At 69.4% G+C, this 57,017-nt stretch carries 49 protein-coding genes (1 of these 49 running past the window's edge); 18 read left to right on the top strand and 31 right to left on the bottom strand.

The annotated features are described in order from the left end of the window. Positions 1-920 carry the start of a hypothetical protein gene (locus NR810_RS48305; RefSeq protein WP_257462625.1) on the bottom strand. 1,747 nt of this gene lie to the left of the window's left edge, so only the first 920 of its 2,667 coding nucleotides appear in the window; the start codon lies at positions 918-920; its stop codon lies off the left edge, out of view. Positions 921-1,053: 133 nt separating this feature from the next. Next, positions 1,054-2,106, bottom strand: a complete 1,053-nt coding sequence (locus NR810_RS48300) for a type 2 periplasmic-binding domain-containing protein (RefSeq protein WP_257462624.1) — start codon at positions 2,104-2,106, stop codon at positions 1,054-1,056. Between the two features lie 423 nt (positions 2,107-2,529). On the opposite strand from NR810_RS48300, the gene NR810_RS48295 reads away from it, so the two are divergent. After that, on the top strand, positions 2,530-2,739 hold the full coding sequence (locus tag NR810_RS48295) for a DUF2934 domain-containing protein (protein WP_257462622.1): 210 nt from the start codon (positions 2,530-2,532) through the stop codon (positions 2,737-2,739). A 9-nt stretch (positions 2,740-2,748) separates the two neighbouring features. Here NR810_RS48295 and NR810_RS48290 read toward each other — a convergent pair whose 3' ends face one another. The 3 genes from NR810_RS48290 to NR810_RS48280 are packed head-to-tail and all read right to left on the bottom strand — an operon-like array spanning position 2,749 to position 5,352. Further along, on the bottom strand, positions 2,749-3,840 hold the full coding sequence (locus NR810_RS48290) for a uroporphyrinogen decarboxylase/cobalamine-independent methonine synthase family protein (protein ID WP_257462621.1): 1,092 nt from the start codon (positions 3,838-3,840) through the stop codon (positions 2,749-2,751). A gap of 14 nt (positions 3,841-3,854) precedes the next feature. Then, on the bottom strand, positions 3,855-4,772 hold the full coding sequence (locus NR810_RS48285) for an alpha/beta fold hydrolase (RefSeq protein ID WP_257462620.1): 918 nt from the start codon (positions 4,770-4,772) through the stop codon (positions 3,855-3,857). A 37-nt stretch (positions 4,773-4,809) separates the two neighbouring features. Continuing rightward, the gene (locus NR810_RS48280; protein ID WP_257462619.1) at positions 4,810-5,352 is read right to left on the bottom strand and encodes a DUF2378 family protein; all 543 of its coding nucleotides are present in this window, start codon (positions 5,350-5,352) and stop codon (positions 4,810-4,812) included. A 48-nt stretch (positions 5,353-5,400) separates the two neighbouring features. Between NR810_RS48280 and NR810_RS48275 the strand changes: the two genes are divergently transcribed. Continuing rightward, positions 5,401-6,252 carry a YwqG family protein gene (locus NR810_RS48275; RefSeq protein WP_257462617.1) on the top strand — a complete coding sequence of 284 codons (852 nt, stop codon included), beginning with the start codon at positions 5,401-5,403 and terminating at the stop codon, positions 6,250-6,252. A gap of 121 nt (positions 6,253-6,373) precedes the next feature. Here the strand turns inward: NR810_RS48275 and metH are convergent, their stop codons facing one another. After that, entirely contained in the window at positions 6,374-9,889 is a 3,516-nt protein-coding gene (gene metH / locus NR810_RS48270; protein ID WP_257462616.1) for a methionine synthase, read from the bottom strand. Next, complete coding sequence (locus NR810_RS48265; protein ID WP_257462615.1) at positions 9,886-10,782, bottom strand: ArsR/SmtB family transcription factor; 897 nt, start codon at positions 10,780-10,782, stop codon at positions 9,886-9,888. Before NR810_RS48265 ends, metH begins: the two co-directional genes overlap by 4 nt. Before the next feature lie 103 nt (positions 10,783-10,885). Here NR810_RS48265 and NR810_RS48260 point away from each other — a divergent pair, with 103 nt between their 5' ends. Next, entirely contained in the window at positions 10,886-11,761 is an 876-nt protein-coding gene (locus NR810_RS48260) for a patatin-like phospholipase family protein (protein WP_257462614.1), read from the top strand. A 1-nt stretch (position 11,762) separates the two neighbouring features. Here NR810_RS48260 and NR810_RS48255 read toward each other — a convergent pair whose 3' ends face one another. From NR810_RS48255 to NR810_RS48245, 3 genes are all read right to left on the bottom strand, one after another. Beyond that, a complete protein-coding gene (locus tag NR810_RS48255) occupies positions 11,763-12,242 on the bottom strand; it encodes a hypothetical protein (RefSeq protein ID WP_257462613.1) in 480 nt (159 codons plus the stop codon). A 77-nt stretch (positions 12,243-12,319) separates the two neighbouring features. Then, positions 12,320-12,760, bottom strand: a complete 441-nt coding sequence (locus NR810_RS48250) for a CoA-binding protein (protein WP_257462612.1) — start codon at positions 12,758-12,760, stop codon at positions 12,320-12,322. Beyond that, a complete protein-coding gene (locus NR810_RS48245) occupies positions 12,760-13,659 on the bottom strand; it encodes a hypothetical protein (protein WP_257462610.1) in 900 nt (299 codons plus the stop codon). Before NR810_RS48245 ends, NR810_RS48250 begins: the two co-directional genes overlap by 1 nt. A gap of 148 nt (positions 13,660-13,807) precedes the next feature. Here NR810_RS48245 and NR810_RS48240 point away from each other — a divergent pair, with 148 nt between their 5' ends. Beyond that, a complete protein-coding gene (locus tag NR810_RS48240) occupies positions 13,808-14,656 on the top strand; it encodes a DUF2381 family protein (RefSeq protein ID WP_326522554.1) in 849 nt (282 codons plus the stop codon). Continuing rightward, on the top strand, positions 14,653-16,515 hold the full coding sequence (locus NR810_RS48235) for a protein kinase domain-containing protein (protein WP_257462607.1): 1,863 nt from the start codon (positions 14,653-14,655) through the stop codon (positions 16,513-16,515). Before NR810_RS48240 ends, NR810_RS48235 begins: the two co-directional genes overlap by 4 nt. 1,229 nt (positions 16,516-17,744) lie before the next feature. On the opposite strand, the gene NR810_RS48230 is transcribed toward NR810_RS48235, so the two are convergent. Next, positions 17,745-18,062 carry a DUF2795 domain-containing protein gene (locus NR810_RS48230; RefSeq protein ID WP_257462606.1) on the bottom strand — a complete coding sequence of 106 codons (318 nt, stop codon included), beginning with the start codon at positions 18,060-18,062 and terminating at the stop codon, positions 17,745-17,747. 197 nt (positions 18,063-18,259) lie between these two features. On the opposite strand from NR810_RS48230, the gene NR810_RS48225 reads away from it, so the two are divergent. The 4 genes from NR810_RS48225 (at position 18,260) to eutB (ending at position 22,423) form a co-directional block, all read left to right on the top strand. Then, positions 18,260-18,538, top strand: coding sequence for a hypothetical protein (locus tag NR810_RS48225; RefSeq protein WP_204220936.1), 279 nt, complete (start codon positions 18,260-18,262; stop codon positions 18,536-18,538). A 51-nt stretch (positions 18,539-18,589) separates the two neighbouring features. Next, positions 18,590-19,447 (top strand): SirB1 family protein, encoded by an 858-nt coding sequence (locus NR810_RS48220; RefSeq protein WP_257462605.1) that lies wholly within the window; start codon positions 18,590-18,592, stop codon positions 19,445-19,447. Between the two features lie 4 nt (positions 19,448-19,451). Continuing rightward, positions 19,452-20,012: an NUDIX hydrolase gene (locus tag NR810_RS48215; protein ID WP_257462604.1), complete on the top strand. Its 561-nt coding sequence runs from the start codon at positions 19,452-19,454 to the stop codon at positions 20,010-20,012. 89 nt (positions 20,013-20,101) lie between these two features. Continuing rightward, on the top strand, positions 20,102-22,423 hold the full coding sequence (gene eutB, locus NR810_RS48210; RefSeq protein ID WP_257462602.1) for an ethanolamine ammonia-lyase subunit EutB: 2,322 nt from the start codon (positions 20,102-20,104) through the stop codon (positions 22,421-22,423). 3 nt (positions 22,424-22,426) lie between these two features. On the opposite strand, the gene NR810_RS48205 is transcribed toward eutB, so the two are convergent. Continuing rightward, entirely contained in the window at positions 22,427-23,416 is a 990-nt protein-coding gene (locus NR810_RS48205; RefSeq protein ID WP_257462600.1) for an alpha/beta hydrolase, read from the bottom strand. 175 nt (positions 23,417-23,591) lie between these two features. Between NR810_RS48205 and NR810_RS48200 the strand changes: the two genes are divergently transcribed. Then, on the top strand, positions 23,592-24,419 hold the full coding sequence (locus NR810_RS48200; protein WP_257462599.1) for a 1-acyl-sn-glycerol-3-phosphate acyltransferase: 828 nt from the start codon (positions 23,592-23,594) through the stop codon (positions 24,417-24,419). A 3-nt stretch (positions 24,420-24,422) separates the two neighbouring features. Beyond that, entirely contained in the window at positions 24,423-25,400 is a 978-nt protein-coding gene (locus NR810_RS48195; RefSeq protein ID WP_257462598.1) for an SDR family oxidoreductase, read from the top strand. Positions 25,401-25,403: 3 nt separating this feature from the next. On the opposite strand, the gene NR810_RS48190 is transcribed toward NR810_RS48195, so the two are convergent. Both NR810_RS48190 and NR810_RS48185 read right to left on the bottom strand, forming a co-directional pair. Beyond that, positions 25,404-25,862, bottom strand: a complete 459-nt coding sequence (locus NR810_RS48190) for a DUF4265 domain-containing protein (protein ID WP_257462597.1) — start codon at positions 25,860-25,862, stop codon at positions 25,404-25,406. A 9-nt stretch (positions 25,863-25,871) separates the two neighbouring features. Continuing rightward, a complete protein-coding gene (locus NR810_RS48185) occupies positions 25,872-26,327 on the bottom strand; it encodes an HNH endonuclease (RefSeq protein ID WP_257462596.1) in 456 nt (151 codons plus the stop codon). A gap of 125 nt (positions 26,328-26,452) precedes the next feature. On the opposite strand from NR810_RS48185, the gene NR810_RS48180 reads away from it, so the two are divergent. Both NR810_RS48180 and NR810_RS48175 read left to right on the top strand, forming a co-directional pair. Beyond that, positions 26,453-28,762, top strand: a complete 2,310-nt coding sequence (locus tag NR810_RS48180) for a DUF4139 domain-containing protein (protein ID WP_257462594.1) — start codon at positions 26,453-26,455, stop codon at positions 28,760-28,762. Further along, on the top strand, positions 28,762-30,315 hold the full coding sequence (locus NR810_RS48175; RefSeq protein ID WP_257462593.1) for a DUF4139 domain-containing protein: 1,554 nt from the start codon (positions 28,762-28,764) through the stop codon (positions 30,313-30,315). The genes NR810_RS48180 and NR810_RS48175 overlap by 1 nt, the downstream gene beginning before the upstream one ends. A gap of 135 nt (positions 30,316-30,450) precedes the next feature. Here the strand turns inward: NR810_RS48175 and NR810_RS48170 are convergent, their stop codons facing one another. The 11 genes from NR810_RS48170 to NR810_RS48120 all read right to left on the bottom strand — a co-directional run bounded on the left by NR810_RS48170 (position 30,451) and on the right by NR810_RS48120 (position 42,748). Beyond that, positions 30,451-31,380 carry a MaoC family dehydratase gene (locus NR810_RS48170; protein WP_257462591.1) on the bottom strand — a complete coding sequence of 310 codons (930 nt, stop codon included), beginning with the start codon at positions 31,378-31,380 and terminating at the stop codon, positions 30,451-30,453. A gap of 32 nt (positions 31,381-31,412) precedes the next feature. Continuing rightward, a complete protein-coding gene (locus tag NR810_RS48165) occupies positions 31,413-32,462 on the bottom strand; it encodes a zinc-binding dehydrogenase (protein ID WP_257462590.1) in 1,050 nt (349 codons plus the stop codon). Between the two features lie 237 nt (positions 32,463-32,699). Further along, positions 32,700-35,219 (bottom strand): hybrid sensor histidine kinase/response regulator, encoded by a 2,520-nt coding sequence (locus tag NR810_RS48160; protein WP_257462588.1) that lies wholly within the window; start codon positions 35,217-35,219, stop codon positions 32,700-32,702. Further along, complete coding sequence (locus tag NR810_RS48155; protein ID WP_257462587.1) at positions 35,219-35,728, bottom strand: methanogen output domain 1-containing protein; 510 nt, start codon at positions 35,726-35,728, stop codon at positions 35,219-35,221. Before NR810_RS48155 ends, NR810_RS48160 begins: the two co-directional genes overlap by 1 nt. Before the next feature lie 196 nt (positions 35,729-35,924). Then, entirely contained in the window at positions 35,925-36,959 is a 1,035-nt protein-coding gene (locus NR810_RS48150; RefSeq protein ID WP_257462586.1) for a D-alanine--D-alanine ligase family protein, read from the bottom strand. A gap of 3 nt (positions 36,960-36,962) precedes the next feature. After that, complete coding sequence (locus tag NR810_RS48145; protein ID WP_257462585.1) at positions 36,963-38,033, bottom strand: putative zinc-binding metallopeptidase; 1,071 nt, start codon at positions 38,031-38,033, stop codon at positions 36,963-36,965. Positions 38,034-38,153: 120 nt separating this feature from the next. Beyond that, on the bottom strand, positions 38,154-39,407 hold the full coding sequence (locus tag NR810_RS48140) for a hydroxymethylglutaryl-CoA synthase family protein (RefSeq protein WP_257462584.1): 1,254 nt from the start codon (positions 39,405-39,407) through the stop codon (positions 38,154-38,156). Between the two features lie 40 nt (positions 39,408-39,447). Beyond that, positions 39,448-40,488, bottom strand: coding sequence for an alcohol dehydrogenase catalytic domain-containing protein (locus NR810_RS48135; protein WP_204220951.1), 1,041 nt, complete (start codon positions 40,486-40,488; stop codon positions 39,448-39,450). A gap of 51 nt (positions 40,489-40,539) precedes the next feature. Next, complete coding sequence (locus NR810_RS48130) at positions 40,540-41,280, bottom strand: CoA-transferase subunit beta (RefSeq protein WP_257462582.1); 741 nt, start codon at positions 41,278-41,280, stop codon at positions 40,540-40,542. Beyond that, on the bottom strand, positions 41,277-42,077 hold the full coding sequence (locus NR810_RS48125; protein WP_257462581.1) for a CoA transferase subunit A: 801 nt from the start codon (positions 42,075-42,077) through the stop codon (positions 41,277-41,279). The genes NR810_RS48130 and NR810_RS48125 overlap by 4 nt, the downstream gene beginning before the upstream one ends. Then, positions 42,074-42,748, bottom strand: a complete 675-nt coding sequence (locus tag NR810_RS48120; protein WP_257462580.1) for a TetR/AcrR family transcriptional regulator — start codon at positions 42,746-42,748, stop codon at positions 42,074-42,076. Before NR810_RS48120 ends, NR810_RS48125 begins: the two co-directional genes overlap by 4 nt. Before the next feature lie 218 nt (positions 42,749-42,966). On the opposite strand from NR810_RS48120, the gene NR810_RS48115 reads away from it, so the two are divergent. Beyond that, entirely contained in the window at positions 42,967-43,293 is a 327-nt protein-coding gene (locus NR810_RS48115; RefSeq protein WP_257462579.1) for a DcrB/PsbP domain-containing protein, read from the top strand. Here the strand turns inward: NR810_RS48115 and moaC are convergent. The 3 genes from moaC to trxB are packed head-to-tail and all read right to left on the bottom strand — an operon-like array spanning position 43,290 to position 45,913. Beyond that, positions 43,290-43,730 (bottom strand): cyclic pyranopterin monophosphate synthase MoaC, encoded by a 441-nt coding sequence (moaC, locus tag NR810_RS48110; protein WP_326522553.1) that lies wholly within the window; start codon positions 43,728-43,730, stop codon positions 43,290-43,292. The two genes, NR810_RS48115 and moaC, sit on opposite strands and share 4 nt — an antisense overlap. After that, positions 43,727-44,914 carry a trans-sulfuration enzyme family protein gene (locus tag NR810_RS48105; RefSeq protein WP_257462578.1) on the bottom strand — a complete coding sequence of 396 codons (1,188 nt, stop codon included), beginning with the start codon at positions 44,912-44,914 and terminating at the stop codon, positions 43,727-43,729. Before NR810_RS48105 ends, moaC begins: the two co-directional genes overlap by 4 nt. Positions 44,915-44,953: 39 nt before the next feature. After that, entirely contained in the window at positions 44,954-45,913 is a 960-nt protein-coding gene (gene trxB, locus NR810_RS48100) for a thioredoxin-disulfide reductase (protein ID WP_257462577.1), read from the bottom strand. An 80-nt stretch (positions 45,914-45,993) separates the two neighbouring features. On the opposite strand from trxB, the gene NR810_RS48095 reads away from it, so the two are divergent. The 4 genes from NR810_RS48095 (at position 45,994) to NR810_RS48080 (ending at position 51,914) form a co-directional block, all read left to right on the top strand. Beyond that, positions 45,994-46,452, top strand: a complete 459-nt coding sequence (locus NR810_RS48095; protein ID WP_257462576.1) for a cyclic nucleotide-binding domain-containing protein — start codon at positions 45,994-45,996, stop codon at positions 46,450-46,452. A 211-nt stretch (positions 46,453-46,663) separates the two neighbouring features. Beyond that, positions 46,664-47,041: a response regulator gene (locus tag NR810_RS48090; protein WP_257462575.1), complete on the top strand. Its 378-nt coding sequence runs from the start codon at positions 46,664-46,666 to the stop codon at positions 47,039-47,041. Between the two features lie 29 nt (positions 47,042-47,070). Then, positions 47,071-49,854 (top strand): ATP-binding protein, encoded by a 2,784-nt coding sequence (locus NR810_RS48085; RefSeq protein WP_257462574.1) that lies wholly within the window; start codon positions 47,071-47,073, stop codon positions 49,852-49,854. Continuing rightward, positions 49,851-51,914, top strand: coding sequence for a response regulator (locus NR810_RS48080; protein ID WP_257462573.1), 2,064 nt, complete (start codon positions 49,851-49,853; stop codon positions 51,912-51,914). Before NR810_RS48085 ends, NR810_RS48080 begins: the two co-directional genes overlap by 4 nt. Positions 51,915-51,966: 52 nt before the next feature. On the opposite strand, the gene NR810_RS48075 is transcribed toward NR810_RS48080, so the two are convergent. The 3 genes from NR810_RS48075 to NR810_RS48065 form a co-directional block, all read right to left on the bottom strand. Then, positions 51,967-53,232 (bottom strand): NHL repeat-containing protein, encoded by a 1,266-nt coding sequence (locus NR810_RS48075; RefSeq protein ID WP_257462572.1) that lies wholly within the window; start codon positions 53,230-53,232, stop codon positions 51,967-51,969. A 247-nt stretch (positions 53,233-53,479) separates the two neighbouring features. Further along, positions 53,480-54,412 carry a DUF2381 family protein gene (locus NR810_RS48070; protein WP_257462571.1) on the bottom strand — a complete coding sequence of 311 codons (933 nt, stop codon included), beginning with the start codon at positions 54,410-54,412 and terminating at the stop codon, positions 53,480-53,482. Positions 54,413-54,502: 90 nt separating this feature from the next. Beyond that, positions 54,503-56,485, bottom strand: coding sequence for a serine/threonine protein kinase (locus tag NR810_RS48065; RefSeq protein WP_257462570.1), 1,983 nt, complete (start codon positions 56,483-56,485; stop codon positions 54,503-54,505). Between the last annotated feature and the right edge of the window lie 532 nt (positions 56,486-57,017).

The following is a 57,017-nucleotide window of genomic DNA, read 5'->3' as shown; positions in this document are numbered from 1 at the left end:
TTCCAGACGTACGTCCCGAAGACCGCGTCCTGCCAGCGCGCCCGGGTGACGATGAGCCGCGTCTCGATGCGGCGGTAGCTCACCTTCCCCTGGGCATCCTTCACCGCCTTGAAGAAGGTCTTGTAGAAGCGGGTGTTGGGCGGAATGACGAACCTGCCGCTGGCGCGGTCGTACTCGATGGCCTTTCCGGCCGGCACGTGCACCAGGCGGAGCTTCTTCGCGTGGTCCGAGAAGAGCTGGTAGGTGGGCGCGAACGCGAAGGTGCCGTGCCGCGCCAGCTTCTCCGCGTCCAGGGTCATGATGTCGGTGTCGGTCTCGGAGAGGTAGCGCGGCAGCCCGGTCAGGCTGGCGAAGTACGCGTCCTTGTCCGGATCGCTCCCCAGGCCCTTCTCGGAGGGGATGCAGTTGCCGAGGTCCGTCATCGCCTCCGCGACGGCCGGAGTCACCTCGGTGACCTCGCCGAGGGACGTGTCCTCCGTCACGGTGAAGGTGCCCGTCGGCGTGCCCTGCTCGATCCAGGACGAGAGCGCCCTGCCCAGGGCCACCGCCTGCTTGAGCTGCTCGGCCGAGGCCAGCGGAGGCATCGCGCCCTGGGAGGCCTGCCAGGCCATTTGCGCCCCCACCGCCTTCAGGCTCGCGTGACTCGAGGTGTATTGGAATCCCCCCGTCGACGCGGGCGCCGCGTGGCAGGAGCCACACATCGCATCGACCCGTACGAGCAGGTTGTCGAAGGTCTCCTGGGAGGTCTCGCGCGTGGACGCCAGGCGCACGGGGAGCCGCTCGTTCGAGCGCGCCGGGACGCAGACCACGGCCTCCGGCTCCGGAGCGGGCGGCTCCTCCTTCTTGGGTTCACAACCAACGGCCAGCGAGACCAACACCATGCACAACGCCCGGCCCTGTCCAAGCCGAGCACGCGTCATCCACATTCCAGCTTCCTCCCCAGCAAATGCAAATGCCAACGCGCGCACGACGTACCGGGCCAGGGAAGCGGTCGCTCCCCCAGCCCGGCGCGCCGTCAGCGCGGATGTCTCAGGAATTCAGAGGCTCAGGTGCTCAGATGCCCTGGCACACGCCGGCCTTCTTGCCGTCGTTGTTCGGGCCACCGCACTTGAGCGGACCGGTGGTGTCGCAGGAGATGAAGCCCTGGCCGGTGAGGAGGTTCTGGAAGGACTGCTTGTTGTTGTAGATCCAGTTGTAGAGCGTCGCCTCCTTGGGGTCCTTGGCGAAGTTGACGTTCTCGTTCAGGAAGAGCTTGCGGGAGAGCGGGTAGGCGCTGGCGGGCGCGGAGATGAGCTTGCGGACGTTGGCGGCGGTGGGGGCGATGCCGTCCACGTTGAGGGCCTTGTTGGCGGTGCCCTGCTTCGCCGAGTCACCGGCATAGCCGATGGCGTTGGCGCTCAGGGTGGCGTCGGTGCTGGCGGTGATCTTCCCGATGCAGGTGGTGGCGCTGTCGCTGGCCGAGCACGGGGTCGGGTGGGCGGGGTCGGTGAAGAGGGCGGCGTTGGCACCGTCGACGACCACCTTCACGTCCGGGCAGAACGCGGTGCAGCCGACCAGCGACTTGAAGGTGTCCGTGGTGCCGGACACGTCATCGCGGCGGTACTTGACCCAGGTGGTGGCCGCGCAGTTCAGACCGTCACCGGCGGGACCACAGAAGAGCGCCTTCAGGTTGCTCTTGGTGATGTTGGTGGTGGCGTTGGAGGCGCTCACCCAGGCGTTCACCGCGTCGAGCGCGATGACGTTGCTCTGCTCGCCGGCACAGCAGGCGCCGGTGGAGGCGGAACCGTTCGCACAGGTGCCCGCCTTGAAGTCCCGCGACATGGGGGCGAGCGTCTGCTGGCGGCCCACGCAGCTGGTACCGGAACCGGCGCGCATGCAGCCCTCGCCCACGCCCGAGCCCAGACCCTGGATGGACAGGCCCGCGCTCGCGGCGGTGTTGGCGCCGATGAGGGCCGACTTCAGCGTGTCGGACCCGAACAGCTTGTTACCGTCGGTCAGCTCGGCCGCCACCTGCGCGGTCTCCACCGACTCCAGCTCCTGACCGCCACAACCCATCGCCCACACCGACACCATGGCCGCGGACATCACCCAGCTCATCTTCTTCATGAGGTGTTCCTCTCAATGGCAATTGTTTGCTGGCGCTGCGTTCCACCCGGTCACTGCCAGGCGAAATTCAAGGCCCCACGCTCACGGGGCGGGGCATCGACGCGCGGCAAGGTGCATCAAAAGCCCGGACGATGGGTGCTCCAAGATCGTCAAATCCAGGCCAGCGGCAGGTCACATCCGGGCGTTTGATAAAGGAATGTGTCTGGAGTGACACGAGAGAGATTCCGGCGGAAGATTCCAGGGCGCCAGGAGCCATTGTCTGTGTTTGACACAATCGTGTCTTGTCCCCGCGTGTCGGCCAACGGACAGGACCCGGGCCGTCATGTCGACACCCGGACGCAGGTGCGCGGGTCCAATTTCCCTCGACCCGGGCTCGTGCCGATGCTTCGGGCAGCAGTCTTCACCACACGGAGGAGCCCCCTGATGGCACGCACCCAGTCCAGGACGAACCACACTTCGTCCCAGCAGACGCCGGAGTCCTCTACGCGCAATGGCGCGGCCTCGCGCAACAGCCCCACCCAGGAGCAGATCGCCCGCCGCGCCTATGAGCTCTTCCTCTCGCGCGGCGCTCAGCACGGCCGCCACGAGGATGATTGGCTCCAGGCCGAGCGCGAGCTGAAGCTCGGGCGCTGAGACGAGGAGTCAGCTCGCGAACGGTGGCCGGAGCGAAGGCAGCTCGGCCACCAACGCCTCCCGCAGCTTGCGCTGCGCCACCTTGAGCTGCTCGAGGACGCGCTCGGCGTCCACCACCGTACGCATGGCCAGGCCGCACGCCGGTGTCAGCAACACCTGCGAGCCCACCCGTGGGAACGAGTGTCCAGAAGGCAGCGCCGCCTTGAGCGACACCTCCACCGCGTCCACCAGCTCCCCCACCTGATACGTGGACGTCAGGTCCGTGGGGATGATGCCCAGGCTCAGCGTCGCCCCCGACTCCAGGAAGCGCGCGAACGCCCCCGACTCCTCCAGCACCGCGTCCAGCGACAACCGGACATCCAGGGACAGCACGTCCAACCCCGCGTCCAGCAGGCTTGCCCAGTGCGTGTTGCCGCAGCAGTGCACGCCCACCAGCGCGCCCTCCCGCTGCAGCGCCACCACCAGCAGCCGCAGCTCCTGCATGGCCAGCAGGTGCCGGGGGTTGGCGCGCTCGAAGGCGAACAGGCCCGGCTCGTCCAGGAAGAAGAGGGGCGTCGTCCCCGCCCGACGCAGCGCCTTCACCATCGCCAGCGAGCGCGCCAGCACCAGCCGGAAGATGGCCTCGTCCAGCCCTGGCACGTCCAGCGTCGCCTGGCCCTCGCTCGTCCGCGCCACCGAGCGCACCGTGAAGGGCCCCGCCATCTGCGCCTTGGCGAAGGCCAGCTTCCGGTTCTCCACCTCCCAGAGGAAGGGCCGCCACGCCCGGCAGCCATCCAATGAGGGCTCGAAGGACTCCAGCGTCCCCGAGGACAGCGCCGTCTCCAGCCGCGTCTCGAGCTCCGCGCGCCCCGCCGCCCAGGCGCTCAGGTCCACCGTGCACATGCCCTCGTCGTCCCACCGCAAGCCGGGCAACCCCTCGAGCGCCTGCGGAATCATGAACTCCGAGGGCCGGCCCACGGGCAACTGGGGCAGGAAGGGAATGTCCAGCGCGAGCGCGGCCTGGAGGCCCAGCTCGAGCTGCGTATGCGGAAGGCTCCCGATGCCCGTGGTGGCACAGGTGGGCAGGAGCTGGATGGCCCGGCGGATGTTCGGCGCGCTCATGCCCCCAGTGTACTTCAGGAAGCCCGCGCCACCTTCGCTCCCGTCTCCAACGCGGCGCGTCCAGCTCCGTCGAGCCACTTCTCCACCGTGGCGATGAACTCGTCCGGAATCTCCATCATCGGCGTGTGGCCGATGCCGGCGTACTCCACGTACGTCCAGTCCGGCCGCACCCGGGCCAGCTCTCGCGAGTTGGCCACCGGCACCAGCCGGTCCTCCGAGCCCTGGACGAGCAGCGTGGGCACCCGAATCCCCCGCTCCATCGCGCGGAACGACTTCTTGCGCAGCAGCAGGAACACCAGCGAGCGCGCCGCCTGCACGAAGGCCTCGTTGGCCCAGGGCATCCGCTCGTGCCGCTCGCGCGCCGCCTCCAGGTGCGCCCGCACCACCTCCGGCGGGAAGCGGTCCAGGTCCCGGCAGCACAGCTTGAGCATGCCCCGCGCCGTCTTCTCGGGCCCCAGGCGATCCGCGCGCCGCTTCACGAAGAACTCGCCCACGCCCGGAATCGCGTAGAGGGCGAACAGGGCGAAGACCTCCCGCTCCATCCGGGTGTCCTCGGCGCTCGGCTGCGCGGGGTTCACCAGCACCAGGCCGGACACCCGCTGGGGGTTGCGCGCCGTCTGCATCACCGAGATGGCCCCGCCCATGGAGTTGCCCATCAGGAGGACCGGCTCGGAGGGGGAGATCGCCTGGATGAAGCGATCCAACAGCGCCTGGTTGGCGTGCACACTCGCCGAGCGCCCATCGAGCGGCGTCAGTCCGAAACCCGTCAGATCCAACGCCACCACCCGCGCGCGCCGGGCCAGCTTCTCCCCCACCATCATCCAGTTGTGGTGCGAGCCGCCCAGCCCGTGGACGAGCACCATCGTCGGCCCGGAGCCGCCGTAGTCCATGTAGTGAACGGGTCCACCGAGGTCGAGCGTGCGAGAAATCATGGCCCCTTCCCTATCATTTCTCGGAAAGGCATGCCGCTCACCAGGTCACGTCGAGGTCGAAGTCCCGCCCGGCACGCATCGACACCGTGACGGAGGGGACGACGCCGGTGCGGCGCAGACCGGACTCGATGAGACCCGCCATGAGGTCGGGCTTGGCATCCGGATCGTTCCGGAAGCAGACACGGTGGTGGTGCCAGCCGAGCTGGGTCACCCTCACGTCGTAGCGGAAGGTATCGAGCGCGATGAGGCTGGGGATGCGAGAGACGAGGCGCTCCGGGCCCAGCATGGGCAGGCCCATATCCACCACCTTGCCCATCCAGGTCTTCAGGAACCCCTCGCCGAGCTGGCGGCCCAGCTCGCGGTACGCGGCCTCGCGGGTCAACCCGGGGTAGCAGTGGTGCCAGGCCAGCTCGAGCGCCTCGTTCCAGACCTCGATGGGGTAGATGGCCTTGGGCTTGCTCACGTCGAAGCCGCAAGCACGCAGCGCGTCCGCGAAGGCCCCGCTCGCACGGAGCGAGTGGATGAAGAGGCCTTCGAAGAAACTGCCCTGTGTGGCACGACCGGAAGGAGAGCCCTGCATGATGCGCGTGGGGACTGTACCGGAAGTCGGCTAGCGTCGCGCGCACGTATGCTCGAGCTTCCACCCCTGCCGCCCTCTCTCGACCGCTGGCGCGAGCGCATCGAGTCCGCCGTCGCGCCCTGCATCCTCTTCACCGCCCGGGACATGGAAGACTCGGACATCCCCGGATGTCGCTACGGTGGACATCCGCTCGTCCCCGAGGGCACCGCGTGGCCCCACTCGCCGAGCGGCCCGCTGCACTTCGTGGGACAGCTCGACTTCGCCGAGCTGGCCGCGTGCCGGGGCGAGGCCCTGCCGGACCTGCCTCGTGATGGGGTGCTCGCTCTCTTCTACGACGTGCAGGAGCAGCACTGGGGGTATGACCCGAAGGACAGCGCCTTCTGGAAGCTCGTCTGGACGCCGCGAAGCGAGGAGGCGGTACCGCTCGCGCCCCCGGCGGAGCTGGTGGACGCGGGCCTGGCCTTCGACCTCCCCCTGCGGCTGACGCCCCGGCTCGGCATGTCCCTGCCGGACGCCTGGGACCGCGCGGGGGGCATGATCGCGCAGGACTGGGGCGAGGCCGAGGCCGATGATTACGCGGTGCTGCGCGAGCGGCTCACGGGCGGCGAGCACACGCACCAGGTGGGCGGCCATCCCTGGTGGGTGCAGAACGACGCGCGCCTGGAGGCACAGCTCGTCTCACATGGGCTGTATTGCGGCGACTCGCGAGGATACGACTCGCCCCAGGCGCGCAGGCTGATGCCCGGTGCCTCCGAGTGGAACCTGCTGTGGCAGATCGGCTCGGACGACCAGACGGGCTTCACGTGGGGCGACTACGGCAGCCTGTATCTGCTCATCCGCGCTCAGGACCTGCGCGCCCGCCGCTTCGACAAGGCGTGGCTCGGGCTTCAGTGCCGTTGAGAATCGGGTTGCGCATGCTCCCTCTCCCCCTGGGAGAGGGCGGGGGGTGAGGGTAGACCCCGGGCGAAGACCCTCACCCTAGCCCTCTCCCAGAGGGAGAGGGGACATCCACGGGAACCTCTCAGGTGACCGAGAAGTAGCTCGCCTGCGGGTGGTGGAAGACGAGCGCGGACACACTGGCCTCCGGCTCCATCATGCACCCGTCCGTGAGCTGCACGCCGATCTCCTCCGGCCTCAGCGCCTGGAACAACAGCGTCTGGTCCTCCAGCCTCGGGCACGCCGGGTAGCCGAACGAGTAGCGCTTGCCCTGGTACTCCGCGCGGAAGCGCTCCAGCATCGTCATGTCCGGCTTGTCCGGGAAGCCCCACATGCTGCGCAGCTGCGTGTGCAGCATCTCCGCGTACGCCTCGGCCGTCTCCAGCGCGAGCGCCTGCACCGCGTGCATCTTCAGGAACTCGCCCTTCGCCTTGTACTCCTCGCTCAGCTCGCGAATCCCCTGCCCCGCCGTCACCACGAACATGGCCAGGTTGTCCCGCGGCTCCCCGCCCTCCAGCGGCCTCACGAAGTCCGCCAGGCACAGCCCGCCCTGCTTCTCCTGCCGGGGGAACTCGAACACCACGCGCGGCTCACCCGTCTGCCCGTCGAACAGGGAGATGCGGTTGCCGTCGCTGGCCGCCTTGAAGAACTGGAACACGGCCTTGGCCTGCATCCGCCCGTCGCGCAGCGAGCCCTTGATCAGCTCCACCTGCTCCTTCAGCGCGAGCGCCTTGCGGCCCTCCTCCGTCTTCGCCAGCTCCGCCTCGGCCGCCGTGCCCAGCGCGCGCGACGCCGTGCGCAGCCCCAGGTGCCGTCCGTACAGCATCACCGGGTTGATGAAGCGCCAGATGGTGTCCAGCGGCGTGTTCGTCAGCACGTGCCGCACGTAGTCCGGCGCCGGAGGCACCTGCTCCAGGATGGAGATCTCCGGGCTGCGCGCCGCCACCACTGGGGCGCTCGGCTTGGGCCGATCCTTGTCCTGCTGGGACAGCTTCGTCCGGCGCTCGGCCAGCTCGCCCTTCAGCTTCTCGTGCGCCGCCGGATCCACGATCTGCTTGGCCAGCTCCAGGCCGCTCATCGCGTCCTGAGCGTAGGCCACCGTGCCACCGCCGTAGGCCGGCGCGATGTTCCTGTCCACGAAGTTGCGGCTCAGCGCGGCGCCGCCCACCAGGATGGGCACGGCCACGCCCTGGCGCTTCAGATCCTCCGCCGTGGCCACCATCTGGTGCGCGCTCTTCACCAGCAGACCGCTCAGGCCGACGATGTCCGGGTTGTGCTCACGCACCGCCTTCACCAGCTGCTCGGGCGGCACCTTGATGCCCAGGTTCACCACGTGGAAGCCGTTGTTGGCGAGGATGATCTCCACCAGGTTCTTCCCGATGTCGTGCACGTCTCCCTTCACCGTGGCGAGCACGATCTTCCCGCGCGAAGCCGCCTGGGCCTTGCTCATCCTCGGCTCCAGGTAGCTCACCGCCGCCTTCATCGCCTCGGCGCTCTGGAGCACCTCGGCCACGATGAGCTCGTTGGCACCGAAGAGCCGGCCCACCTCGTCCATGCCCTTCATCAGCGGGCCGTTGATGATCTCCAGCGGCGCGTACTTCTCCAGCGCCAGGTCCAGGTCCGCCTGGAGGCCATCGCGGCTGCCCTCGATGATGTAGCGCTGCAACCGCTCCTCGAGCGGCAGCGTGCTCACGTCCGCCTTCTTCGGCTTGCGCTCGCGGAAGTGCGCGGCGAAGGGCGTCACCGGGTCTCCTCCCCGGTTGTAGAGCAGATCCTCGGACAGCTGGCGCTCCTCGGCGGGCAGCGACGGGTAGCGCTCCAGCTTCTCCGAGTTGACGAGCGCCATGTCCAGGCCCGCCTGGACGCAGTGGTAGAGGAACACCGAGTTGAGCACCTCGCGGCCCGCGGTGGGCAGGCCGAAGGACACGTTGGAGATGCCCAGCACCGTCTTGCACTGGGGGAAGCGCTGCTTGATGAGCCGCACGCCCTCGATGGTCTCCACCGCGCTGCCCGTGTACTGCACGTCACCCGAGGCGCACGGGAAGACGAGCGGATCGAAATACAGGTCCTCCGCCTTCATCCCGTACTTGCGGGTGAGCAGCTCGAAGGAGCGCTCGGCCACCTCCAGCTTGCGCTGGCGCGTGACGGCCATGCCCTTCTCGTCGATGCAGCCCACCACCAGCGCCGCGCCGTACTGGCGCGCCAGCGGCACCACCTTCTCGAAGCGCTCCTCGCCGTCCTCCAGGTTCACCGAGTTGATGATGGCCTTGCCCTGCGAGTACGTGAGCGACATCGCGATGACGCGCTCGTCCGTGGAGTCGATCATCAAGGGCACGCGCACCTTCTTGACGACCACCTCCAGGAACTGGCGCATGTCCTCGAGCTCGTCCCGGTCCGGGTTGGCCAGACACACGTCGATGACCTGTGCGCCACGCTTCACCTGGGCGCGAGCGATCTCCGAGGCATCCTCGAGCTGCCCCGCGATGATGAGCTCCTTGAACTTCTTGCTGCCGATGACGTTGGTGCGCTCGCCGACGATGACGGGGCGCTCCTCGTCACGCACCTCCAGGAAGTCCACGCCGGACAGGGTGGAGCGCGACGGTGGCACGTTGCGGCGCGGCACCAGGCCCTTCACCGCCTGGGCGATGGCGCTCACGTGACCGGTGTGCGTGCCACAACAGCCACCCACCACGTTGAGCCAGCCCTGCTCACAGAAGCGGCGCAGCGAGCGCGCCAGCATCTCCGGCGTCTCCAGGTAGTGCCCGTTCTCGTCCGGCAGACCCGCGTTGGGCACGCACGACACCGCGAAGGGGCTCATCGCCGCCAGCGAGCGGATGTGGTCCGTCATGAACTCGGGGCCCGTGGCGCAGTTGAGGCCCAGGTAGAGCAGCTCCACGTGCTCCAGCGAGGCCGCCAGCGCCTCCACGGACTGGCCCGCCAGCATGGTGCCCATGGGCTCGATGGTGCCGGACACCGCCACCGGCAGCTTCCACCCCAGCTTGCGGAAGGCCCGCTCGCACCCGAGCAGCGCCGCCTTCACGTTGCGCGTGTCCTGGCACGTCTCGATGAGCAGGTAGTCCGAGCCGCCCAGCGCGAGCCCCTCCGCCTGCGCGGCGAAGTTGTCCACCAGCTCCTCGAAAGTCACGCCGCCCGTCACGCTGATGGCCTTGGTGGTGGGACCGATGGAACCGGCCACCCAGCGCATCCGCCCATCCTTCGCCTCGGCGGCCTCGGCGGCGTTGCGTGCCAGCTTCGACGAGGCGATGTTGATCTCCATCGCCTTGTGCGACAGGCCGAACTCGGCCAGCACCAGCGGCGTGCCGCCGAAGCTGTCCGTCTCCGTCACGTCCGCGCCCGCGGCGAAGTAGGCCGCGTGGATGCTCTCGATGACGTCCGGGCGCGTGAGCACGAGGTACTCGTTGCAGCCCTCGTACTCGGGCCCGCCGAAGTCCGCGGCCTTGAGGTTCTTCGCCTGCAGCTGCGTGCCCATGGCGCCATCCAGCACCAGCACGCGCTCGCGCATGGCGGCGCGCAGGGCCTCCACGCGGCGGCCGTTCTCACCCGGGGGTGGAGGAAGAGGGGCGGGAAGATGGCTGCTCATCGCTGTTTGACTCCCGTGAGGAGGAAGACGCGGAAGGGGCTCGCCCCCTCGCGTGCATGCGTTTCGCGCGTGAGGGCACCAAAACCCACCTCGCGCAGTGAAGCCTCGAGCGTCTCCGGCGCGAAGCCGAGGTGCCGGTGGCCCAACCGCTCCACCACCCACCGCTCGTCGTGGGGCATCAACTCCAGCACCACCATCTTGCCCCCCGGCTTGAGGATGCGGGCGGCCTCGGCCAGCACCGCCGGTGGGGATTCCACGTGGTGGAGGCTCTGGGAGATGACGACCAGGTCGCGCTCGCCCGCCGGCAGGGACAGCCGGTGCAGGTCCTCGCGCAGGAAGGAGATGTTGGAGAGGCCCTCGCGCGAGGCGCGCTCGCGGGCCTGCGTCAGCGCGGCCTCGCTCTGGTCGATGGCCCACACGCGCGAGGCCCAGCGCGCCATGGACACCGAGAGCAGGCCCGTGCCGCACCCGAAGTCCGCCACGTCCAGCGCCGGCAGCAGCGAGGCGAGGGCTCCGGCCCAGAGGAACCAGGACTGCCCCGGCTCCAGCAGCCGCTCGTTGAGGGCCTGCCGGTCCGCGCGCATCCGCAGCAGGTCCTCCAGCCGCGCCAGGTCGCCCTCCTCGTCCTCCGCCTCGCGGGCCAGGCGGATGAGCGGCCAGCGCGCATCCACCGGCCCCAGCGCCAGCGAGTAGTAGGTGAAGCCGGCCTGCCGCTCCTCGCGGATGAGCCCCAGTCCCTTGAGCTTGCCCAGGTGGTGCGACACCGAGGACTGCGCCACCCCCACCAGGGACACCAGCTCCGACACGTTCAGCGGCGCCCGCGCCACCAGGCGCAGGATTCGCAGTCGCGTCGGGTCTCCCAGGGCCCGGAAGGATTGGGACAGTTCCTCCATATCGGTGAATCTACATACGTCGATGCGGCCCGAAAGGCCAGGGAAGACCGCCGGGCCGACGCGGCGCGTTGCCATGTGGGGAAGGGTCGTCTAGAGACAGGGCATGCCCGCTCCCACCCTGCACCAGCTCCTCGAAGGCAAACGTTTCGGACTCGTTCTCTCAGCCGGGTACTTCGGCTTCTACGGACACGCCGGCTTCCTCAAGGGGCTGGCGGGCGCGGGGCTGAGACCGGCGGCGTACGCGGGCACGAGTGCGGGTGGGCTGATCGCCGCCTATGCGGCCGCGGGAGCGAGCGTGCACGCGATCGAGGAGCTGGTGCTCAAGCAGACGCGGCAGGCGTTCTGGGATCCGGACCCCATCGGGGCGGTGCTCAATGGCCTGCCCTCCGAGGGCCACGGCGCCACGGGCCTGCTCAAGGGTGAGCGCTTCCGCCGGTTGCTGGAGGAGACGCTGCCGGTGCACAGCTTCGAGGAGCTGCCCTACCCGCTGCTGCTGGCGAGCGCCAACCTGACGCAGGGCACGCACGAGGTCTTCACCTCGGGCGAGTTGGCGCCGCGGGTGCACGCCACGTGCGCCTACCCGGGCCTGTTCCGCGCGGTGCGGCTGGGGAGGGACCTGTATTGGGACGGAGGACTGGTGGACAAGGCGCCCGCGCTGTCGATGCGGGAGAGCGCGTTCGGCAAGGACCTGGACGCCATCCTCGTGCACTTCCTGCCGAGCCGCACGCGCACGATATTGGGCGGGCCCATGGCGTACGCGCAGGGCATCGCGGCGGGCTCGGCGGCGCTGCGGCACGATCACTTCCGGCTGCAGCTCGCGCTGTTGAAGGAGCGCGGCTTCCCCGTCCATGTGGTGGTGTCCAACCTGCCGCCGGTGTCCCCGACACAGATGGAGCGCGGCTTCGATGCGCTGCACCAGGCGAAGTTGAGCGCCGAGCGCGCCCTGGCCCGGCCTCCCGTGCCCTTCGAGCAGGCGTGAGCTAACCGGCGGAGCGCACCAGGCAGGACTGCTGGAGCTTCAAGTGCTCGCGAACGCGCCGGGCGTGGAACGACATCCCTTCCGCATCGAGCCGCTCGGCCGCCCAGCCCGCGGCCTCGTGCATCTCGGAGGCGACGAAGTACGGCACCGGCAGCGGCTTGACGTGCAGGAAGGCCCTCATCGCCAGAAGCAGGAAGGGCGAGGGGAAGATGAAGGCGCTGCCGATCGTCAGCGCTCGAAGGGACGACTCGTAGGTCTCGAGCCAGCTGATCTGCTGCTTGCGCCTGTGGGGCGACGCCATGCCGTGAACGAGCGTCGCATCCAGGATACAGACATGCCGCTCACCCCTCCGGAGATAGAACTCCGCCCCGCGGAGGAACTCCTCGGACTGCTCAGCACAGAGTTCCCCCGAGAAACGAATGATGAGCAACGGCCACAAGGACTCATCGAAGAAGACACCGGGGGAAGACTGTCGTTGCATGGCGCGGGACACTAACGGAACTCCGAGTGGACATTCATCCAGAGCCACGCGCTCGCGCCTTCTTGGAATCCGAGGCGTCAGCGCCCGTAACGCCGGTGGTCCACCATCAGACAACGGTCCTGCACCACCTTGATTCCCGCCCGTGCCAGCTTTTCGGCCGCGGCGTCGTTGCGGATGCCCGACTGGAACCACACCGCCTTCGGCTTCTTGGCGAGGATGTCATCCACGTGCTGGTCGATGTCCTGCGGCCGCCGGAACACGTCCACCAGGTCGAGGTCCCCGGGGATGTCCACCAACCGCCGGAACACCGGCTTGCCGAGGATGTGCGTCACCTCCGGGTAGTAGACGGGCACCGGCACCACGTCCACGCCCGCCTGGGACAGGTATTCCGGCACGTAGTAGGCCGGCTGCCCCGACTGCTGCTCCGTCTTGATGCCGAGCACCGCCACCCGCTTGCTGCCCTGCACCACCGCGCGGATGCCCGCCTCGTCCTCGATGAGGTTCTCCACGTAGCTCATCACTGCTCCTCCTCGGGCGCCCGCGGCGACTCCAGTGCCGACCGTGTCGCCCACGTCCAGGTATCACCGTCCAACGGCGCCCGTAGAGTGAACTCGCGTTTCACCGGCAGGAAGCGGCCCCTTCCGAGCAACTGTTCTCCCTCGCACTGAACCCCGGGTGTCAGCGTGGGGTTTCCCGCCAGCCGCAACGTGTCCTGGACATCCGGGGGCGCGGTGTCGCCCGGCGCATCCAGGCAGCGCAGCGAGAACACCCACGCCTCGCCGTACTCAGTGAGCAGCGTCCCGGCCACGGTGCGCTCCAGCAGGTACGTCACCTCGCGTCCGCCCAACGACACCGTGCCCACCGCGTAGGAGCGCTGTCCCAGCTCCAGGCCCCTGCCGTAGAGACCGCCGTACTTCACCTGCCACTCGTTGCGCGTACTCGCCTCCAGCGTCTCCGGGGAGAAGAAGCGTTCCAGGGGCGTGACGTCCACCCCGGCCGGTGCAACGTCCTTCAGTGCCACCAGCGCGGCCTCCGGCTCGACCACCTGCACATAGGTGCCATCCGCCGCGAGCCGCACGCGCAGGGTGAAGCGCGTGAGGACGTCGTCGACCAGCGTGTCCACCGGAGTTCCATCCTGGGAGTAGCCCGCCCGCGTCACACGCTGGGTGAGGAGCCAACCGTCCCTTTCGGGAGTGAAGCTCGTGACGGTGGTCATCTCCGCGTCCCGCGTACCTGACGCGCCGCCGCGCACCGTGCTCTTCACCGTCTCGGTGAGGGCCGAGTCCACGGAAGGCTGGAACTCGAGTCGTGAAGGGGGTGACGAAGTCGGCTCGGGTACCAGCGAGGGAACGTTGCGCTTGCACGCGGCGGTCACGACCACGAGGAACAGAAGGGAGCACGAACGAAGGGTGCACATGACGGCCGCGAACGCTGTCAGAAAGCCCCGCGGAAGTCGCGGCTCGGGGCCACCTCATCCACGAAGTCGGCTCATCCGGGATGACGGCGGAAGTGGTTTTGCGCTTGCCCCGGCGGGAGAGCCTCCCCTACCCTGACCGCCTGCCCGTGTGAGGACTCGCGTGCGTCCTGGTCCCTGGATCCTCCTTCCGTGGTTCCTGCTCTCCGTCCCGGCTATCGCTCAGGAACACCCTGCTGGGCAGATGTTCCAGCGGCGTACACTCGTGGTCCCCGCCCGGCCGGGCGAGGTGCCTCCCGTGGAGTTGCACGTGGCGGCGGACGTGGCCACCCTCGTGCGGTTCGAAGCGCCGCTGAAGCCCGGGGCCCCGAAGCTCCCGGAGCACGAGGAGCGCATCCAGCTCGGTCCGACGAGCGATGACTCGATGGTCATCCTCCTCACCAGGCCCCTGGCCGATGGCGAGCGGGTGACGCTCACCCTGGACGCCGGACCCGGCGCCGCCCCCCTCCGCTTCGTGCTCGTCACCCGGCACGACGTGGTGGATGCGAGGGTGCGAGTAGTGCACGCCTGGGGCTCCACCGACGAGGACGGCGCGGAGTACATGGCCCGGAGCCTCCTCGGCGCACCGGACGCCCGCGCCACTCTCGACGTCCCCCAGGAAGCAGTGAAGTACAACACACAGGACTCACGTGGGCGGGTCCAATCCGTGCTCTGGCTGGACCGGCGCTTCTTCGTCACCGTGATCGTGCGAAGCAGCAAGCAAGGCACCCCACCCTGGAAGCTGGTGCAAGCACGGCTGCGGGCGACGCTCGCGGACGGTGTCCTGCTGGAGTGGCCCGCCCACCTGCTCTCGGGAGCGGCAAGTTCGATACGCCAGCAACATGTCCTTACCAGCCGGCTTCCGGAAGGAGCCTCACGACTGGAGCTGGCGCTGGATGGAGAGGACTCGCCCGGAGTCTTCCGGCCGCTCTCCCTGGGAGAGGGACCGGTGCGCCCATGAGCCCGCCCCTGCACCCCAACCAACTGCGCGCGGGGGACATGGTGCGGGACTTCCGCATCGTGCGCCGACTGGGCGTCGGCGGCTTCTCCTTCGTCTATCTGATGGAGCGCGCGGGCAGCAGCTACTCATTGAAGATGGCGGCCCGGCCCGTCTCCGCCGAGGACGAGGACCAGGTGGATGCCTGGATGCGCCGCGAGGTGGCCTCGCTGGAGCACCTGGAGCACCCGAACCTGCTGCCCGTGCTCGAATGGGGTCGGTGGCCCGACCCTGAAACAGGCTACGCCTGGTTCGTCACTCCGTATGTCTCCGCGAGCACCTTCCACGAATGGCGCTGGAGCGAGCGTGCTTCCCTTCACCGCTCCATGAGAGTGCTGTGTGAGGCATTGAAGCCCCTGGAAGTAATGCACGAGCGCGGCATGTGTCACCGGGACCTCAAAGCCGACAACCTGCTGGTGCGAAAGGGCGATGACAAACCCTTCCTCATCGACCTCGGGTCGGTACACCTGCCGTGTGCCCGCACTCTGACGGACGGACTGGCACCGGGTACGCTGCATTGCCAGCCACCCGAGGTCATCTCATTCCTGGTGTCCGAGGCCATGCACAAGGGCTCACGGCTGAAGGCCCAGTCCAGTGCCGACTTGTATGCCCTTGGCGTGCTGCTGTACGAAACACTCACCAACTGCCGTCCCTTCAGCACCCGGCTGTCACTGGAGCAACTGCTGGTGGCCATCGCCACGGTGTCGCCCCCGGAGCCCGGGCAGCTCGTGCCCGACGCTCCCGCCTCCCTGTCCGCGCTGACCCTGCGGCTGCTGGCCAAGGAGCCGGGACAGCGCCCCCCGAGCGCCCGCGCCGTACGCGAGGAGTTGGAGCTGTTGCTTCGGGAAGAAGGACATACCGCCCCCTGGCAGGCCCCAGCGAAACGGCCCTCCGAGTGCTCACGGCTGCGGGAGTCGTTCCCAGATGTGGACGTAATGGAGGAGGTACGAGAGGCCCCGTCGGCTCCAGAGGAAACTCCCGCCGGGCGCACGCAGCGGGCTGGAACACGATGGTCGCGGTGGCTCATCGCGCTGGCCCTCGGACTGGGACTGCTCGGGTTAGGGTGGACACTCCTCCGCGTGACAATGGCCCCTCCCCGGGAGGACGGCTCACGCGCGGAGTCCACCGCGCCAGCCACTCTGGTGCCCCCCGAGAAAGGAACCCAGTCCGTGCCATCCGCCTCCCCTCCCGACACCACCCTCAGAGATTCCACCGAGTCGGTGCAGGCGCCCTCGCGCTTGTGCGCACTGCTCACCAGCCTGCTGGGGGCGGCCGCCGCGCAACTCGCCGGATGCGCCACCACACCCATGCGGCCAGATCCCATCGGGTACCTCGCCAATTGCTCCCCCGAGGCCCGCGCCACCCCCGTCACGCTGGGCATCAAGCCGGATGAGCAGGGCTCCTTCCTGAAGACCGGCACCCCGGCCTCGGACAGATCCATTGAGGACGGAGGCTCCCTCAACCTCAAGCCCGGTCCCGTCACCGCTGACATGCTCGTGGTGATGAAGGGCCAGGAGCTGTACCTGAAAATCACAGGTGAGGCGGTGACGACCCCCAACCGTGTCTACATCCAGTTCGACCGCCTCTACCTGCCGGATGGCACCTCGATGCCCATCTGCGGTGTGGCCGTGGATGACCTGCACCAGTACGGCATCCCAACCTACGCGAAGTTGCCCATCGAGGGCGGCAAGGTGGACCCGGCGAAGGTGGACAAGAGCCCCGGCAACGTGGTGCTCAATGACCCGGCCTTCGAAACGGTGTTGCAGGGGCCCAAGGGCTACTACGTCCCCCGCATCAACATGGCTCCTCCGGACTGGCGCTGAGCCGTTCCTCGCGAGACGGGTGAGACAGCGGAGCTCCGTGCGCCGCGTGTCTCCAGGAGGAAGACCGGGCGCCGGGCACGCACCTCATTTGCCGAGGTCGAACATGCACAACCCCGGGTGGTCCTCCCGCGCCCCCACGCACTCCTCCATCGGCCCACAGGAGCCTGACGCATTCGAGTTACATCGTTGGATGCAGCGACCACTCATACACGAGAAGCCCTCGGGGCACGGTCGCTCCTGCATGTCGCAGGAAAGCATGCACCTCATCCATACCTCATTTCGTGACTCCCGAGCCGCGACATAGCAGACCTGCTCCTCCGGGCAGGGATTGAGCTGGCAATCCAGTCCATGCACCCGCGCGCAAATCGATACTCCATGCTCCAGTGCCACGCATCGCTGCCCATCGGGGCACGAGCGCCCTTCGCACGTCGGCAGGCACACGGGGCCCCTTCACATCCCCGGCATGACAGTAGAAGCCCTCCGGGCAACTCCGAGGCTCCTGGGGCTGGCAGGGGCGGCGACATTCCTTGTGGGTACACACACCAGGTCCGGCGCACACGCCATGTCCCGTTTGACGGGCAGTTCCATACAAAACGCCCCTTCTGGCGCCATGCCAGAGGCCCCACACATGCGGACTACGCGATCACCTGCTGCGATTGAATGACAGGAGAGTCCCTCGCGACAGTCCACGTCTGTCTCACAAGTGCTCGCCACGCAGGCGTTCTTCAACATGAACTGGCCGCGCAGACAGACGAGTGGAGCATCGCAATCCTCGTTTCTCTGGCAGGACCGCTCGAAGGTGAGCAACCGTCTCGTCTCGTCTGGCGGGAGTATTGGAACAACCCTGCTACCATTCTCGCGCGCTTCGGACACACTCAGGCCGCCTGACAGCAACCTGCTCGAAGCCCAAATCAGAGGGACCGGCAACAGAAACGCCATCAGGATGGCAAGGCGAGCACGCCACTTCATCGCCAGCCTCTACTTTTCATCTCCTCCTGACACGCATCCATGCACAAGTCGTAATGGGAGGATCCACACGCCTCCCAGATGTCCTCCCCGCACACGCGTGTCATCAATCCGGCCCCCCGAGACCTCGGAGGCCCGAGTGTACAGGCCGGGCCGTGGGGACTCCATCGCGCGCCGGAAAACCAAGCGCCCGCGAGTACCGGCCCTCCCTGGCCGGCGCCCGCGAGCGCCTCATTGCTCAGCTGTTGCTCAGTTCCTCGCCACTACGGATGCCGCGAGTTCCCGTCGGGGGCGTTCTCCACCAGGTCGCGGCCGATGTTGCGCCGGTCCCTGTCCACCCCGTCATCGTCCCGCAGCCCCCCGCTCGCGAAACGCCGCGCCGCCTCCGCCAGGTCGCGCATCACGTCTTCCCGGGACTGGTACTCTTCCCGCGGCAACGACTTGAGGACGTTGATGATGTCCACGTACGCGCCGTTGTCCGCCGCGGCCGAGACGAGCTGCTCTCGCGTGGCCGGGTAGTCCACGGAGTCCAGGTGCGGCGTGATCGAGAGCGCCGGGTTCTCCGCAAATCCGAATGCCATCGTGTCGTCTGCCTTTCCGCCCGGGCAACCCTCCGCTCCCGGGGCTTTGCCTCAACCTGGGGATGAAATGTCCGGGGGGCCACTTCGACCTCGCACCGCCCGCCATGTCTCCCGGGCAGCCAACCAGCCAGGGGCCAGGATAGATTGGTGCTTCCCTGTCCCCTGGGTTACAGCTCCCGGGCGAGGAGATACGTGCGATGACGGAAGAGACCGGATGGGAGATGCTGGAGATTGCCGGCAAGCTCTTCGAACGGATGATTTCCCAGCAGCAGGCCAAGGTCCTCCGCCTGGCTCGCGAGGTCGTCCCCAACATCACCCCGGAGGAGCTGCGCAACCCCCACGATTTCCCGCAACTCAAGCAACACCCGACTTTCGAGTTCGAGGACGGGCTCCTGTCGGGGCTCATCTCCGCCCAGGTGGCGATGAACGCCGAAATCAAGGGTCGGTTGTTGCCCCCCGAACCCCCTGGGAGCTGACTGCCTGCCTGCCTTTGCCGTCCGCCCCCGCCTGGGTTAGTCCTTCCCGCCGTGAGCATCACCTCGACCTTCAGCCCGTCCGTAGCCCGCGAACGCCTCGTGTCCGCGCTCGCGGCCGACCCTCCGAGGTTGGACCTGGCGGCGCTGGCCATCGCCACCATCAACCGGCCGTCCCTGGATGCCTCGGCCTACCTGCACACCCTCGACGCGCTGGCAGCCCGGGTGCAGCTGGAGATGGAGCGGGACGCGGGCCACGGCGAGGTGCTCGCCGGTCTCACCGCGCTGCGTCACGTGCTGGCGGACATCGAGGGCTTCCGCGGCAACGAGGACGACTACCAGGCGCCGGAGAACAGCTTCCTGGACCAGGTGCTGGAGCGGAAGGTGGGCCTGCCCATCACCCTCTCCGTGGTGTACCTGGAGGTGGCCCGGCGCGCGGGCATCCCCCTCTATGGCGTCCCCTTCCCCGGGCACTTCCTGGTGGCCTGCGAGACGGGGGACGACCACAAGCTGGTGGTGGACCCGTTCCACGGCGGCGAGATCCTCACCGAGGAGGGCTGCCGGGAGCTGCTGCAGCGCGTGGCGCCGCAGCTCAAGTTCAACCCCTCCATGCTGGCCCCGGCGCCCGTGGAGCTCATCGCCTACCGCATGCTGTCCAACCTGCGCCGGGTGTACCTGGAGCGCGACGAGGGCGAACACGGTCTGGCCGTGGTGGACCTGCTGCTGATGCTGGCCCCCAACCACCCGGGCGAGCTGCGGACCCGCGCGGCGCTGCTCGCCAACCTGGGGGCCTACCGGGCCGCCCTCAAGGACGTGGAGCGCTGCCTGGAGCTGTCGCCGGACGCGCCGGATCGGGATCGGCTGGAATTGACGGCCCGGGAGTTGCGCGAGCGCGCCGCGCTGTTGAACTGAGCCGATGAACCCCATCAAACCGTGGCCCCGCCTGCGCCGGGGCCTGGAGCACGACTACCGCGTCATCAAGGTCCGGCAGGACGTGGTGGCGGACCCCCGCACCGGCCACGAGCACCCCCGCGTCGTCATCGACAGCACGGACTGGGTGAACATCATCGCGGTGACGAAGGACGAGCAGCTGGTGCTCATCCGCCAGTACCGCTTCGGCATCGCGGAGACGACGCTGGAGATTCCGGGCGGTATGGTGGAACCCGGAGAGGACCCCGCCGAGGCCGCCGCGCGCGAGTTGGAGGAGGAGACGGGGTACGTGCCGGGCCGCGTGGTGAGGCTCGGGCAGGTGCACCCCAACCCCGCCATCCAGAGCAACCGCTGTCACAGCTATCTGGCGCTCGACTGCGTGAAGGCGCACGAGGGCAGACAGGACGCGGGCGAGGACATCGCCGTGGAGCTGCACCCCCGCTCGGCGGTGCCCCAGCTCATCCTGAGCGGCGCCATCAGCCACTCCCTGGTGGTGGTGGCCTTCTTCCTGGAGCACCTGAACGCCGGAGCCGCGGGCACCCGCTGAAATTGTCGGCTGGTCAGCCGCGTTCGACCGGGACTCCCGTGACACGCATCCGGGGTGGGATTAGCCTCCTACCCCGAGGAGAGTCCGCCATGGCCGAAAGCCTGACGCATCCACTCGAGGAGCCCTCGCCGCGGCTTCCCGTGGCTCCAACCCCCGACGCCGGCCCCGGGGCCGCGCACTCGCCCCAGAGCGCTCCCGGCCTCGTGTCCCTCCACGACATCCTCCCCGGGGAGGACGTGTTCGCCTACGTGACACGCCTCCGCGGCACCTTCGAGCACCGGCTCTACCAGCAGGTCGTTGGTGCAGCAAATGAGTTCAAGGAGGGGGACGCCGCCATCGGAGTCGCCGCGGCCGACGAGGTGTCCCGCCGCAACGCCCGGGCCCTGCTCGCGCGCACGCGCATCGGCGACCTGGACGCGTACCCGCTGGTGGAGGAGCGGCTCTACTCCTACATGCAGGGGGCGCTCGACACCGAGGCCCAGGCACGCACCGCGAGCTGGACGCTGGGCGAGCTCAAGTCCTTCCTGCTCTCCGCGAGCGAGGAGGAGATCCACGAGATCAAGGACGGGCTGAGCAGCGACGCCATCGGCTGCGTGGTGAAGCTCCTGTCCAACGAGGAGCTGGCGGCCGTGGGGCGCAAGGTCTTCAACCCGCTCCCCGGCAGCAAGGTGGGCGCCAGGGGGTACCTGGGCGCGCGCATCCAGCCCAACTCACCCACGGACCACCCGGACGACATCCGCTGGCAGGTCTTCAACGGCTGGTCCTTCGCCGTGGGGGACGTGGTGCTCGGCACCAACCCGGTGTCCTCGGCCCCCGAGTCCGTGGCCGCCGTGGAGTCCGCCCTGCACGAGATTCTCGTGACGTTCGGGCTCCAGGACGTCATGCCCCACTGCGTGCTGGCCCACGTGGACGTGCAGGCGGTGGTGGAGGCCATGCAGCCGGGCACCACCGGCATCTGGTTCCAGAGCCTGGGCAGCACCGAGGCCGCCAACCGCACCTTCGACGTCACCCTGGAGAAGATGGAGGCCCATGCCGCCTCGCGCACCGGGCGCTGGGGCATGTACTTCGAGACGGGCCAGGGCGCCGACGCCACCAACGGCCATGCCGCCGGCGCGGACATGGTGGTGCACGAGTCGCGCAAGTACGGCTTCTCCCGCGCCCTCACCCAACGCGTCGCCGCCGCCCAGGCCCGCGCCGGCCGTGAGCCCGCCCCCTGGGTGCACGTCAACGACGTGGCCGGCTTCATCGGTCCCGAGGTGTTCCGTACCCGCGAGCAGCTGGTGCGCTGCTGCCTCGAGGACATCGTCATGGGCAAGCTGCACGGCCTGACGATCGGCCTGGACGTCTGCTCCACCCTGCACATGGACGTGTCGCTGGACGACCTGGAGTGGTGCCAGGAGCAGCTCATGCCGGCCAACCCCGGCTACCTCATGGCGCTGCCCACCCGGAACGATCCGATGCTCAGCTACCTGACCACCGCGTTCCAGGACCACGTCCGCCTGCGCGAGAAGCACGGCTACAAGGTGGACGACCGGATGTGGGCCTTCTTCCAGCGGCTCGGCGTCATCGACGCGGAGGGCCGGCCCACCGAGCACTTCGGCGATCCCGCCTGGGTGTACCTGCAGTACCGCCGCCACCAGGGCGACACGCGCCCGGACGCGGACGTGCTCGCCGAGGCCGCGCGGCAGATGGCCGACGTGCGCGCCCGTGGCGTCCCCCTCGCCGTGGGCCATGGCGAGCAGCCATGGGAGCTGGAGCCCACGCTCGACCGGGAGCTCCGCCAGCTCTACGACGACGCCAAGACGGGCCTCTGGACCGACTTCACCCCGGACTTCGTCGCGACGATTCCCGACGCCGTGCGCCTGCGCACCCGCGCCGCCGACCGCCGCGACTACATCCTCCACCCGCCCTCGGGCGAGCAGCTGGAGCCCTCCTCCGAGCGCGTGCTGGAGGCGCTGCGCGCGCGCCACGCGGGCCGCTTCAACGTGCAGCTGGCCATCTCGGACGGGCTGGACGCGCGCTCCCTCATGGACGAGGGCCACCTGCGCCCCTTCCTCACCGCGCTGCGCACCCGGCTGGAGGCCGCTGGCTACCGCGTGGCCCCCGAGCACCTCGTGCTGAGCCTGGGACGCGTGCGGGCCGGCTATCGCGCGGCGGAGCTGCTCTTCGGGGACGCGGCCCTGGGAGCACCCCGGGCCCTCATCCACGTCGTCGGCGAGCGCCCGGGCTCCGGGCACCACAGCTTCTCCGCCTACGTCACCGCCCCCCCGGCCCGGCTCTGGGCCCAGCCGGGAGCGGTGGACCACAACATCACCCGCGTGGTGGCCGGCATCTCCGACACCAGCCTGAGGCCCGAGGCCGCGGCGGTGGAGGTGGTTCGCTTCCTCGGCGAGCTCACCTCCGCCTCCTGAGCCTCACCGCGCCACGAGGCGGAGGAACGTGTCGATCCCCGCCCAGCTCCGCTCCCGGGTGAGGTGGCCGTTGACGGCGTGCCCGGTGTCCTGGAGCGTCCGCACCACCACGAAGGGGGAGTGGGTGTAGGCCCTCGCCTCCTGGTGGGCATAGGACGCCGACGCCACCAGGTCGTTCTCCCCGAGCTGCACCAGGATGGGCACGGTGATGCCCTGGACCGGGATGGACTCCGGCGCGCCCAGGACGGTCAGCAGGTCCAGGTACTGACCGCGCGGCACGGTGTCCGCCACCTGGTTGTCGTAGGTGATGACGTCCGGGTCCGTGTTCGACGCGTCGTAGAAGAGGCCACTGCGCATCTCGCCGGGGATGGCGATGTAGGGGCCCTGCTCCGCCAGCTCGGCGAGGACCGCGGGATCCACCGGAACCTCGTGCCGGGTGTTCAGCCACCCCGTCATCACCACCGCCTGCGCGTCGTGGTACTTCGCCTGCGCCACCGTGGAGATGAGCGCCCCGTTGGAGTGCCCCACGTAGATGAGCGTCTCGAAGGTGTTCTTCTCCGCCGTGGCCTTCAGCCGCTGCGCCACCTGGTGCAGGGCGCTCGCCGACTGCTCCAGGTCGATGAAGTCCCCGTCGGGCCTGTCACTCTCCCCCGTCCCCGGCAGATCCAACGCGAGCACCGCGTAGTGCCGGCGGGCCATGTACCGCGCATACGAGTACTCCTCGCCGTTGACCTCCGGCAGGTCCCAGTACTCGTGGTTGTAGGTGATGCCGTGGGTGAGGATCTGCACCGGGCGGTGCTTCAGGCTGCCCTGATAGTAGAGGTAGCCCACCACCGTGTACGTGCGCCCGTCGGACAGCCGCACCGGGAACTCGCGCCGCTCCACCTTCACGCCCTGGGACGGCTTCGCCTCGGCCGCGCCCGGAAGCGCCAGTGCCGCCCACAGACCCAACAGCAGGGCTCCCCAGACCGCCGTGAAACGAATCGTCCTCATGTGGGTCCTCCCAGTACGCCTTCGCTGCACGGCACAACTCCCATGTAATTCATTGAATCGCGGAATATTCCTGGATCTCTGGCAAATCCAATGAAAATAACTTTCCAAATAAAACACAATGTGCGGGGAAGTATCAGGCCACACGGACGCCCGTGGGAGCGGGAGATCTGACACGATGACGCGCCTGGAACCCGGAGGAGGCGTGAAGCAAGAGGACTCGGTGCAGGCCCGGCTGGATCGGATGGAGCTGCCGTTCAACGCGTACGGGGTGGATCCCTACGGCGTATCCAAGTGGCACCTGCGCATCATCTTCGAGGCGATGAGCTTCTTCTACCGGCAGTACTTCCGGGTGCGCTGCCACGGAATCGAGCACGTGCCGGCACGCGGGCGGGCCATGCTGGTGGGCAACCACTCGGGCGGGGTGGCGGTGGACGGGGCGATGATCGTCACCTCGTGCTTCCTGGAGATGGAGCCGCCGAGGCTGGCGCAGGGCATGGCGGAGAAGTTCATCAACGCCACGCCGTTGGCCTCGACGTGGGCGAGCCGCTGCGGCCAGTTCCCCGGCCTGCCCGAGCACGCGGTGCGCCTGCTGGAGGAGGACCGGCTGCTGATGGTCTTCCCGGAGGGCGCGCGAGGCACCGCGAAGCTCTACCCGCAGCGCTACGATCTGGTGGATTTCGGCACGGGCTTCATGCGCCTGGCGCTCAAGACGCGCTCGCCCATCATCCCGTTCGGCTTCCTGGGAGGCGGGGCCGCCGTCCCCACGGTGGCCAACCTCTACGGGCTGGGACGGATATTCGGGGTGCCCTACGTCCCAGTAACGCCCTACCTGCTACCACTTCCCCTCCCCGTGCCGCTGGAGATCCACTATGGCGAGCCCATGGTCTTCGAGGGTACGGGCAACGAGGATGATGTGGTCATCCAGGGCTACGTGGAGCAGGTGAAGAGCCGCATCGCGAGCATCATCGATCAGCGCCGTCACGAGCGCTGGGAAGGGCGTTGAGCCATGAGGGTCCTCATCCTCGGCATGGGTGGAGCGGTGGCGCAGCGGGTGGCGCTGGCGCTGCGGGACAAGGGGCACACGGTGTTCGGCATCGACACGCGGCCGTGGGAGGACGCGCCCTCGGACATCGAGCTGCACGCGGTGGACCTGCGCAAGCGGGCGGCGGAGGACGTCTTCCGCACGCGGCGGCCCGAGGCGGTGGTGCACATGGCCACGGTGACGTCCCTGCGCGTGCAGGGCGAGGAGCGCCACCGCATCAACCTGGGCGGCACGCGCGTGGTGTTCGAGCACTGCCGGGCCTACGGGGTGAAGCACGCCGTCTTCGTGGGCCGGCACACCTTCTATGGAGCGGCGCCGGACTCGGCGCTGTACCACACCGAGGACGAGCCGCCGAAGGAGCTGGCCTCCTTCCCGGAGCTGGCGGACCTGGTGGCCGCGGACCTGTACGCGTCCACGGCGCTGTGGCGCTACCCGGAGCTGACCACCTCGGTGCTGCGCGTGTGCTACACGCTGGGGCCCTCGGCGCAGGGCACGCTGGCCACCTTCCTCCGAGGCCGGCGCGTGCCCATGGTGGCGGGGTATGACCCGCTCTTCCAATTCATGCACGAGGACGACGTGGCGGCGGCCATCGCGCTCACGGTGGAGAAGCGCGTGCGCGGCGTCTTCAACATCGCGGGCCCGCAGCCGCTGCCGCTGTCCGTCATCATCCGCGAGGCCCAGCGCCAGCCGGTGCCGCTGCCCATGATGGTGTTGCGCCAGCTCCTCGGCCGCTTCGGGCTGCCGAGGCTGCCGCCCGGAGCGCTCTACCACCTGCAATACCCCATCGTGGTGGACGCTCGCGCCTTCAAGGAGGCCACGGGCTTCGCCTACCGCTCCGACGAGGTCCAGACCATCCAGTCCTTCCTGGCGGCGCATCCGCCCCCGCGCGCCCGGCGGGAGGAGCTGTTCGACCGGCTCGAAGCGCTGGGGGTGTTGAAGTAGCCGTCAGGCTCCCTCCAGACACGCCTCCTCGTACTCCCAGTGCTCGGAGGCATCCCCCGCCTCGAGCAGGCGTCTCACCGCATCCAGGGAGACGGAGGGGGGAACATCGACAGCGAACAGGTTCGGGATGTGGCTCTGCTCGGTGTCACACCCGAGCGCCTCCAGCTGGCGTCGCAGTTCAGGGGCCTCGGAAGCCTCGTAGGCGATGACCCGTAGCGTGCTGTGCCCGGAGGGGCGCACGACCTCGACAAAGCCGAGCGTGCCATCGTCACGAGGCACCGCCGAGACAACGTCCTCGTAGGCGACTCCACGAGCGAAGAAGGGGATGTTGCCGAGCCGGTACAGCCCATCACCCACTGGCGTGGCCCACATGCTCTCGCATGTCACGGGCGGATAGCCATCCTCGTCCTGCTGTAGCTCGAAGAAGACCTTGACGGAGTGCTCGGAAGCATCGGCGGTCATTTCACACCCTCATTCCGACTTATCGCCCTTCTTGATGTTGCAGTCACGGCATAGAACCTGGCCGTTCTCGGGGTCACCCTTACCTCCCTTGACTTTTGGGATGACGTGGTCGACCTGTGCCTCGTTGGACGGAGGCGTGGTGTCCTTGGTGTGCTTCTGACCTGGAACCGTCTCCACCTTGCAGTTCTCGCAGATGATCTTTCCGTCGTTCTGCGTGGCGTTCTTCTCCTTGACGATCGACTTCCCCTTCTTCGTGAACGGAAGGCGGCTTCGATCCCTGCCGGCAATTGCTTCGACGGTGGGGAATCGTTCCAGACCGTCCGCCCCCGAATCTGGCAACGATGGCCAGAAGCAAACCGGAGCACACGAACGGATCGCATGGGCTGGGGCGGGGGCAGGTGTGAGCACCCACGCATCGATTGAGCCCAACAGGGCAAGCAGGCCGATCAGGAGCAACTGGATCATGGGAGGACCATAACGCACCGCATTCCGGTGTTACCGCGCATGAGGGTGTTGCGGTCCTGGGGGGCTCGCGATCCAGTCCCCATCCCGGCTAGCCTCCCGGTCCTGTCTCGACCGAGGGGGATTCGATGGTCGTCGTACCGTCCGTTCTGGATGCGGTCACCGTCCACGCAGAAGGCGCGCTCTGCACGCGTCTGGCGTCCGTTCCGTCCGACAACGGCAGATTTCCCATCCAGGTGCGCATCGCTGGCCTGCCGTTGGGTTTGCGCACCGGCTCGCTCCGCGCCTCCGTGCTGAAGGGCCCCAACGGTCTCCGGGTCCGTGACATCCGGCCCGCCTTCGACGTGCGGCTGCCTCCGGAGACCGACATCCCCGCCGCGCAACGCGCCCTGGAGGAAGCCCAGGAGAAGCTCGCCGTCGTCTCCGCCGAGCTGGAACGGGTGCAGCGCGACATCACGGCCCTGCAGAAGCTCAAGCCCTCCTTCCCACCCCGCAAGAAGGAGGAGCCCTCGGAGCCGCGCGAGGCGTCGCTCACGGCCATCCTCTCGCTCGCGGGTTTCGTCGACACGGAGCTCGCCGCGCTGAACGCCCGGCACTTCGAGCTGGAGCGCCAGCAGCGTGACGCGATGGAGGAGGTGGAGCTGCGCCGTCAACGGCTGGAGGAGGGCTCGTCCGCGGTGCGCGGTCAGCGCGCGCAGCTCTTCCGGGCGGCCGTCATCACGCTCTCCGACGTGGGGCAGGCCACCGAGGGCGCGCAGCTCGCGCTCGAGTACGCGGTGCAGGGCGCCCGCTGGGTACCGGGCTACGACCTGCGCATGCCTCGCACGCTCGATGGAGGCACGCTGCGCATGCGCGCCTCCATCATCCAGCTCACCGGCGAGGACTGGAGCAACGTGCGGCTGTCCCTCTCCACCGCTCAGTTGGAGCGGCGTGCCGAGGTGCCGGAGTTGAAGGCGCTGCGCATCGGCCGGCGTCAGCCGCCCCCCGCCCGCTCGGGTTGGCGCGAGCCTCCGCCGGGCCTCGACGAGCTGTTCGCCGGCTACGACGCCGCCCGGCCCTCGGGCTCCTCTTCCCACTCTCCGGCCGTGAAGCGCGAGCGCTCCGAGGCCCGTGAGTTCGCCATGCCTCCACCGGCCGAGCCCATGCCACGAGGGGAGCGCTCCACGGGCTCGATGCCCGCGCTACCTCCCAAGCCCCAGGCCCCGCCCCCTCCGCTCCGCGCATCGCAGGCCATGCCCGCCGTGAGCGCCGGGCCTCCCCCGGCCCCCATGCCCGTCCCTTCCAGAGCCGCCCCCTCCATGGCCATTGGGAGAGCTTCCGCGCCCCCTCCGCCTCCGGGTGCGCCACCTGCCCGGGCGAAGTCGAGTCCCAACCTGATGAAGCGCCGCCATGTCGCGGACGAAGCGCCCATGGAGATGCTGAAGGAGGCCGCTGAAGAGGAGGAGGCTCCATCACTCGACCTGGGTTACGACGACGACGAGGGAGCGATGGCCGGCGGCGGCGGTGCCTTCGGAGGCATGCAGCCCCCACCCCAGCCCGCCGGCATGGAGCCCATGGTCGACCTGCTCGACTACGGCAACCTGGCGCTGGGCTCCGCGGACCAGCCAGGACGACGCGGACGCTTGATGCCCCAGCCCGAGGAACTGTCCCGCGAGTTGCTCGTGCTGATGGGCGTGCACGTGCAGGTGGACTTCTTCGCGCTCGTGGCCCAGTACGAGCGCACGGTGGCCTCCGTCCAGCAGGTGGCGCCGCCCACCTGGTCCGTGCCACCCAGGCAGTCCTCGCCGCACTTCGACTACCGCTTCGACGTGGAGACGCGCGCCGACGTGCCTTCGGATGGCGTGTGGCACACCGTGCCGGTGTTCTCCGCCCCCGTGGGGCTGAGCGCCGAGTACGTCTGCGTGCCTTCCATGGAGCCGCGCGCCTTCCGCACCGTGAAGGTGGAGAACCGCACACCGCACGCGCTGCTCGCCGGCCCGGTGGACGTCACGCTCGGTGACGAGTTCCTCATGAGCTCTCCCCTCCCCACGCTCGCACCCGGCGCCACGCAGCGGCTGGGCCTGGGCGTCGAGGAGTCCATCAAGGTGTCGCGCAATACGCGCTTCGACGAGGCCTCCGGCGGCGTTTTCGGTGGCTCCAACGTGCTCACCCACCATGTCTACGTCGAGCTGGCCAACCGCACGGCGCAGCGCATCTCCGTGGAGGTGCTGGAGCGCATGCCCGCCGTGCCCTCGGCGGAGAAGGACATCAAGGTGGAGGAGTCCGAGGTAAAGCCCGCCTGGAGCAAGCGCTCGCTCCTTCCCGGCGAGACGCCCGTGGAGGGCGAGCGGGCCTGGAAGGTGACGCTGCAGCCGGGTGAGACGCAGGCGCTGAAGGCAACGTGGGCCGTACGGATTCCCTCGAGCAAGATGCTCGTGGGCGGAAACCGGAGGACGTGATGAGCACCCCCATCCATCTCCCCGTCATCAAGGTCACCGTCCTCGAGGACCGCGCGCTGGTGGAGCGCGGCGGAGACGTGGTGCTGCCCGCCGGGCCCCAGCGGCTGCGCGTGGAAGGGCTCTCACCGCTCTCGGTGGACCGGTCCCTTCAGGCCCAGCTCACCGGCGGCACCGTGGCCCAGGCCCGCGTGAGCCGCACCTGGAAGGAGAAGCCCCGCGAGGGCGCTCGCGAGCGGAAGACGGAGCTGCGCCGCCGCGTGGAGGACCTGGAGGCGGAGTGGAAGCGCGCCCAGGCGGACGCGCAGCGGCTGCGCTCCCGGCTCGAGGTGGTGAACGTGGCCCACGAGGACGTGCTGCGCGCCATCGCCGAGCTCTCGGGTGTCGGCCGCGCGAAGCCGGAGTCCTGGCACGAGCAGCTCGAAACGGTACGCAAGGAGTCGGCCTCCACCGAGGAGGCACTCCGCCAGGCACGCAAGCACGTGGAGGTGACGAGGCAGCGGCTGGTGGAGGCCCAGGCGGCGCTCGCCCAGGGAGAGTTGCCGGAGCCACTGCTCCTCACCGCCGCGGAGCTGGAGGCGAACCATCCCTCCGGCGGCACCGTGTCGCTGCGCGTGACGTACCTGGTGCCCTGCGCCGTATGGCGGCCGGCCTACCGCGCCACACTCGCCCCTTCCGAGAACGGGGAGACGGTGGCGCTCGAGTGCGAGGCCGTGGTGTGGCAGCGCACGGAGGAAGAGTGGAAGGACGTGGAGCTGCTGTTCTCCACGGCCCGCCCCACCCTGGGCGCCTCGCCGCCTCGGCAGGTGGAGGACTGGCTGCGGCTGCGGGACAAGAGCGAGCAGGAGAAGCACACGGTGGAGGTGTCCGTCCGCGAGGAGGTCATCCAGACCACCGGCGAGGGCGGCGCCAGCAAGACGGAGTCCATGCCGGGCCTGGATGACGGTGGCGAGGCGCTGACGCTGCGGGCGCCCCACCGGGTGACCGTGCCCTGTGACGGCGCGCCCCACCGCGTGCCGCTGTTCCAGTTCCGCGCTCCGGCGACGTCCGAGCTCATCGGTTACCCGGAACACTCGCCGTTGGTGCACCGGGTGGCTCGCTTCGACAACCCGGGGCCCTCGGTGCTGCTGGCCGGCCCGGTGGACCTGGTGCGCTCGAGTGGCTACGTGGGCCGAGCCCAGCTCAAGTTCACCGGCGTGGGCGAGCGGCTCAAGCTGGGCTTCGGCAGCGAGGACACCCTGCGAGTCGCACGGCTGGTGGACTCGAAGCAGGACACCCAGCGAATCACGGGCCGGCGCACGCGCACCCACCAGGTGAAGCTCTTCCTCTCCAACACCGGCACCCGCTCCGAGAAGGTCGTCATCGAGGAGCGCATGCCCGTCTCCGAGGTCGAGGCCGTGGAGGTCAAGCTGCTCCAGGACCAGACGCAGCCCGCCCCCGCGAAGGTGAGCGAGGACGGCATCGTGCGCTTCGAGCTGGCCACCCCACCCCGCTCGCAACAGGAGCTGGCCTTCGCCTACGCTGTCGCCAGCTCCGCCAAGGTGGCGGGGCTCTGAGCCCTCCTCCCGCTCTGAAGCTGGACGGCGCGGCACTGCGCGCCGACTGGACGTTCTGGGCCGGCGGCAAGGAGCAGGGTCACAACATCTTCGACCTCAAGCGCTCCACTGCCGCCGCTGGCAGCGCCGCTCCCGCTACGACCCCTGCCCGTCCTCAGTCCCCGGAGAAGAAGAAGTAGTCAGCAGACCCATGACGTGCGGCTGCCCATCCTCGGACCTCACGCGGTAGGCGACGCCGCCGGACGGCGGCTTCACCGTCTGGAACACCACCTTCGAGGGCAGCAGCAGCGGGCGGCGGAACTCCGAAGTGAGGGTGAGGGCAGGAGCCTCCGCCGCCTCGCCCATCTCCGCCACGCAGCGGCCCACCGTCCACATGCCGTGCGCGATGGCACGTGAAAACCCGAAGGGGCGCGCCGTGAGGGCGTACAGGTGGATGGGGTTGTAATCCCCGGAAGCACGCGCATACCGCCGGCCGGTGTCCTCGGGCACCGTCCAGCGCGCGGGGCGGCTCCTGGCGAACAGCTCCTCCTCCGCGGCCGAGGCGGCCCTGGCGGCCTCGGACCGCTCCTCGCGCGGGCGCACCTCGTTGCCCGGTAGCCGGCGCAGCATGGTCGTCACCGCCTCCCAGGCGAGCACTCCCTCCACCTCCACGCGGGTGTGCAGGTCCAGCTCGCGGCCGAGCCGGACCTCGCGCTGCCCCTCCACCCACGCGAGCACGGAGAGGGGGGCCCCCTCCTCCAGCCGGCGGTACTGCCGGATGTGGTTGCGCACGTGAATCATCCCGAGCAGCCGGTAGGGGAACTCGGGACGGTTGAGCAGCGCGAGGTGGAGCGGCGTGACGAGCACCTGGGGATAGGTCAACGGCAGGTATCCGTCCTCGGGGAAGCCGCACACCTCGCGGTAGAGCGCGAGCCGCCGCGGGTCCGGAGGAAGCTGACGCACGCGCACTTCCAGCCGGGGCACCTCCCCGGGGCGCGCGGAGCGGCGGGCCACGGCGGCACGCAGGAGCTCCATGGGGAGTGGCGGGGGTGCGGCGAGCTCGAGGGCAGGCGGAGAGATGGACACGGGAGTGACTCCTGAAGAGCGCGAGGTGGACCTCAGGCGCCCGGACGCAAGACCAGGCGGATGGGATTTCCTTCCTTCTTGATGAGCCGCTCGACGCCCAGGGGGGCATCCTTCAGGGGAAGGATGTCCGAGACGGAGGAGGAGAAATCGAGCCGACGGAACTGCGAGAGGGTCACCACCTGATGCAGGTGGTGCGGGAAGTAACCGTAATGGCCACGCACCTGCTGCATGGCGTAGCAGAAGGGCACGTCCTGGCCGAGCGTCAGAGGGGCTCCGGCGAGGCCCACGAGCACCATCCGGCCCATGGGCGCGAGCACCGACTGGGCCTGCTCCCGCACCTGTGGCACGCCCGCGAGATCCAGGGCGACATCGAGACCGCGACGGCCCGTCAGTGCCTTGATGCGCTCACGGAAATCCGGCTGCCGGGGATCCAGGGCCGCGTCCGCGCCCAGCTTCAAGGCGCGGTCCCGAGCCTCCGCCAGCGGATCGATCGCCACGATGGGCGCCGCGCCGAAGGCCCGGCAGAGCTGGACGGCGTGCGCGCCAAGGCCGCCAACACCCCAGATGCCCACGGCCTCGGCGGGCCTGAGATGGGCCGTCTCGACGATGGCGGCGTACGGCGTGGACACCGCATCGGGAAGGATGGCGGCCTGCTCGAAGGGCAGACCGTCGGGGACGGCCACCAGCGTGTCGAAGCGCGCCAGCGCGTATTCCGCCCAGCCGCCGTCGTAGTCCACGCCGCGCGTCAGGATCTTGAGACACCGGCCCGTACGGCCCACGCAGGCGGGGCACCTGCCGCAGCTCTGTCCCGCCTGGAGCAGGACCCTCATTCCCGGCTGCCACAGGGGAGGCACCGCCGACCCCAGCTTCTCGATGACGCCAGCGACCTCGTGCCCCAGGGTGACACTCGTGACCCCCTCGCGCGGCTCCAGGCGCAACGTGCCATCGATCAGATGGATGTCCGACAGGCAGATGCCAGCGGCGTGGACCTTGATGCGCACCTCGTCCGGGCCGGGCTCCGGAATGGCCACGGTCTCCATTCCAAACTTCCGCGTCGTGAGATTCAGACGTCCTGCGAGCATCGTGGATGGCATGACTTCCTCCATAGCTTATTGCTCCATAAGCCGCTGATGGTTCTATAAATGGCGTACGACGCTGTCAATCGACGGATCAACCGTCCGCCGGGAATGTTCCAGATGAACATCCGCGTCCGCTCGAGCACGTCGCGGCCATGGCTTCGTCATGAAACCTCCGTGACGAAGCATGGGCCAGAGCCTTCCCCGGAAGCTAGAGGAGGACGAGCGCCGGGCCGAGCCCGCTCACGAGAACGCCGGCTGGCCGGTGATATTGCCGAGGATGATGAGCAGCTCCGTGGGCTCGACGGGTTTTGGCACGTGCATGGTGAAGCCCGCCAGGAGCACCCGCCGGCGGTCCTCGTTCCGGGCGAACGCCGTGAGCGCCACCGCGGGCGTCCGGCCGCCCGCCTCGGGCGGGAGTTGGCGCACCTTCTGGATGAAGGAGTAGCCGTCCTCCCCCGGCATGCCAATGTCCGAGACGAGCACATCGGGCCTCGCGCGCTTGAGGACCTCGAGTCCCTCGGTCGCGGAGGCGGCGATGGAGACCCGCAGGCCCCAGCTCTCGAGCACGCCCTGGAGCATCTCCCGGGTGTCCGCCTCGTCATCCACCAGAAGGATGTGCCTCCCGGACAGATTCGAGGGGACAGACGTCCCCTGGGACTCGGGGGGGGAGCTCTCGCCGAGGCACGCCAGGGGTTGGGCCTGGAGCGGCAGCCGCACCGTGAAGGTCGCCCCCCTGCCCTGTCCCTCGCTGTGCGCCTTGACACTCCCGCCATGCATCTCGACCAGGTGCTTGACGATGGACAACCCCAACCCAAGGCCCCCGTGCTGCCGCGTGGTGGAAGAGTCCGCCTGGCGGAAGCGCTCGAAGAGATGCGGAAGGAAGTCGGGCGCGATGCCCTGGCCGGTGTCGGACACGGTGATGACCGCTTGTGCGTCCCTGCTCTCCAGCAACACCTCCACCTGGCCGCCCGAGGGGGTGAACTTCACCGCGTTCTGCACGAGGTTCCAGACGACCTGCTGGAGCCGCATGGCATCGCCCCGGACGGGGCCCACGTCCGGGTCGAGCGCCGGCAGCAGGCGAATCCCCCGGGCCTCGGCCGCGGGCCTCACCGAGTCGAGGGCGGCGCCCACCACTTCCGACAGCACCACGGGCTCGAGTTCCAGGCGCATCTTGCCCGTGAGGATGCGGCTGACATCCAACAGGTCCCCGACGAGCTGTGTCTGGTGGCGTGTGTTGCGTTCGAGGACCTCGAGCGCCCTCGCTTGTTTCTCGGGAGTGAGGATGCCCCTGCGGAGCATCTGCAACCAACCGAGCATCGAGGTGAGGGGCGTGCGCAGCTCGTGGCTGACCGTGGAGAGGAAGTCGTCCTTGAGGCGATTGGCCTCCTCGGCGCGCTGGCGCTCCGTCTGGGCGGCCTCGAAGAGCCGGGCATTCTCCAGGGCGAGGGAGGCCCTGCGGACCACTTCCTCGGCCACGAGAAGGTCCTGCGGCCCGTACAAGCGGCTGGGATCGAGGCTGAGGAGGAGGAGCGCGCCCAGGACCCGGCCACCCGAGCGCAGCGGCAGCGCGATTCCAGAGCAGGGGGCCCCCTCGCGCAGGAGCGCCAGGTGCTCGGCGCCGCGGGCCACGCGTCCGAGAATCTCGTCCGTCAACCGGGAGAGCAGCTCGCTCCGCCCCGTCCGCAGCACGGTCCCCACCCCGTGAGGTGCATCGAGCGAGGGGAGATAACGCTCGAAGATGGAGCGCATCACCCGGGCCTGGGAGGTGTCGACGTGGTGGGAGGCCATCAGCCCGGGGGAGCCATCTCCCTCGAGCATGAACACGCCGCACCAGTCCGCGAAGCGCGGAACCAGGACCTGCAGCAGCCTGTCCACCGCCGCCGGGAAATGGAGGGAGGTGGAGAGGGCGGTGGACGCATCGGCGAGCAGGCGCAGGTGCTCCTCGGCGCGTTTGCGAGCCGTCAGGTCGAGGACGAAGGCCACTCCCTCCAGGGGACTGTCGATGAAGGTGGCCGACGCGAGGAGGATGGGCACCCGGTGGCCATCCGCGTGCAGATACACCTTCTCATAGGGCGGGTGGCGGCCCGACTGGACGAGCAGCTCCACCTGGAGTGTGTCGGACCCGGCATACTCGGGCGGGGTGAACTCGCGCCAGTTCAGCCGGCCGGCCTCCAGCTCCTCCTGGCTGTAGCCCACCATCTGAAGGAAGGCCTCGTTGGCGTAGGTGATCCCTCCATCGAGCCGCCAGAAGAAGACGCCCACGATGTTGGAGTCGACGATCCGGCGCAGGCGCGACTCCGACGCGCGAAGGGCCTCCTCCACCTGACGCCGCCGGGACACCTCCCGCGTGAGCTCATCCACCTTCTGGCCCAACAGGCCAAAGGCAGCGCTCCCCCCCAGCTCGGTGGAGAAGCGCAGGAACACCCAGGGCTCGCGGGACTCCCCCGCGAGCCCGAGCCGGGCCCCGTGGCAACCCCGGCGCCCCCCTTTTCCAGAGCGGGGCTTGAGGGTGAAGCCTCCGGGCAGGGGCTCCGTCGTCCGCGCGCAGATCCGGAGATAGTCGCCCACCCGCTCGGGCGCCTCCTCGGTGAACTCCGCGAGCGGCCTGCCATGAAGCATGGACGCCTGGAGCCCCAGGAGCTCCCGGGCGGAAGGGCTGCTATCGACCACCCGCCCACCCGCGGTGACGAGCAGCAACGGCTCGGGCAGCAGCCGGACCAGGTGGGAGAACAATTCTGCCGGACTGGCGGTGGCGTCCATCAGCGGGTGCGAATGTACTCTCGCCCCACTGCCGACTGGGCGGCGGTGCTGGGCTTCAAGTACACCACCACACGGCACCCCTGACTGCCCTGGGCGATAGTGTCCTCCAACGACACCTTGGCATACCCCAGGTTGTCAGAAGCAATGAAACCAAAGACGTTGGACGTCATCATGCACAGCGAGGGGCGCCCCAGCACCTTTTCCGCGAAGGGACAGGAGCGGTTGCCCAGGACGATCTTTTCATCGTCCTGCTCGATGATGAAGAAGTCCCCCTGGATGCGGCGCTTCAGATCCACGAGCACCTGCGCGACCTGCTCACGGTCGAGCTCGGGGAGCGAGAGGGCCTTCTTGTAGCCCTCGTTCATCTCCTCGCCCATCCGCTGACCCACCACGCTCACGAAGCCAGAGGCTTCCTTCAGGCCCACCACGTCTTCCAACGTACCGGCCAGATGGCGCAGGAGCGTGCGCAGGAAGACGTCACGCTCCAGCCCCAGGTTCAACCTCTCCATGGTGGAAGTCCCGGTATTTTCGGTGAGCATCGAAGATACAGCCTCTCGTTTGTGCTCTACCGGAACACGCGGTCTTCCCCCGTCCATTCACCGGGATCGTGTCGGTAAATGAACAGAGGGTCAGGAGCCTGGCGAGCGCCCGCACGTTCCTGCGCGGGGCCCGACACGTGCGCCTTGGCCAGCTGAAGCGGAAGACTCAGCTCGGGGCCGCGCCCGTGAGCTCCTCCACCGGAGCTGTCCGGTCCTTGCCGCTCCCCAGCCCATGCCGCCGCGCGGCCACCTCGACGATGCGCTGGATGAGCTTCGGGTAGGTCAGGCCGATCTCCCGGGCGCCGAGCGCCACCTCGCACTCGGCCTCGAGATACGGGTTGGGGTTCACCTCGAGCAGGTAGGGCTCATTGGTGACGCTGGACACGCGGAAGTCGATGCGCGCGTAGTCGCGCAACTTGAGCGCGCGGAAGGCCGTCACCGCGGCCCGCTCGATGCGGCCCCGCAGCTCGTCCGACAAGTCACGGGGCATGACGAGCCGGGGGCTGCCGGGCTCCTCCGGCGCGAACTTCACCTCCCGGTCGGCGATCTTCATCCGCTTGCGGCTCCACTTCTTCCCGAAGTCCAGCTCCACCACCGGCAGCACCTGGGGATGGGCGTGGTCTCCCAGCACGCCCACGTAGAGCTCCCGCCCCTCGATGAACTCCTCCGCGAGCGCCTCGTCGTCGTACTCCTCGTGGATCTTCCGCACCCGGCGCGCCAGGCCCTCCATGTCCTTCTCCACGCCCAGGCCCATGGAGGCATCCGAGCGGGCCGGCTTCACGATGAGCGGGAAGGACAGGTCTCCATTCGTCTGGAACGAGGAGCCATCGAAGGTGGCGAAGCGCGGGGTGAGCACCCCGTGGAACTGGAGGAGCTGCTTGGTGAGGATCTTGTCCTGCGCGAGCAGCAGGCCCGCCGTCGCCGAGCCCGTGAAGGGCACGCGCGCCAGCTCCAGCACGGCGGCGACGTTCACCTCCAGCCGGTAGTCCTCCGCGAAGGTCTCGCAGATGTTGAAGACGAGGTCGCACCGGGACCGGGTCACCTGCCGCACCAGGTCCGTGATGCTCTCGTCCACGGGGATGTCCACCGGGGTGTGTCCGGCATCCTGGAGCGCGGCGCTCACCTGGGCCACCACGGGATCCGGCGGGTCGCTCTGGGTCTGGTAGTGGAGAACCGCGATGCGCAAGGGTCGCAGGGCCATGGTTCAGTCCTCGAAGAAGCGGTCGGTGTAGAGGTAGTTCATGGCCAGCACCGTCACGAGCGAGGTGAGCTGGACGGCCGCCTCCCGGCTGTCATCGGGATGCAGGGTGAGCCCGAGCGCGGTGGTCCGCTCGGCCAGGTGATCTATCAGCGCGCGCACGGCGCCCCGGCTCACGCCCGAGTACTGGCTCACCGAGGAGAGCAGACGCTGGCGCTCGGCCTGGATGAGCGTCTCGGCGCGCGCGGGCGCCTCCCCCGGGCCATAGAAGATGTCCGCCAGGATGTGGTCGAAGGCGTTGCGCAGCTCGACATCCACCTTCTCGTCCAGCTCGCGCTGGCGGTAGTGGTCGAGGACGGTCCCCTCCATCTCCTCGGTGGTGAAGTCTGGCTCGGCGAGCTGCACCAGGGGCGGCGTCCGGCCGAGCCGCGCCATGCACTCCTCCACGTACTGGAGCTTCCGGAGGGCGCCCCAGCCCTGGTACTGCTTGCGCCAGTCGCTGTTGGGGGTGAGCCACACCGCGAAGGTCTCGGCGAAGTCCTCGTCCGGGTGCTTCTGGGCGTACCAGCCGGAGATGTGCAGGACGTAGCGGCGCGAGAAGGGCTGCGGCTTGTAGTTGTCGCGGTAGGGCCGCGAGTAGTCGCCGAACACACGCAGCCACTCCTCCGTCTCGTAGAGCCGGTAGGCGTAGTTGATGGCGTGACCCGCCTCGTGACGGAGGTACATGAGGATCTCCGCCTCGGTCTCCACGCCTCCGCCCAGCTCCGCCTCGATGGAGTGCAGGTCCGGGTCCGCCAGGTAGAACGGCAGGCCGATGACCGGGACACCCGAGGGGCAGCCCCACTCGTCCGACAGGTAGCACTGGGGTTTGAAGGAGATGCCCTTCGCCTCGAGCTCCGCGTGGAGCTGCGCGATGTGCCGCTCGAGCGGTGTGCCCGCCAGACGCAGCGAGAGATCCTTGATGCGCGCCTTGAGCAGCGCCTCGCGCTGGGAGGAGAGCTTTCCGCGGCCCTCACCGTGCTCGGTGGGGTGCTTTTCTCGCATCACCAGCGGGTCGGACTGAGGTGGTTGCATCATGCCCTCCTAGGTAAGGACCGCGTCCCAGGAAGGACAGACTTCACGGCCGCGCAACCAGGCGGCGGAGCGAGCGCCCGGGTGTCCTCTCGCGGACGACCCGGGCGCCTCGGCGCCCCCCGATCAACCGGCGGCGTAGATGCGGCGATGCTCGCGGATCTCCGCGAGACGGAACTCCCCCGGCGCCGGGGCCAGCTGCTCCGGCGCGTCCGAGGCCAGCCGCATGATGCGCTCGTACTCCTCCACGGAGACGCGCTCGCGGCGCGCGAGCACCGCCTCCACGTCCGCCTGGGCCATCCGCCGCGCGGCACCCTCTCCCACCACGCCCGAGTAGAACTCCGCGGCGCAGCCACTGCCGTAGGAGAGCAGGCCGATGCGCTTGCCGGCCAGCGCCGCGGCCTCGCCGTTCAGCAAGCCCGCGAGCGCCAGGTACAGCGAGGCGGTGTACACGTTGCCGATGCGGGCATTGAGGCCCAGCGACGACGCCACCTGCGCCTCGTAGCTGGCGGTGGACTTCGCCGCCTCCTCGCGCGCCGCCGGGGTGCTGTCCCGGGTGCCCGGTGCGTCCTCCAGGTCGCACAGCCGCAGCTGAGTGTGCGCCTTGCGCGCCATCTTGCAGAAGGGCACGTGGTACAGGATGCGCTCGAGCTGCTCGCCCGGGAGCTTCTCACCCCAGCGCACCACCTCGTGCGCCAGCGCGCGCTCGCGCCAGCCGCGGTACGCGCCCGAGAGCGCATCCAGGTAGCAGCTGATGGAGTAGTGCCCATCCACCACCGCCTCCCGCCGGCCGAGCGGCCGCCAGAAGTCATACACATCCATGGAGCAGGAGCCGTTCAGCCCGAGGTCCACGGCGAGCAGGTCCGGCTGCTCCGACACGAGCAGGGCCACCGCGCCGCCGCCCTGGGTGGGCTCGCCCGCGGTGTTCAGCCCATAGCGGGCGATGTCCGAGCAGATGACGATGGCCGAGCGGCCCGCCGCCGCGCCGGAGGCGATCCACTCGGAGGCCGCCATGAGGCCCGCGGTGCCGCCGTAGCAGGCGTGCTGGGTGTCGAAGGTGCGCATCGTCCGCGGCAGCTTCAGCAGGCCCTGGACGTGCGAGGCCACTGGCTTGGAGTGGTCCACGCCCGTCTCGGTGCCCACCACCAGCATGCCCAGACGGGACGGATCCACGCCGTTGCGCTGGATGAGCCGGGCCGCGGCGGTCGCGGCGAGCGACACGGAGTCCTCCCCCGGATCCGCCACCGCCATCTCCTTCGCGCCGAGGCCCGCCGTGTACTTGGCCGGGTCCACGCCGCGCGCCCGGGCGAGATCCTCGATGTCCACGTAGCGGCGGGGTACGGCGATGGCCAGCGCTTCGATTCCAACCTGCTTCTTCATGAAGAAAACTCCTCGCGTCCTGCTCGAGTGGAAAGGGGGCTCACTGCACGTCGGGGGGAACCAGCACCAGCCGGCCCGCGATCTCGCGGTTCTCCAGCCGGAAGTGCGCCCGCCCGGCCTCGGCCAGCGGTACCGACTCCGCCACGAAGGGACGGATCTTCCCGTCGGCCACCAGCTGCAGCGACTCGTCCAGCTCCTGGCGCGTGGTGGCGTAGGCCCCGAGGATCTCCAGCTCCTTCACGATGACCAGGCCCGGGTTGAGATCCACCGTGCCCGTCTCCAGGTTGCCCACCACCACCACCCGGCCGCCCGGCGCCATCGCCTTCAGCGTCTGCCCGAAGGTGGCGCTGCCGACGATCTCGATGGCCACGTTGACGCCCTCGCCGCCCGTGCGCTTGCGCGCCTCGGAGGCGAACTCCAGCCCGCGCGAGACGATGACCTCGTCCGCTCCCGCCTCGCGCAGGGCCGCCACCTTGGCCTCGCCCGACGTCACCGCGATGACGCGCGCCCCGTCCAGCTTCGCCAGCTGCACCGCCGCGAGCCCCACGCCTCCGCTGGCACCGGTGATGAGCACCGTCTCGCCGTCACGCACCCGGCCGCGCGTCCTCACCGTGTGCACCGCCGTGCCCAGGGTGCAGCACACCGTGGCCGCCACCGGCCAGGGCAGGTTCGCCGGCACCCGGCCCAGGCCCGCCACCGGCGCCGTCATGTACTGCGCGTAACCGCCGGAGATCTCCTCTCCGAAGAACCGGTTGTCCTTCTTGCAGAGGCTGTTGCGGCCGCTCTTGCACAGGGCGCACTCGCCGCACGAGAGCCGCTGCAGCGTGGCCACGCGGTCTCCCACCTTCCATCCCGGCGTGTCCGGACCCACCTCCACCACCTCGCCCGCGGCCTCGTGGCCGAGGATGGCCGGCACGTGCGTGCGAGGCAGGTTGCCCCGGCGGTTGATGACGTCGTGGTAGCAGACGCCACAGGCATGGACACGGATGAGCACCTCGCCACGACCCGGACGCGGGTCGGGCATGTTCTCCATGCGCAGATTGCTCGCCTCACCAAATTCACGCAGAACGACGGCCTTCATCCGGGAACTCCCAGGCTGGAAACGACAGACAGAAAATGGAAATGAAAGGACTCAGGCCCCCACGAGCTGATCGCGGAGACCTCGGGAATCGATCGCCCGGATCGCCGCGAGGGTGCGCGCGTCCGGGAGCGGGGTGACGGGCAACGACTCCGGCACCTGGAAGGAGAAGCCCGTGCGCTCGCCAATGGTCTCGAGCGTCGCCCAGGGATGACGGGACAGGAGCCGGGCCCCGCCCGCGCCGACCTCGAAGACTCCGAGGTCCGAGATGATCTTCACCGGGCGGCTGTCGTCGCGAGTGGTGGCCACCTGCACCTCGGGCACGAGGTTGCGCTTCGACTGGCGCGGCACCACCAGCACCGGCCGGCGCACCCACCGCCGCAACGTGGCCGCACCCGCCACACCGGGGAACTTGGTCCGGGGCTTCTCCAGGCTGCCCGAGGCGGTCATGTTCGTCCGCCCCAGGGCATCCACCTCGGCGGCCCCGAAGAAGACGGTGTCCACCCTGCCCCGCCGCGCGTGGTCGAAGAGGTCCGGGATGGTGACCTCCGCCGAGCGCCCATCCAGGTAGCCCAGATCCTCGGACGAGGGGAGCAGGCTGGGAAGGTCCGGATCCAACGAGCCGACACACGCCAGGTACGTCAGCCCCGGCGCGTGCGTGGCCCGGGCCACGGCGATGGCGAGGATGGCCAGCGGCGAGGCCACGCCCGTGGCCACCACGGCGTCATCCTCGATCTCCTGGGCCAGCAGCGACACCACCACCTCTGCGGGGGTCGCGGAAGTCTCGACGTTCATGCCGCGCTCCTGCGCTGGAGGATGGAGCCCAGGAACTCCAGCTCGCGTCCGGCCTCGGCCATCGCGAGGTAGCTCGCCAGCATCTCGTCATCGTGCGGGTACAGCCCGACGCACCCCGTGGGGAGCGCCCCTTCCCGCGCCAGCGCGACGCGCTCCACCTGGAAGCCGGGGATCGTCACCCGGGGGAGCTTGGACACGCGCTCCTCCGCCGTCGCCAGCACCCGGCGGGCCGCACCGGCCACCAGCAGGTCCGTCGTGGGGTCCTCGATGTACAGGTTGCCCCGCTCGTCCGCGGCGCGCGCATGCACCAGCGCCACGTCCGGATAGAAGGCGGGCTCCACGGGGACCGGCTGCCCGGTGAAGGGGTCCACCACCATCTGGAGCGGCTCGGCCCGGGACAGCTCGGACACGTCCGCGTCCGGCGCCGGGATGAAGGGCAGCCCCATGGACGCCGCGCGCAGCCGCTGCACGACGCGGTAGCCGTCATGCTCGCGCCAGGCGATGCGGCCCTGCTCGATGGCCCGCTTCAGGCACGGCATGGGGCGCACCCGGCCCTCCAGGTTCAGCGCCCCGAAGGGCAGCTCCACCCGCGACAGGCACCCGCCCGCCACCAGGAACTCGGCGGGCAGCGGGTTGGGCAGCGAGATGAGCTTGAGGTCCTTGCGGCCCTGGGCGATCAGCTCCAGCACCATCGCCATGGGCGCGCGGCCCAGCATGAAACCCCCGGTGGCCAGCCACGCCCCATCCGGGATGGAGGCCACCACCTCCGACAGCGAACCCCAACGCGCGGCCTTCATGACTCACCTCCCGCCACCACGGGGGGCACGAGCGACAGCACGGGCGCCTCCCCCGAAGCCGGAACCGGCAGCGTCCCCGCGGGAGCCACCACCCCGTTGAAGAGCAGGTCCACCATGCCCTCGGCGATCTGCTGCACCGACAGCCGCCCGTCGGGCTGGAACCACTTGTAGATCCACAGCACCATGCCGAGGAACGCGAACGCCGCCACGGTGGGCTGCACGGGACGCGCACGCCCCACGCGCACCGCCTCGGAGAACGAGTCCTCCAGGAACCGCACGTAGCGCTTCTTGCGGCCGTCGATGAACGCCCGGGCCTCGCCCGTGAGCGTGGCGTGCTCGTGGAGGATGATGATGACCTCCTTGCTGAACCCGCACGTCACCAGCTCGATGTTCAGCCGCATGCACTCGCGCAGCCGCTCGATGGGATCCGGGAGCTCCCTCACCTTCTCGAGCACCTGCCCCTCGAAGGCGTCCATCCCGTAGCTCATGATGTCGAAGAGGAGCTGCTCCTTGTTCTGCACGTGGTGGTAGAGCCCCGCCTTCGTCATCCGGCACGCGGCGGCGATCTCCTGCATGGAGGTGCCCTCGTAGCCGCGCTCGCAGATGAGGCGCGCGGCCGTCTCCATGATGGCCCGGTAGCGCTCGTCCCGTTTCTGCCCCGAATGCGTCACGTGTCATCCCTTCCGGCCGGTCACTCGGTTCCCTGTCGACCCTCGACCTACCGACCGGTCGGTAACGTCGCCGAACTGACACGAGGGGTCAAGGGAAAATCGCTGTAGGGCGAAGTAGGAGCCCGCCTCCTCAGCGAGCGGACCGGAGAGGGCCGGCTGCGGGGCGCGCGGGTGGGTGGCCAGCTTCATGGCGCCAGGTGCCCCGCGGGAGGCGGAACATGCTGCTCAATGTGAAGACTCGGCTCGTGCTGGCTGGTGCGGTGGTGGGTGCGTCGCTGCTGGTGCTGGCGAGCGCGAACGCGCAGGTGGATCCCAGTACCGGAGCGCCCGTCTCACCCGGGACGACGCAGACGACGCCGGGGCTGCCGCCCACGACGGTCCAGCCCCTGCCGGACTACAACCGCACGGATGCCGGCATGGGCGGCTCCGGCATGGCGCCCATGCCCTCCGTGCCCTCGCTCTTCGGACAGGACGCGGGCATGGGCGGCTCCGGAGGCCTCTTCCCCTCCCCCACGCTGGAACCGTTGGACGCGGGGCTCCGCTAGCCCTGCTCGCGGTCCCAGGTGCCGGAGCGGCCGCCGGACTTGTGGTCCAGCTGGACCTGCTCCATCACCATGCCGCGATCCACGCTCTTGCACATGTCGTAGACCGTGAGGGCCGCCGCGCACGCCGCGGTGAGCGCCTCCATCTCCACGCCCGTGCGGTCCACCGTCCGGACCGTCACGCGGATCTCCAACGCATCCGTCCGGGGCTCGAGGTGCACCTCCACCCCGGAGAGCGCGATGGGGTGGCACAGGGGGACGATGTCCGGGGTCTTCTTGGCCGCCATCACGCCCGCCAGGCGCGCGGCGGCCAGGACGTCCCCCTTCTCCACCTTCCCCTGGAGGATGCGCTCCAGGGTCTCGGGAAGCATGCGCAGGCGAGCGGTGGCCACCGCCACGCGCTCCGTCTTCTCCTTCCCTCCCACGTCGATCATCTTCACCGCTTCACCGCCTCCGCCACCGCGGCGAGCAGGTCATCGGCGATGTCATCCGGATCCTCCAGGCCCACCGAGACGCGGATGAGGCTCTCGCCGATACCGGCCGCCTGCCGCTCCTCGGGCGTCATGCGCCGCGCGCTCGCGCTGGCCGCGTGCATCACCAGCGTGCACACGTCCCCGAGCGACGGGGCCGCCCGCGCCAGCTTCACCGCCTCCAGGAAGCGGAAGCACTCCGGCCGGCCGGCGCCCTGGATGTCGAAGGCCACCATGCCGCCAAAACCCCCCTCCAGCATCCTCGCCGCCACGGCGTGGTCCGGGTGACCGGGCAGACCCGGGTAGTGGACACGGGTGACGAGCGGAGACTCGGAGAGCCGCTTCGCCACGTGCGCCGCGTGCTCGCAGTGGGCCTTCATGCGCACCGGCAGCGTGCGCACACCGCGCAAGGTGAGCCACGCCTCGAAGGGCCCGAGCACGTCACCCGCGAACAGGCGCGCGGCCCGCAGCGGCGCCATCTTCTCGCGGGTGCCGCTCACCGTGCCCCCCAGCGCGTCGCTGTGGCCGTTGAGCCACTTCGTCGTGGACTGGACCGCGTAGTCCGCGCCCAGCTCGTGCGAGCGCTGCCCGTACGGCCCCGGGAAGGTGCCATCCACGGCGAACGCCGCGCCCACCTCCCGGCACGCCCGCGCCAGCACCTGGATGTCCGGCACGCGCAGCAGCGGGTTGGTGACGCTCTCGGCCAGCACCAGCTTGGGGCGCAGCGCGACGATGCGCTCGGGTGCCGAGGCGTCGGTGAGGATGAGCGCCTCGATGCGCACCCCGGCCCGCGCCGCCAGGTTCTTGAAGAGCGAGCGGGTGACGCCGTAGCCGTCCGCCGGCATCACCACCACGTCACCGGCCTTCAGGTTCTGCACGTCGAAGACGGCCCGGAGCGCGGCCATGCCACTGGAGTAGGCCACGCAGGCTTCCGCGCCCTCCAGCGCCGCCACGGCCTCCTCCAGCAGCGCCGCGTTGGGCGCGGAGATGCGCGAGTAGACGTAGTCCTTGCCGTCCAGGGCCGCGTCCAGCTCGTCGCTGCTGTCGAAGAAGCTCACCGCCGACACGTGGATGGGCGGCACCACGGGCTGGGACTTGCTGCCCGTCAACTGCGCGCCCGCGTGTACCGCCACCGTCTTGCGCTTCGTGCTCATGATGTCCTTGGGGTTTTCCTGAAGGCCTCGAGGGACGCGCTACTGGCCGTGCTCGATGAGCCAGCGCTCGGCGTCGATGGCCGCCATGCAGCCGGTGCCCGCCGCGGTGATGGCCTGCCGGTAGTAGCTGTCCTGCACGTCGCCACAAGCGAACACGCCCGGGATGTTGGTGCGGGTGCTGCCCGGCTCCGTCTTGAGGTAGCCGTTCTGGTGCGTCTCCAGCACACCCTGGAACAGGCCCGTGTTGGGCGTGTGGCCAATGGCCACGAACAGGCCCGTGGCCTCCACCAGCTTCGTGTCACCCGTCTTGAGGTTGCGCACCACCGCGCCCGTCATCCCGCGCTCGTTGCCCACCACCTCGTCGACGGCGCTGTCCCACATGAACTTGATCTTCGGGTTGTTGAGCGCCCGCTCCTGCATCACCTTCGAGGCGCGCAGGGTGTCGCGCCGGTGCACCAGGGTGACGCTGTTGACGATCTTCGCCAGGTAGGTGGCCTCCTCCATGGCGGTGTCGCCGCCGCCCACCACCAGCACGTCCTGCTTCTTGAAGAAGGCGCCGTCACACGTGGCGCAGGCGGACACGCCGCGGTTCTTGAAGGTGTCCTCGCCCTTCACACCCAGCCACTTCGCCGTCGCGCCCGTGGCGATGATGACGGTGTCCGAATAGCAGCTGGCGCTCTCGCCCTGGATGAAGAAGGGGCGCTTGGAGAAGTCCACCTTCACCACGTTCTCCATGTGGATGACGGTGCCGAAGCGCTCGGCCTGCTTCTGGAAGCGCTCCATCATCTCCGGGCCGGTGATGCCCTCGGGGAAGCCGGGGTAGTTCTCCACGTCGGTGGTGACCATGAGCTGGCCACCGGGCACGCGCTGCGGGTCATCGAGCGTGGGGCCGCCCGCGAACATCACGGGCTGCAGGTTGGCGCGCGCGGCGTAGATGGCCGCGGTGTAGCCCGCGGGCCCAGAGCCGATGATGGTCACCTTGTTGATCTTCTCCGCCACGGGTCTTCGCTCCTGTCTCTCTTGATGATGGGGCGCCACCGTACCAGAGCCCTCCGGGTCATGGTACGAACTGGCGACACATGGATGCCTCGCTCCTCAAGAAGGTTGCGCTCTTCGAGGGACTCACCCAGAGTCAGCTCCTGCGCGTGGCGTCGATTGCCCGTCCCCGGGGCTATGAAGCCGGGGCCTGCCTGTTCCGTGAGGGAGAGGCCGGCCACGAAATGTTCATCATCCTGGAAGGCAAGGTGCGCATTTCCCAGCAGGTACCGGGAATGGGCGAGGAGGCGCTCGCCATCCTGCAAAAAGGCCAGTATTTCGGGGAGATGGCCGTTATCGAGGACATTCCCCGCTCGGCCGATGCCTACGCCCACACCGCGTGCACGCTGTGGGTCATCGAGCGCGAGCAGCTCGACCAGCTGATGTTCACGGACAAGAACCTGGCCTACGTGCTGCTGTGGAGCTTCGTCCGCACACTCTCCGTGCGCCTGCGCGAGACGAACGAGAAGATGAAGACGTTCCTCGCGCTGTCGCGGTTCTGAGGGCGGGCTCCCCGTCCAGGGTGTCCCCCCGCCAGCCGGAAGGGGGCCCGAGGGAGCACCTGGAACCACGTGCGACCCCGTGAGGAGCCACGCTGCTACACTGGGAACTCCGCGGTTGCCCGCTCCGTTCGAGTCCCCGAGTGATTCCACCGCCCCTGCCGGCGGAGCTGCGCGCCACCGTCCTCCGCTTCCTTCCCCTCCGAGGTACCCCATGACGATTCGCAAGGTGATGCTCGTCGATGACGAGGACGACATCCGGACCATCGGCCAGCTGAGCCTCGGCCGCGTGGGTGGCTGGCAGACGGTGCTGGCCGCGTCGGGGGCCGAGGCCGTCACCAGGGCCGCCGCCGAGCAGCCGGACCTCATCCTCCTGGACGTGATGATGCCGGGCATGGACGGGCCCACCACCCTGAGCAGGCTGCGCGCCCAGGAGGCCACCGCGAAGACGCCCGTCATCTTCATGACGGCGAAGATCCAGAAGCAGGAGGTGGCGCGCTACCTGGAGCTGGGCGCCGTGGGTGTCATCGGCAAGCCGTTCGATCCCATGACGCTGCCGGCGGAGATCAAACGGCTGCTGCCGTCCACCTGAGGCCACGACGCGCGATGACGACACCCGCCGTGAAGACCCGTCTCTCCATGCGCTCCGTGGTGCTCGCGGCGGGGGCGCTCGCGCTCCTGTGCGTGCTCTTCGCGCTCGGCCGGCCCCTGCGCGCCGCCGAGCACGACAACTACCGCACCCGGCTGCGGATGCTCCGCGTCCAGAGCACCGAGCTGGAGCAGGACATCCTCCGGGCCCACATGGGATTGCCAGTGGCGCATGGCTCCTCGGCGGAGAAGCTCGCGGAGCTGCGTGCGCGGGCGGCGGATCTCCGCGTCTTCCCGGCCCTGCTGCCAGAGCAGGAGCAGCGGATGCTGGGGGCGGTGCTGGACGGCTACGTCCGCGCGTTGGTGGACGAGGAGATGCTGCTGGGACGCCTCCACGAGCAGGGCGCGCGGAGGGCCGAGCACCGGGAGTCCCTCGAGCGTCGCTCCGCCGCCCTGGCCGGGCAGCTCCCTCCGGGCGAGCTCCGAGGCAGGGCGGAGACCCTGGCGGGCGCCGTGCTGGCCAACGCGGACACGGGCCGCGCCTCCCAGATGGAGGCGGCGCTCGCCTCCCTGGCGGCGCTGACGGAGGGCAGGCCGGAATTGGAGGGGCCACGCGCGGAGCTGGAGACGGAGGCGCGGGCCCTCCTCACCCACGCGCGGGGGGCGGAGGCCACGCTCCGGCTCCTGATGGAACACCCCGCCAGCCCCGAGGCCGAGCGGCTGGTGTCCACCTACCTTCAGCTCTACGAGCAGACCCTGGCGCGCACCGAGCGCTTCCGCATCACCCTCTTCGTCTTCTCGCTGCTGCTCGTCGCCTTCGTGCTGGTGGTGCTGCTGCGGCTGGCGCGCACGGGCGCCGCGCTCGACACGCTCAACGCGGAGCTGGAGCGGCGCGTGGAGGAGCGCACCGCTGCCCTCTCCACCGCCAACGCGGAGCTGCGCGAGAGCGAGGCCCGCAAGGCGGCCATCCTGGAGAGCTCCTTCGACGGAATCATCTCCCTGGACGAGACGGGCCGCATCCTGGAGTTCAATCCCGCCGCGGAGCACATCTTCCGGCTGCCACGGGCCCAGGCGCAGGGCCGGGACTTCCTCTCCCTGGGTCTGGCCGCGTCCGTGAATACCGGCCAGCACGAAGCGGTGGCGCGCGCGCTCCGGGCCGACGCCGTGCCCGGCCGGGCCACCCGGCTGGAGCTGTCCGGCCTGCGCACCGACGGCGGCACCTTCCCCGCGGAGCTCACCCTCTCCCGGGTGCGCAGCGACGGCCCGCCGCGCTTCACCGCCTACGTGCGCGACATCACCGAGCGCAAGGAGGTGGAGCGGCTGAAGAACGAGTTCGTCTCCACCGTCAGCCACGAGCTGCGCACCCCGCTCACCTCCATCCGCGGCTCACTGGGCCTGCTGGAGGGAGGCGTGCTGGGCGAGCTGCCCTCCCAGGCCCAGGACATGGTGCGCATCGCCCGCACCAACACCGAGCGTCTCATCCGCCTCATCAACGACATCCTGGACCTGGAGAAGATGGAGTCCGGCAAGCTGGAGCTGAAGCTGCAGCCGGTGGAGGTCTCCGAGGTCCTCGAGGCCACCTTCAGCGGCGTGCAGGCCATGGCGGACTCGGCGCGGGTGCGCCTGTGCGCACAGGCCGCTGACGCGGGCATGGTCCGTGCGGACCGGGACCGGCTCATCCAGGTGCTCACCAACCTCGTCTCCAACGCCATCAAGTTCTCCCCCGCGGACAGCCAGGTGGAGGTGCGGGCCGCCCGGGACGCGCGCGGCCAGGTGCGCTTCTCCGTGGTGGACCAGGGGCCGGGCATCCCTCCGGACAAGCGAGACCGGCTCTTCGGCAAGTTCCAGCAGCTGGACAGCTCGGACACACGCTCCAAGGGGGGCACGGGCCTGGGGCTTGCCATCTCCCAGGCCATCGTCGAGCAGCACGGCGGCCACATCGAGGTGCAGAGCGAGCCGGGCCAGGGGGCCACCTTCACCTTCTCGTTGCCGGCGGCGCGCGCGGGCTCGGGCACCGTCTCCCGCGTGATGGACGAGTCCCGCTACACCATCCTCGCGGTGACGACGGACTCGGAGCTGTCCGGCCTGCTGCGGGGCTTGCTCACCCACGAGGGCTACCGCCTGTTGCGCACCCCCTCCCTGGAGGAGGCGGAGAAGCTCATCGAGGTGGGCGCGCCGGACGTGCTGGTGTTGGACGCCCAGTGGATGGACGGCAACGGGCTGGACTTCGTGCGGAGGTTGCGCGAGGAGCCGCGCACCCGCGAGCTGCCGGTGCTGATCCTGTCGGGGCGCTCGTCGCAGGAGGAGGGAGTCGTCCAGCCGCTGCTGGTGGACTGGATGGTGAAGCCCTTCCAGGAGACGCGCTTCCTCCAGGCGCTGCGGCACGCCATCCGCCGGCCCGGCCAGGCCCGAGTGCTCATCGTGGAAGACGACGTGACCACGCGCCAGCTGCTGCGCAACCAGCTGGAGCGGCTGGGAGCGGCCTGCTACGAGGCAGAGGACGGAGAGAGCGCGGTGGCACTGGCGCGCACGACACCACCGGACCTCATCGTCCTGGACGTGGGCCTGCCCCGGCTGGATGGCTTCGAGGTGGTGGACATCCTCCGCCAGGGCAAGGGCCGGGGCACCCCGCTCATCGTCTTCACCGGGAGGGAGCTCACCTCGATGGACCAGGGCCAGCTCACGCTCGGGCTCACCCGCCACCTCACCAAGGCGCGCGCGTCCGAGGAGGAGCTGATGGCCTCCGTGAAGGAGCTGCTCGACGGATTGCTGGCCCACCGGGATGATGGCCAGAAACCGCGCAAGGAGGTTTCATGAGCCGGGGGACGCTCCTCTTCCTGGAGGATGACAGGGACCTGCAATCGCTCGTCTCGGCCTACCTGCGCGAGCGGGGCTACCACGTGGAGCCGGTCCGCACCGCGCAGGAGGCGCTCTCCGTGCTGGTACGAGTGCGGGTGGACGCGGCCATCGTGGACGGCCTGCTGCCGGGGATGACGGGCACGGACTTCATCCAGGAGCTGCGCCGGACGGATCCGCACCTGCCCATCCTCTTCGCCTCCGCATTCTGGAAGGATCTCAAGAGCCACGACCTGCTCACCCGGCAGCTCCGGGTGGCGCGCGTGCTGCACAAGCCGTACACGCCCCAGGAGCTCTTCATCTGGGTGGAGCAGGTGGTGAAGCTGAAGCCCCGGCCCCCTCCTCCGCCACCGCCAGCGCGGGTGGCCGGCGCGGAGGCCGATGACGACCTGGCCGCCGCCCTGGCGGCGCTGAACGCCGAGTATGGCGCGGGCCTGGGCGAGAAGGTGCGGCGGTTGGAGGAGGAGTTGGAGCGGGCCCGGGCCGGAGATGCGTGGGCGTTGGAGGAGACATACTCGATCGCCCACAAGCTGCACGGGACGGCGGGCTCCTACGGCTTCCGTCCGGTGAGCCTGGCGGCGGGACGTCTGGAGGCGCTGCTGCGGACGGCCCGGGGCAAGGAGGGAGCCGCGGACTGGGGGGCCCTGCGGGCCGCGCTACACGAGCTCTCCCAGGAGGCCTCGCGCGCCGTGTCTCCTGCGTCGGCTCACGCGCCGGAGCAGGGCGCGGCCACCCCGGCGGCGAGCAGCGAGGGCGTGGGGAAGAAGTTCCTGGGCACGGTGCTGGTGGCGGACGACGACGCCGCGTGGCTGGCCGAGGTGGAGCGGATGGGGCGCGAGCAGCTGGTGTCCGTGGTGACGGCTCGCGACGCGGACGAGGCGGTGAAGACGGCGCGGAGACAGTGGCTGGATGGGGCGCTGTTGAACGTGGACCTCGGAGGCCAGGAGGGAGGCTTCACCACCGCGGCGCGGCTGCGGGGCGAGGACGGGTTGCAATCACTGCCCCTGGCCTTCTTTGGCACCGAGGGGGACGTCGCCTACCGGATGGCGGCCGTCCAGACGGGAGGGCTGCTCTACCTGCCACGCCCCTTCGGCGCGCAGGACTTCACGGAGGCGGTGGAGCGGATGGTGGCCGCCCGGCGTCCGGAGCGCTCACGCGTGCTGGTGCTGGACGACGATCCGGACGCTGTGCGCGCCATCAGCGCGGCGCTGGCGAGCGAGCAGGTGGAGGTGGTGGGGATGGGAGACCCCTACCGCCTGGTGGAGGCACTGACCGAGCACCGGCCGGACCTGCTGCTGCTGGACGTGGAGATGCCAGGGCCCAGCGGGTTCGACCTGTGCCGCGTCGTGCGGGCCATGCCCGAGTGGCGGGAGCTGCCCGTGCTCTTCATCACGGCGCACACGGGAGCGGAGTTCCGGGTGGCGGCCTTCCAGGCGGGGGCGGACGACTATCTCTCCAAGCCGGTGCTGCGCGAGGAGCTGAGGGCGCGTGTGAAGTCGCGGCTCGAGCGGGCGCGGCTGACGCGCGAGCGGGCCGAGCGCGACGCCCTGACGGGGCTGCTGCTGCGCCGGCCCTTCCTGGAACGCCTGCGGACGAGACTGGCCGAGGCGCAGCGGCAGGGCAAATCGCTGGCGCTGGCCCTGCTGGACGTGGACCGGTTCAAGCAGGTGAACGACGTGCACGGGCATCTGGCGGGAGACCGCGTGCTGATGAGGTTGGGACGACTGCTGGCGGCCCGCTTCCGCGAGGAGGATCTGCGGTGCCGGTGGGGTGGCGAGGAGTTCGTGGTGGCGCTGCTGGGAGAGACGGCGGCGAGCGCGAGGGACATCCTGGCGCGCACGGCGGCGGAGCTGACGCGGCTCGACTTCGAGGGTGACAAGGGAGAGTCCTTCAAAGTCACCTTCAGCGCGGGAATCGCGGTGGCGCCCCAGGACGGAACCGACGTGGAGGCGCTGCTGCACCGCGCGGACGAGCGGCTGTACCGGGCCAAGGCCAACGGCCGCAACCGCATCGAGAGCTGAAGAGCGGTCCTTCGCGTCCAGCTCCCGAACCGGGCGCATCCGGCCCGTGAGGTCATTCCCCGGAGCAGCCCGTGGGCACCACCGCGTCCGAGCCCTGGAAGGCGACTCCAGTCGAGGTGTGGCCCGTGAGCACGGCCGAGGTGCTGGCGCAGGTGAGCTGCGTGTCCTGGACTTCGAACACCAGCACGGTGTCGAGCCGCCCATCGTCATTCACGTCCCTCCGCCAGGAGCGGACCTGCCGCGCCTCGGAGCCGGTGGCTCCGAAGCGGATCGTCTCCCGTGCCACCTGGGTGGCGTCGAAGGTGTCCGACGACAGGAGGGCCACCGTGAGCTTGCCGTGGCTGCGCGGGTCGAGCTCGTTCACGGCGACACCCGGGCGGATGTCGATGACGGCCTGGAGCACCTGGGGGCCAAGCGTGTACTTGTAGATCTTCTTGCAGTCGAAGTTGTCCATCAGGAAGAGGTCGCCGTGGGCGTCGAAGACGGCGCCCCTGGGCGAGCCGAAGGCCTCTTTGTCGGGAGGTCCGGGCAGGATCCCGAGGAGCTGGCCGCTCGGGGCATACTTCGCCATGCCGTCCGCCCGGCTCCAGTAGACGTTGCCCTGGGCGTCCACGGCGACCGCGCCGTTGACCTGGAGGTCCGTCCCTTCGGCGAAGACGCTCGCCGTCCCATCGGTGCCGATCCGGATGAGCTGGGGAAGGATGGTGGGCATGGAAGTGCTCACCACATACACGGTTCCATCCGGAGCGCTGGCCATCGCTCCCGGGACGACGATGAGCCCACTGTCACTGAAGGTTTCGAGTCCAGGCGGCGAAAGCGTCACCCGGTCGACCCGGGAGGTGCCGATCACATTCGCCAGGAGGCTGTCCGCCAGCGGGCCTCGTCCCAGCGTGAGCTCATGGTGGTAGATGCCGTTGCCCGGGACGAGCAGCGAGAAGGAGCTGCCCTCGGTGATGGGCGCCTCGTAGACCCCTCCGGTTTCCAGGCCGAAGAACCGGCCCCTGCTCTCATCCAGCACGACCGCGCTGAGGGCGCCGACCCCGCTGACGGAGCCGGTGATGAAGAGATTCGTGTCATCGACACCATTGACGAGTGTCCCATCCGAAAGCATCCGGTAGACGCCCATGGCGTTGATTGGATACAGGTTGCCCGCACTGTCGATGTCCAGGTCTGACCAGCAGGACCCGTAGCCGGACTGCCCCCGCGTTGGATAGACGATGTCGATGGTGGCTGGGATGCTCCCGGAAGCGGGCGGCAGCTCCGTGCCGGCCGCCTGGCTCGTCCGAGAACCCGCCAACATCACGAGGGCAGCAAGCACACACCAGCCTCCCCTCGCGGTGAGTCTCTCAACGTTCATGTTTTCCCTCTCTGTCCAGACAAACAGCCGTGAGCACACCCGGCCTGTATGTCTAAGGCGGGAGTCCGCATCCGGCCCTCCTGACGCATGGCAAGTTCGGACACTTCACACTCAGGAGGGGCGGACCGGTTCGCGGTTGAACAGCGGACCTGGCAGCGCGACGCAACCCGACACGAGCGGGTCTTTCAAACAGTGCTGGGTGGGCGCATCACGGGAACGTCACGCCACGAAGGGTGACGGTGCGCGGCCCGTTCGCCTCTCCCAATCGGAGGACATAGGCGCCCCGGGCCTGCTCCTCCGTGGCCTCCGCCTCCACCACCACGAGGCCCCGCTCTTCTCCGGGAGAAATGGGCGCTGGTTGCCACACGCGAAGTACCCGCAGCGGCGCGCCGCCCTTCCCCACCAGCGCCGCGCTTTCCGCATCCACCGTCCAGGGCTGCACGCTCGTGTTCTCCACCTCCAGCGCCACCGCCACCCGGCCTTCGGCACGGTAGCTGTAAGCATTGTTTCTCTTGAGAGCCTCTCCGGGAAGCTGTCGGGTGGTGTCGTAGATGTCCTGTGCCGCGATGCCTTTCTTGCCCACCAGCCCGGAGTCGATGAGCCCGGCAATGCCTCCGGGGCTCTTCTGCTCTGTCTGGGTTTGCGCCAGCCACGCTTCGCACCGCTCGGCGCGCTCGCGCTCCTGTCTCGCCTCCAGCTGAAAGGACTCGGCCGAGCGCGGCTCGCGGTACACATTCACCTGAGGCTCGGCCCGGGTGGGGTGCACCACCAACCGGAAGGTGACGCTCGCCGGCACCGCGCCATCCGCGAAGCGCACCGTGAGGAGTGGTTGCGTCCCCGGTGGCAGCGCCCCCGAAGGGAGGAACGTGACGATGCCCGTGGCCTCGTCCACTGTCATTGCCCGGAAACGCTCGCGCGCCTCCAGCACCACGCCTCCGCGCAGCAGCGGCGCGTTGAACACCAGGGTAGTGGTGAGGCCGGGGCTGATGCGCACCTCATGCACCTGCCCGGAGCTGTCCGCTGTCAGCTCGAGGTGGCGAGCGGCTACGGCGTCCCAGATTTCGGACGAGGGCTCGGCGAGGACAGGCGTCGTGGCGAGGAGCGCCAGCAGCAGGGGGGCGGTGGGCAGCGGGCAGGGCATGGGGCGTACTACCTCCGGAGTGCTCTGGGAAACAAGCACCTCCTAAGTCGCCCCTGCTCTTCCTTCCGCCCTTGTCCGCGGCCGGGCCCTCTACTCGAAACGCTCCACCGGCATGACGCCTTCAGAGTCTGAAATCAGCGCGGTGCCCGGCTTCTCGCCCGGCTTCACCTGCTTGCCCCCCACCCCCACGTCGCCGCCCCGGTCAACGAGCACCATGCAGATGGGGTACGTATGCCCATCCGGCGTGTGGAGTTGGGTGAAGCGGCCATGGATGCGGTCCGCGCCGAAGAAGAGCTCTCCGGAGACCACGCTACCCGTGGGCACATTCGTCCCACTGCGCAGAACCCTCATCGTGGTGCCCGGCCCCTCGCGCACGGGAACGAAAGTCTCCTCTCCCCGGTTCGGGTTGGGAAACAGGGCGGTTTCGCTCTTGCCGATGCGCAGACCCAGTTCCTTCATGATCCGCTGCGAGTCGGGCGGGCACTCGGTGGGAGCGGGGAGGGACCGCACCTGGACGGCCGTGGTGGTGGGACCGGGGCAACCGGTGGCGAGGGCGCAGCCGAGGAGGGCCGCCCCCGCCTTCGCGGCCGCGGAGCCCGAGTCCTTGGATGGCTGCTGCTGGGTGTCCTGGGGGGCCTTGCGAAGTGTCCTCACGCGCGTGTCCTGGGAGTGCGTCGCGCTGGCGACGGGCGCGGGGGTTGCCGCCGCTTCGGGCGCCGCGCCGCCGTCACCTTCCAGCCGCCGCCATGGGGGCGCCACTTCCTTGCCACCCGGATCCAGGGCGATGGGGTAGAACTCTGGCGGTAGGACGGCTCGGGGTGTCCCCACCGGTGAGGTCGTGGACACGGAGAGACGTGGTGGCGGATGCACGGCGAACCACACGCTCAGGCCCAGCACCAGCACCACACCGGCCGCCAGGAGAACCTGTCGCACGCACGCGGCGGGCACGGCCACCCTCGTGGCCTCCTCGCGCGTGGGCGGAACCTCCAGGGACTCGGGCCCGGGCGGCACTTCTCCAGGCTCGCCCTGGGTGGACGCCTCATCCGGCGGACGCGGCTTGCCTCTCACGAGCCTCGGCTCGTAGGAGGCCAGGCGCTCGTAGAGTGCCAGCAGGTCTGGGCCTCCCCACCACATGTCCTCCTGCCACGCGGTGGTGGCGTTGTGGGGCTCCCACGCCTCGCACAGCGGCACCTTCCACGTCTCGTCCGCCTGCTTCAGCACCTCCTCCAGCGCCACCTCCACCGCTCGCGCGTCCGCGTACCTCTCCCCGGGCTGCTTGCGCAGCATGCGCCAGCACACCTCGCCCAAGGCCTTCGGTACCCGGGGGTTGAGCGCGTGCGGTACCTCCGGCTCCTGGTGCAGGATGGCGTGCACCAACGCGCCCTCGCTTCCCCGGAAGGGCAGTCGGCCGGTGAGCAACTGATAGAGCTCCACGCCCAGCGCCCAGAGGTCATCACCCGGGCTGGCGCGGGAGTCCTCCTCGCCGCGCCAGGAGCGCCACACCCGGGGGCTGAGATAGGGCCAGGTGCCCGGGGGCATGGGCCCCGTCGCCGTGGGGGCGCCCTCGTAGGTGGCCACCCCGAAGTCCACCAGCACCAGCCGGCGGCCCTCCTCGCACACCAGCAGATTGGGCCCCTTCACATCCCGGTGAACGACTCCAGCCGCATGCACCACGCCCAGCAGCCGCGCGGCCTGGCGCACCAGCTCCGCCACTTCGAGCGCGTTGGGGTTGTGCTCCCGGGCCCATGAGTCCAGCGGCAGCCCGCGCACATAGGGCGTCACGAAGAAGAGAAAGCGGGGCTGACTGGCGGGCCACAGGCCATGTCCCTCCAGTGGCAATCCGCTCTCGCGCCACAGCTTCACCCGGACGTCCAGCTCGCGTCTGGCCCAGGGCGCCGCATGCGACAGGGAGATGAACTTCACGGCGAACGGCAGGCCCTCGCGCCGGGCGCGGAACACGGTGCCCTGGCCGCCGCTGCCCAGCGTGGCCTCCAGCCGGTAGCCGGCCACCTCCATGCCCACCTGGGGCAGGTGCTGCTCCGGCGCATCGTGCCGCCGACGCCGATGCGGCAACTGCCGAGCACGTTCCTGCCCTGGTCGATCAGGCTGGGCTGCGTTCATGCATGCCACCTCCGAGGTGAGGCAGCGTAACATGACTATTGGAGACCGGTAGGCCATGTGCGGGTGCCTACCGGACGAAATGGGATGATCATCCAATCCGCCGATTCCAGTGTTTTTCTTCTGGGAAGATCTGATGATTCGACACCTCGTCTCCTACGAATCGTCTGACCCCCTTCCTCGGGGGAGCCACCGGCACCTGCTCACACTGAAGCAACATGCGGCCCGTCTCCCAGGCGTAACCACGGAGTGGTCCTGTTCTGGGAGCAGGGAGATACCTCAGAAGGAGCGCACGCCCGGCTGGCCCGTTTCACCCGGAGCACTTCCATGTCAATCTCCCGCACTGTGAGGCCATGCCCTTGAGTCTTCGACGTCGCCGTCTCGTGGCGCTGGGCCTGCTGAGTGCGGGTGCGCTCGTCACGCTCGGCGCCGTCCTGCTCCCTTACCGTCCCGTTATCGTGAGTGGGGCCCAGCCGCCTCCCGGTCC

The sequence above is a fragment of the Archangium lipolyticum genome, from assembly GCF_024623785.1.
In the GTDB taxonomy this organism is placed as follows: domain Bacteria; phylum Myxococcota; class Myxococcia; order Myxococcales; family Myxococcaceae; genus Archangium; species Archangium lipolyticum.
Note: the sequence above shows the minus strand (reverse complement) of the source record. Positions and strands in the feature narration are given on the sequence as shown.

Excerpts from the sequence above, each read along its gene's own strand:
- NR810_RS48290 (WP_257462621.1), bottom strand. The coding sequence starts at position 3,840 with ATGAGCGCGCCGAACATCCGCCGGGCCATCCAGCTCCTGCCCACCTGT.
- NR810_RS48140 (WP_257462584.1), bottom strand. The coding sequence starts at position 39,407 with ATGAAGAAGCAGGTTGGAATCGAAGCGCTGGCCATCGCCGTACCCCGC.
- NR810_RS48130 (WP_257462582.1), bottom strand. The coding sequence starts at position 41,280 with ATGAACGTCGAGACTTCCGCGACCCCCGCAGAGGTGGTGGTGTCGCTG.
- NR810_RS48230 (WP_257462606.1), bottom strand. The coding sequence starts at position 18,062 with ATGGCATTCGGATTTGCGGAGAACCCGGCGCTCTCGATCACGCCGCAC.
- NR810_RS48235 (WP_257462607.1), top strand. The coding sequence starts at position 14,653 with ATGAGCCCGCCCCTGCACCCCAACCAACTGCGCGCGGGGGACATGGTG.
- NR810_RS48135 (WP_204220951.1), bottom strand. The coding sequence starts at position 40,488 with ATGAAGGCCGTCGTTCTGCGTGAATTTGGTGAGGCGAGCAATCTGCGC.
- NR810_RS48090 (WP_257462575.1), top strand. The coding sequence starts at position 46,664 with ATGACGATTCGCAAGGTGATGCTCGTCGATGACGAGGACGACATCCGG.
- eutB (WP_257462602.1), top strand. The coding sequence starts at position 20,102 with ATGGCCGAAAGCCTGACGCATCCACTCGAGGAGCCCTCGCCGCGGCTT.
- NR810_RS48190 (WP_257462597.1), bottom strand. The coding sequence starts at position 25,862 with ATGACCGCCGATGCTTCCGAGCACTCCGTCAAGGTCTTCTTCGAGCTA.
- NR810_RS48265 (WP_257462615.1), bottom strand. The coding sequence starts at position 10,782 with ATGGAGGAACTGTCCCAATCCTTCCGGGCCCTGGGAGACCCGACGCGA.
- NR810_RS48300 (WP_257462624.1), bottom strand. The coding sequence starts at position 2,106 with ATGAAGAAGATGAGCTGGGTGATGTCCGCGGCCATGGTGTCGGTGTGG.
- NR810_RS48295 (WP_257462622.1), top strand. The coding sequence starts at position 2,530 with ATGGCACGCACCCAGTCCAGGACGAACCACACTTCGTCCCAGCAGACG.
- NR810_RS48115 (WP_257462579.1), top strand. The coding sequence starts at position 42,967 with ATGCTGCTCAATGTGAAGACTCGGCTCGTGCTGGCTGGTGCGGTGGTG.
- NR810_RS48080 (WP_257462573.1), top strand. The coding sequence starts at position 49,851 with ATGAGCCGGGGGACGCTCCTCTTCCTGGAGGATGACAGGGACCTGCAA.
- NR810_RS48165 (WP_257462590.1), bottom strand. The coding sequence starts at position 32,462 with ATGCTCGCAGGACGTCTGAATCTCACGACGCGGAAGTTTGGAATGGAG.
- NR810_RS48125 (WP_257462581.1), bottom strand. The coding sequence starts at position 42,077 with ATGAAGGCCGCGCGTTGGGGTTCGCTGTCGGAGGTGGTGGCCTCCATC.
- NR810_RS48095 (WP_257462576.1), top strand. The coding sequence starts at position 45,994 with ATGGATGCCTCGCTCCTCAAGAAGGTTGCGCTCTTCGAGGGACTCACC.
- NR810_RS48185 (WP_257462596.1), bottom strand. The coding sequence starts at position 26,327 with ATGATCCAGTTGCTCCTGATCGGCCTGCTTGCCCTGTTGGGCTCAATC.
- NR810_RS48200 (WP_257462599.1), top strand. The coding sequence starts at position 23,592 with ATGACGCGCCTGGAACCCGGAGGAGGCGTGAAGCAAGAGGACTCGGTG.
- NR810_RS48280 (WP_257462619.1), bottom strand. The coding sequence starts at position 5,352 with ATGCAGGGCTCTCCTTCCGGTCGTGCCACACAGGGCAGTTTCTTCGAA.
- NR810_RS48255 (WP_257462613.1), bottom strand. The coding sequence starts at position 12,242 with ATGCAACGACAGTCTTCCCCCGGTGTCTTCTTCGATGAGTCCTTGTGG.
- NR810_RS48160 (WP_257462588.1), bottom strand. The coding sequence starts at position 35,219 with ATGGACGCCACCGCCAGTCCGGCAGAATTGTTCTCCCACCTGGTCCGG.
- NR810_RS48195 (WP_257462598.1), top strand. The coding sequence starts at position 24,423 with ATGAGGGTCCTCATCCTCGGCATGGGTGGAGCGGTGGCGCAGCGGGTG.
- NR810_RS48175 (WP_257462593.1), top strand. The coding sequence starts at position 28,762 with ATGAGCACCCCCATCCATCTCCCCGTCATCAAGGTCACCGTCCTCGAG.
- NR810_RS48205 (WP_257462600.1), bottom strand. The coding sequence starts at position 23,416 with ATGAGGACGATTCGTTTCACGGCGGTCTGGGGAGCCCTGCTGTTGGGT.
- NR810_RS48275 (WP_257462617.1), top strand. The coding sequence starts at position 5,401 with ATGCTCGAGCTTCCACCCCTGCCGCCCTCTCTCGACCGCTGGCGCGAG.
- NR810_RS48225 (WP_204220936.1), top strand. The coding sequence starts at position 18,260 with ATGACGGAAGAGACCGGATGGGAGATGCTGGAGATTGCCGGCAAGCTC.
- NR810_RS48150 (WP_257462586.1), bottom strand. The coding sequence starts at position 36,959 with ATGGCCCTGCGACCCTTGCGCATCGCGGTTCTCCACTACCAGACCCAG.
- NR810_RS48245 (WP_257462610.1), bottom strand. The coding sequence starts at position 13,659 with ATGTGCACCCTTCGTTCGTGCTCCCTTCTGTTCCTCGTGGTCGTGACC.
- NR810_RS48155 (WP_257462587.1), bottom strand. The coding sequence starts at position 35,728 with ATGGAGAGGTTGAACCTGGGGCTGGAGCGTGACGTCTTCCTGCGCACG.
- NR810_RS48285 (WP_257462620.1), bottom strand. The coding sequence starts at position 4,772 with ATGATTTCTCGCACGCTCGACCTCGGTGGACCCGTTCACTACATGGAC.
- NR810_RS48215 (WP_257462604.1), top strand. The coding sequence starts at position 19,452 with ATGAACCCCATCAAACCGTGGCCCCGCCTGCGCCGGGGCCTGGAGCAC.
- NR810_RS48070 (WP_257462571.1), bottom strand. The coding sequence starts at position 54,412 with ATGCCCTGCCCGCTGCCCACCGCCCCCCTGCTGCTGGCGCTCCTCGCC.
- NR810_RS48250 (WP_257462612.1), bottom strand. The coding sequence starts at position 12,760 with ATGAGCTACGTGGAGAACCTCATCGAGGACGAGGCGGGCATCCGCGCG.
- NR810_RS48260 (WP_257462614.1), top strand. The coding sequence starts at position 10,886 with ATGCCCGCTCCCACCCTGCACCAGCTCCTCGAAGGCAAACGTTTCGGA.
- NR810_RS48180 (WP_257462594.1), top strand. The coding sequence starts at position 26,453 with ATGGTCGTCGTACCGTCCGTTCTGGATGCGGTCACCGTCCACGCAGAA.
- metH (WP_257462616.1), bottom strand. The coding sequence starts at position 9,889 with ATGAGCAGCCATCTTCCCGCCCCTCTTCCTCCACCCCCGGGTGAGAAC.
- NR810_RS48105 (WP_257462578.1), bottom strand. The coding sequence starts at position 44,914 with ATGAGCACGAAGCGCAAGACGGTGGCGGTACACGCGGGCGCGCAGTTG.
- NR810_RS48145 (WP_257462585.1), bottom strand. The coding sequence starts at position 38,033 with ATGATGCAACCACCTCAGTCCGACCCGCTGGTGATGCGAGAAAAGCAC.